Source organism: Pseudomonas sp. GM55 (genome assembly GCF_000282395.1).
Lineage (GTDB): Bacteria > Pseudomonadota > Gammaproteobacteria > Pseudomonadales > Pseudomonadaceae > Aquipseudomonas > Aquipseudomonas fluorescens_CC.
Map to the genome: position 1 here is coordinate 1 of NZ_AKJJ01000135.1, position 43,895 is coordinate 43,895.

The following is a 43,895-nucleotide window of genomic DNA, read 5'->3' on the forward strand; positions in this document are numbered from 1 at the left end:
TGATCGCGAAAATGGCCGGCACCGCCAATGCCTTTGCCGCTACGCAGAAAAGCCAGCCGTTCATGATTCTCGGCGCGCTGGTGGCGGTGTATCTGGTGCTGGGTGTGCTGTACGAAAGCTACATTCATCCGCTGACCATCCTGTCCACGTTGCCGTCGGCCGGGGTCGGCGCGTTGCTGTCGATCTATGTGCTGGGCGGCGAGTTCAGCCTGATTTCCTTGCTGGGGCTGTTTCTGTTGATCGGTGTGGTGAAGAAGAACGCCATTCTGATGATCGACCTGGCGTTGCAGCTGGAGCGTCAGCAGGGCATGGCACCGCTGGAGTCGATTCGCAACGCCTGCCTGCAACGTTTGCGACCTATCCTGATGACCACCCTGGCGGCGATCCTCGGTGCCTTGCCGTTGTTGCTGAGCCGCGCCGAAGGGGCGGAAATGCGCCAGCCGCTGGGCCTGACCATCATTGGCGGGCTGATTTTCAGCCAGGTGCTGACGCTTTACACCACCCCGGTGGTTTACCTCTATCTCGACAAACTGCGCCATCGCTTCAATAAATGGCGTGGGGTGCGTACCGATGCTGCTCTGGAAACTCCGCTATGACTGAACGTTCGCTTTTCAACCTGGCTGCACCGCTGATCGCGGCTCGAGGCTCGCGCCTGTTGAGCCTGTCACTGTGTGTGGCGATGCTCAGTGCCTGCGCCGTCGGCCCGGATTACCAGCGCCCGCAAACCGCTGAGCCGGCGCAGTACAAGGCCGCAGAGGGCTGGCGCCAGGCCAATCCCAGCGATGCCCTGGCGCGCGGCGCGTGGTGGGAGTTGTATGGCGACCGGCAGCTCAATGACCTGATCGAAAAGCTCAACAGTTCCAACCAGACCGTCGCCCAGTCCGAAGCGCAGTATCGTCAGGCCCAGGCCTTGGTACGCAGCGCTCGCGGGGCGTTTTTCCCGACGGTCGACCTGAACGTCAGCAAGAACCGTTCAAGCCAGGGCACCGGCAGCAGCAGCTCCAGCCTGAGCAGTTCGTCCAGCGGTATTCGCAACACCTACTCCGCCCAGGCGGGTGTCAGTTGGGAGGCGGATGTATGGGGCAAACTGCGCCGCGGCCTTGAAGCCGATACCGCGAATGCCCAGGCCAGCTTTGCCGATCTGGCGGCGATGCGCCTGAGCCAGCAGTCGGAACTGGTGCAGAATTACCTGCAATTGCGCGTGATCGATGGTCAGAAGCGCCTGCTCCAGGACACAGTCGAGGCTTATCAGCGCTCGCTGAAGATGACCGAGAACCAGTACCGGGCAGGCGTATCCGGCAAGGACGCCGTGGCCCAGGCCCAGACTCAGCTCAAGAGCACCGAAGCCGATATGGTCGACCTGATCTGGCAGCGCGCCCAGTTCGAGAACGCCATCGCCGTGCTGATCGGCTTACCGCCGGCGGAGTTCAGCCTGGCGGAAAGCCAGGATATTCCGCCGTTGCCGCAAGTACCGCCGGCGCTGCCTTCGCAGTTGCTGGAGCGTCGCCCGGACATCGCTTCCGCCGAGCGCTCGGTGATGGCCGCCAACGCCAACATCGGTGTGGCCAAGGCCGCCTACTTCCCTGACCTGACATTGAACATGAACGGCGGTTACAGCAGCAGCACCTATGCCAACTGGATCAGCCTGCCGAACCGCTTCTGGTCGGTCGGGCCGCAATTGGCCATGACCCTGTTCGACGGCGGGCAGCGCTCGGCAGAGGTCGACCGTAGTGAGGCGGCCTATGACGAAACAGTGGCCAAGTACCGCCAGACCGTGCTGGATGGATTTCGCGAGGTGGAAAACTTCCTGGTGCAGCTCAAGGTGCTTGAAGACGAAGCTGTTGTGCGCCAGCAGGCACTGGACGCCGCCCGTGAATCGTTGCGCCTGACCCAGAACCAGTACAAGGCCGGTTTGATCGCGTACATCGATGTGGTGGTGACCCAGGCGGCGGCGCTGAGCAATGAGCGCAGCAACCTGGACCTGTTGCAAAGCCGCCTGATTGCCAGCGTGCAATTGATCGCTGCGTTGGGGGGTGGCTGGGATGGGCAGCTTCAGGTGAGCGATAGCCAATAGCGTCGTCGTCGAACGCTGTAATCCCCGTAGGAGCTGGCTTGCCAGCGAAGAGGTCATCAGGTCCAACATTGTTGTCGCCTGACACACCGCCTTCGCTGGCAAGCCAGCTCCTACGGGTTTTGCGCTCGACGAGAGTTAATGTTTAACCTTAAAACAAGCGTTTCATCGGTCTGATGGCCTTTTGCCTATTTTGTGAGTGCGTTCTCAATCGGAATCAGTACAATCGCCGCATTTGCCCCCAGCGAGAATCAATACCATTAGAGGGGGCATTCGCGAGAAGTCCCCATGCTCATCGGTAGCTATTCCCCCACCCTGGTCATCATTTCCCTCTGCGTAGCGATTCTCGCGTCCTATACCGCACTCGACCTGACCGGACGCATTGCCACCGCCAAAGGCCTCGCCGTGCATTTGTGGACCGCGGGCGGGGCCATTGCCATGGGCATCGGCATCTGGTCGATGCACTTTATCGGCATGCTCGCGTTCAAGTTGCCGATCGACCTGGGGTACGACGGCGCGATCACCCTGTTGTCGCTGCTGATCGGAGTGCTCTCCAGCGGTTTTGCGCTGTGGCTGGTCAGTCAACCGCAATTGCCGGCCTGGCAACTGGCCTTTGGCGCGTTGGTCATGGGCGCCGGCATCAGCGCGATGCACTACACCGGCATGGCCGCCATGCGCATGCAACCGGGCATCGACTACGATCCGACGCTGTTCGGCGCCTCGCTTCTGATCGCGGTCGGTGCATCGGGCGCGGCATTGTGGATTGCTTTCCATTTGCGCCAGCACACACCTTATGTCCGTTTGATCCGTGGCGGGGCCGCCGTGATCATGGGCATCGCCATCGTCGGCATGCACTACACCGGGATGGCCGCCGCACGCTTTGCCGATGGCAGTTTTTGCGGGGCGGCGGTCAATGGCCTGACCGGCAAGGGCCTGGACAATCTGGTGCTGGTCACCACGCTGGCAGTGCTGAGCATTGCCTTGTTGACCTCGATCCTCGATGCACGCCTGGAAGCCCGCACCGCAAGCCTGGCCCAGTCGCTGACCGAGGCCAACCGTGAACTGACCCAACTGGCCCTGCACGACACCCTGACCGGGTTGCCGAACCGGATGCTGCTCGCCGATCGTATCGATCAGGCGATGTCGCGGGTCCGGGAAGAGGGTGGCTGCTTTGCCCTGATGTTCATCGATCTGGATGGCTTCAAACCGGTCAACGATGCCTTTGGTCACCACATGGGTGATCTGTTGTTGCGCGAAGTGGCCCAGCGCCTGCGCGAAGACTTGCGCAGCCAGGACACCCTGGCGCGGATCGGCGGCGATGAGTTCGTGTTGCTGGTGCAATTGAGCGAGCAGATTGACGCCTTGAACCTCGCGGCCCGTCAGGTCGGGTTGATCGGGCGCGCGTTTCGGGTTGCCGAACATGATTTGCACATTTCAGCCAGCGTCGGCATTGCGCTCTACCCGGGTAATGGGCAGTCCGCCGAGGAATTGCTGATGAACGCCGACGCGGCGATGTATCACGCCAAGGGCGCGGGTAAAAACGGCTACAGCTTTTTCGATGCCTCGATGAACAGCAATGCCCGCAAACAGCTGCAATTGCTGCAGGACTTGCGCAGTGCGGTGGAGCTTCAGGAATTCAGCCTGCATTACCAGCCCAAGTTCGACGCTGCCAATGGCCGGCCGGTAGGCGCCGAAGCCTTGTTGCGCTGGGAGCACCCGACGCACGGAATGCTGTTGCCGGACAAATTCATCGAGCTGGCGGAAAAAACCGGGCTGATCATTCCGATCGGCGAGTGGGTACTCAACGAAGCGTGCCGGCAGATGCGCGAGTGGTACGTGCTGGGCTACACCGATTGGCGCATCGCGGTGAACCTTTCAGCCATTCAGTTTTGCCATAGTGGGCTGGTCCAGAGCGTCGCCAAGGCCCTGGCGACTCATCATTTGCCGGCCAACAGCCTGACCCTGGAAATCACTGAAACCACCGCCATGAGCGATGCCGATGCGAGCATGACAGTGCTTCAGGAGCTGTCGGAAATGGGCGTCGACCTGTCCATCGACGATTTTGGCACTGGCTATTCGAGTTTGATGTACCTCAAGCGCCTGCCGGCCAACGAGCTGAAGATCGACCGCGGTTTTGTCCGGGACCTGGAGCACGACAGCGATGACGCCGCCATCGTTTCAGCCATCGTGGCCCTCGGCCAGGCGCTGGGGTTGCGCATCGTCGCCGAAGGCGTGGAGACGGGTGTACAGCAGGACTTCCTGACGCAACTCGGTTGCGATTCGTTGCAGGGTTACCTGCTGGGGCATCCGCTGCCGGCTGCGGGTTTCATGGTGGAAATCCATCGCGGGGAGCAATTGGTCGAGCCGTTGAAAGCCAGTGCCGGGCGCGAAATGTCGATGACATGACAGCTGATGGGTAGCCATGCAAAAACCGCCAATGACGGTTATTCTTGCCCCGACCGCTTAAGCTTTGAATTGGGGGAAAGCTCGAATGGACAAAGTCATCGTCATCACCGGCGGCAGCCGCGGCATTGGTGCCGCCACCGCCCTGTTGGCCGCCGCGCAGGGCTATCGGATCTGCATCAACTACCAGGCCGATGAACAGGCTGCACTCTGCGTGCTGGAGCAAGTCCGCGCCCTCGGTGCGCAAGCCATTGCTGTACGGGCCGACGTCAGCATCGAGGACGAAGTCATCGCGTTGTTCAATCGGGTAGACAGTGAACTGGGCCGGGTCACTGCGCTGGTGAACAACGCCGGCACCGTCGGGCAAAAGTCCCGGGTCGACGAGATGTCCGAGTTCCGCATTCTCAAAATCATGAAAACCAACGTCCTGGCGCCGATCCTCTGTGCCAAGCACGCGATCCTGCGCATGTCACCCAGACATGGCGGGCAGGGCGGCAGCATTGTCAACGTGTCCTCGGTGGCCGCGCGTTTGGGCTCGCCCAACGAGTACGTCGACTACGCCGCCTCCAAAGGCGCTCTGGACACCTTCACCATCGGCCTGTCCAAGGAAGTGGCAGGCGAGGGTATTCGCGTCAATGCCGTGCGCCCCGGCTACATCCATACCGATTTCCATGCCTTGAGCGGTGATCCGGATCGGGTCAGCAAACTGGAATCGGCGATTCCGATGGCGCGGGGCGGGCGGCCGGATGAAGTGGCGGAGGCGATTGTCTGGTTGCTGTCGGACAAGGCGTCTTATGCGACGGGGACTTTCGTCGATCTTGGTGGTGGGCGTTGATCTGAGGTTTGCGTTGTCAGTGCTGGCCTCTTCGCGGGCAAGCCCGCTCCCACAGGGATCTCTGTAGTACGCAGATTTTGTGTTCACCGGAGATCCCTTGTGGGAGCGGGCTTGCCCGCGAAGGCGATGGTTGAGGCAACCCCTGACGATTAGAACGACCGCACAATCCGCCCCAACGTCTCCATCGCCTTCTCCGAATCCTCGGTCCACGGGCTCCCATAATTCAACCGAATACAATTCCTGAACCGCTGCGTCGGCGAAAAGATCGGCCCCGGTGCAATGCTGATGCCTTGCGCCAGTGCCATCTGAAACAACTTCAGCGAATCCATCTGTTCCGGCAGTTCCAGCCATAAAAAGTACCCGCCCGCTGGCTGGCTCACCCGCGTCTGCGCCGGGAAATACCGGGCGATGGCGGCGAGCATGGCGCTTTGCTGGTCTTCCAGCGCGTGGCGCAGTTTGCGCAGATGCCGGTCGTAGCCACCGTGTTGCAGATAATCGGCGATAGCTGCCTGGGCCGGCATCGACGCGCACAGCGAAGTCATGAGTTTCAGTCGTTCGATTTTCTGCGCATAACGTCCGGCGGCGACCCAGCCGATGCGGTAACCGGGGGCCAGGCTCTTGGCGAACGAGCCGCAGTGCATCACCAGGCCTTCGGTATCAAACGCCTTGGCCGGTTTCGGTGCTTGCTGGCCGTAATACAGCTCGGCGTAAACATCGTCTTCGATCAGCGGCACTTGATGGCGGCGCAGCAGCTCCACAAGCTGCTGTTTCTTTGCCTCGGGCAGGGTCGCGCCCATGGGGTTCTGGAAGCTGGTCATGCACCAGCAGGCCTTGATCGGATAGCGCTCAAGGGTTTGTTCTAGCACGCCGAGGTCGATGCCATCGCGCGGGTGTACGGGGATTTCCACGGCTTTGAGTTTCAGCCGTTCAAGCACTTGCAGGCAGGCGTAGAACGCCGGGGCTTCAATGGCCACCAGATCGCCGGGCTCCGTCACCGCTTGCAGGCACAGGTTGAGGGCTTCCAGTGCACCGTTGGTGATCAGCAGTTCTTCCATGGGCAGCATCAGCCCGCCGACCATGTAGCGCAGGGCGATTTGCCGACGCAGTTGCGGGTTGCCGGGCGACATGTCGGTGACGACCATACGCGGGTCCATTTCGCGGCTGGCGCTGGCCAGGGAGCGGGACAAGCGCTGCAGGGGAAACAGCGTCGGGCTGGGGAATGCCGAGCCGAAGGGCACGGTGTTGGGGTCCTTGATCGAATCGAGTACCGAGAACACCAGTTCGCTGACGTCGACTTCGGTGGACTCGTTGACCTGATTGCTGATCTCCGGTTCGGAAAACGGCCGTGGCGCATGGGCGTTGACGAAGTAACCGGAGCGCGGACGGGCGCGGATCAGTCCACGTCGTTCCAGCAGGTAGTAGGCCTGGAACACCGTCGACGGGCTGACACCGTAGGTCTGGCTGGCGTAGCGTACCGACGGCACACGCTGGCCCGGGCCGAGGACGCCGGTGCGGATCAGTTCTGCGATGTCGTCGGCGAATTTTTCGTAGCGTTTCATCGAGTGCCCGAAAGGTTGTCATTCAAGAAAATCGAGGTGACTTCATCGCGGGCAAGTCGCACCGCCGCTCCCACATGTGCGATGCAATACCTGTGGGAGCGGGCTTGCCCGCGATGGCAGCACCGCAGTGTAATGGCTCAGCGATTCATCGGCGCAACAAACCGGCTCTTCGCCACGCTGTAGACGCCAGGCTCATCGCTGTCGACCACCTTGAAACCGAGGCTCTGCGAACTGCTGGCCGGACGCTCCGTGAGCATCACCACCGACACCGGCACATCGACGATCTCGCCCGGTGCCAGGCTCAACCCGGTCTTGCCCTGCAACTCGAATCCATCGGCATCGACCAGGCGCAATTGATAGTCCTGACGCTGCTGGGTCTTGTTGATCACCTTCAGACTGTAGATGTTTTCGATCTGCCCCTGGCTGTTCTCGCGGAACAGGCCCCGGTCCTTGCTGACGTCGAGCGAGACCATCGGCCGTTCCATCAGCGCCACCACCAACGCGGCGATCATCACCAGCAGTACGGCGGTGTAGCCGATCAGGCGCGGGCGCAGCAGGTGTGTCTTGCCGCCCTGCAACTGGTGCTCGGAGGTATAGCTGATCAATCCGCGGGCGTAGCCCATCTTGTCCATGATCGAATCGCAGGCGTCGATGCAGGCGGCGCAACCGATGCACTCCATCTGCAAACCATCGCGTATGTCGATGCCGGTCGGGCAGACCTGTACGCAGAGCTGGCAATCGATGCAATCGCCCAAGCCGACTTCGGCGGGCTTGACCTCGCGTTTGCGCGGGCCACGGTTTTCGCCTCGGGCCACGTCGTAGGAAATGGTCAGGGTGTCCTTGTCGAACATCACGCTCTGGAACCGCGCGTAGGGACACATGTGCATGCACACCGCTTCACGCAGCCAGCCGGCATTGATGTACGTGGCGCCGGTAAAGAACAGCACCCAGAACAGGCTGACACCGCTCATTTGAAAGGTCAGCAGCTCTTCGGTCAACGGCCGGATCGGCGTGAAGTAGCCGACGAAGGTCAGGCCGGTCAGCAGGCTGATGGCCAGCCACAAGGTGTGCTTGGCCGCGCGACGCATCAGTTTGTTCAGGCCCCATGGCGCTGCTTGCAACTTGATCCGCTGGTTGCGTTCGCCTTCGGTGATCTTCTCGCACCACATGAAGATCCAGGTCCACGAACTTTGCGGGCAGGTGTAGCCGCACCAGACCCGCCCCGCGAAGACGGTGATCGCAAACAGACCGAACGCGGCAATGATCAACAGCGCCGACAGCAGGATGAAATCCTGTGGCCAGAAGGTCGCACCGAAGATATGGAATTTGCTTTCGGAAAGATCCCAGAGCACCGCCTGGCGACCGCCCCAGTTCAACCACACGGTGCCGAAGAACAGCAAAAACAGAAAGCCCGCGCCGCTGATGCGCAGGTTGCGGAACAGTCCGGTGAAGCTGCGGGTGTGGATCAGGTTGTCGCTGGTTCTGGCCTTCATCTTTGGACGCGAAGGCTCGAATGTTTCTACGGTTCGGACGGGGATTCTCTCGCTCATGGTCTTTCGCTCATCAGCCTCCATCAGGCATGAGCACTATGAGTGGAGATCTGTTTGCATAACAGACTCAGGTATTGCATTAAAAAGCGGATCAGATGGCGATGACTGCACGGCCTGCGACAACTTGAAGCACCCGTCGCACAAAGGCGCAAACGCCTATGCAAAACAGCTGAGGTAGGTGTTGATCAACGTCAGTCAAATCACCGAATCACCGTCGATGGCTTTCAAGTGCCGGCGTCACGGCCGGACTGGGCAGGGAGGCGACGGCGGTGTTCAGTAGTTGTTGGCCTTGGGGCAGCCGGGAATGCATTGTTCAAACCTCCAGTGGCACATGGCGTGAGTCGTGCTTAAGTAGGTGGACTGGTTGGTTGACCGCTGCGCGATGGGTTTGATTGCGAAAATTGCGGATGAACTTTCACGGTGGCTGTCGCTCGGAACCTAAGTGAGTGAATCCCGAGGCGGATGGCCCGCCGGGATGGCGAACTGACACAAGCGCGTCCATGGGGCGTAAGGAGAGAGGCTCGATGACGGCTGAAAAACCGACTGAGTTGAGCTACAACCCGCACATGCCGCTGTCGCAGGCGTTGTTGCTGCCGCGTATCGTCATGGAAAACATCATGCCGACCCTTGAAGGCGGGCAGTTCGCCGTCAAGGCTGTGGTGGGGCAGGATGTGGTGGTGACGGCCAAGGTCTTCGCCGACGGGCATGACAAGCTGGCGGTTCGTGTGCGCTGGCGGGCTGAAGACGAGGACGTCTGGCAAAGCGCGGTCATGAACGACCTGGGCAACAATGGTTGGCAAGGGCGGTTCCGTGTCGACAGCCAGGGCCGTTATCTGTTCTGTATCGAAGCCTGGATCGATCAGTTCGCCAGTTTTCGCTATGAGCTGGAAAAGAAGCATGCGGCTGCCGTTCCGGTAAGCCTGGAACTTCAGGAAGGGCGGATTCATGTGCTACAAGCCGCCGAACGCAGCGAAGGGCAGCTCAGCGAGCAACTGGCGGCCTTGCACCATGAACTGTCAGGACTGCTCGAAACCGAGCAGGTCGCACTGTTTTTGCACCAGCGTAGTGCCGACCTCATGGCCCGCGTCGAACACCGTGCGTACTTGAGCCTGAGCCCGGAGTACCCGGTGGATGTGGAGCGCGAACTGGCGCAGTTCGCCAGTTGGTATGAGTTGTTCCCGCGTTCGATCACCGACGATCCTGCGCGCCATGGCACTTTCAATGACGTGCATTCACGGCTGGCGATGATCCAGGACATGGGCTTCGATGTGCTGTATTTCCCACCGATCCATCCAATCGGGCGCAGCTACCGCAAAGGCCCGAACAATGCCCTGACGGCGGGCCCCGATGATCCGGGCAGCCCCTATGCGATCGGCAGCGAGGAGGGCGGGCACGAGGCGATTCACTCGCAGTTGGGTAGCCGCGACGACTTCCGGCGACTGGTGGCGGCCGCCGCGGCCCATGGCCTGGAAATCGCCCTCGATTTCGCCATCCAGTGTTCCCAGGACCATCCGTGGCTCAAGCAACACCCTGGCTGGTTCAACTGGCGGCCCGACGGCACGATCAAATACGCGGAGAACCCGCCGAAGAAGTACCAGGACATCGTCAACGTCGACTTCTATACCCCGGAGGCGATTCCGAGCCTGTGGTTGGAGTTGCGCGATATCGTGGTGGGCTGGGTCGAGGAGGGCGTGAAGATCTTCCGTGTCGATAACCCGCACACCAAGCCCTTGCCGTTCTGGCAGTGGTTGATCGCCGATGTACGGGCGTTGTACCCCGAGGTGATCTTCCTCGCCGAAGCCTTTACCACCCCGGCAATGATGGCGCGTCTGGGCAAGGTCGGTTACTCCCAGAGCTACACCTATTTCACCTGGCGCAACACCAAGGCCGAACTGGCGAGCTACTTCAGCGAACTCAACGAGTCGCCCTGGCGCGAGTGCTACCGGCCGAATTTTTTCGTCAATACACCGGACATCAACCCGGCGTTCCTGCATGAATCCGGGCGCCCCGGGTTCCTCATTCGCGCGGTGCTGGCGACCATGGGCTCGGGCCTGTGGGGCATGTATTCGGGGTTCGAACTGTGCGAGTCGGCGCCGGTGCCGGGCAAGGAGGAGTACCTCGACTCCGAGAAGTACGAAATCCGCCCCAGGGACTTCAACACACCGGGCAACATCATTGCCGAGATCGCCCAGCTCAACCGCATTCGCCGACAGAACCCGGCGTTGCACACGCATCTGGGCCTGAAGGTCTACAACGCCTGGAACGACAACATCCTGTATTTCGGTAAACGTAGCACCGACGGCAGCAACTTTATTCTGGTGGCGGTCAGTCTCGATCCGCACAACGTGCAGGAGGCGAACTTCGAGTTGCCGTTATGGGAATTGGGCCTGCCCGACCATGCCAGCACCCAGGGCGAAGACTTGATGAATGGTCATCGCTGGACCTGGCACGGCAAAAACCAGTTCATGCGGATCGACCCGGCGTTCCAGCCGTTCGGGATCTGGCGCATTACCGCCTCATAAATACATCACAGACATCTGTGGCGAGAGGGCAACGTAGACCTGTAGGAGCCGGCTTGCTGGCGATGGCTGCACATCAATCTACATGGATGACGCCTGACACACCGCGATCGCCGGCAAGCCGGCTCCTGCAGGAGGCAGGCGTCCCATCCAAAGTTTCCCGGCTCTGTGGTGGTTACTTTGAATTGACCAGGAGTTTCAAATGGCGAAGAAACCCAAGGCAGCCACGTTCATCAAGGATCCGCTCTGGTACAAGGACGCGGTGATCTATCAAGTTCACGTCAAATCGTATTTCGACTCCAACAACGACGGGATCGGCGACTTTCCCGGCCTCATCGCCAAGCTCGACTACATCGCCGACCTGGGCGTCAACACCATCTGGCTGTTGCCGTTCTATCCCTCGCCACGGCGTGACGACGGTTATGACATCGCCGAGTACCGCGGCGTGCACAGTGACTACGGCACCATGGCCGATGCCAGGCGCTTTATTGCCGAGGCGCACAAACGCGGCCTGCGGGTGATCACCGAGCTGGTCATCAACCACACGTCCGACCAGCACCCGTGGTTCCAGCGCGCACGCAAGGCCAAGCCCGGTTCAGCAGCGCGGGACTTCTACGTGTGGTCCGATGACGATCAGAAATACGACGGCACCCGCATCATTTTTCTCGACACCGAAAAGTCCAACTGGACCTGGGACCCGGTCGCCGGCCAATACTTCTGGCACCGCTTCTACTCCCACCAGCCAGACCTGAATTTCGATAACCCGCAAGTCATGAAAGCGGTGCTGTCGGTGATGCGTTACTGGCTCGACATGGGCATCGACGGTTTGCGTCTGGACGCGATTCCCTACCTGATCGAACGCGACGGCACCAACAACGAGAACCTGCCGGAAACCCATGACGTCCTGAAAAGGATCCGCGCGGAAATCGACGCCAACTACCCCGACCGCATGCTGCTGGCCGAGGCCAATCAGTGGCCGGAAGACACCCGGCTGTACTTCGGCCAAACCGATAAAAAAGGCCTGAATGGCGACGAATGCCACATGGCTTTTCACTTCCCGCTGATGCCGCGCATGTACATGGCGCTGGCCCAGGAAGATCGCTTCCCGATCACCGATATTCTGCGCCAGACCCCGGATATTCCCGCCAACTGCCAATGGGCGATCTTCCTGCGCAATCACGATGAGCTGACCCTGGAAATGGTCACCGACAAGGAACGCGACTACCTTTGGAACTACTATGCCGCCGACCGTCGCGCGCGGATCAATCTGGGGATTCGTCGCCGACTGGCGCCATTGGTGGAACGTGACCGCCGTCGGGTCGAGCTGCTCAACAGCCTGCTGCTGTCCATGCCCGGCACGCCGACCCTGTATTACGGCGACGAAATCGGCATGGGCGACAACATCTACCTCGGCGACCGCGACGGTGTGCGTACGCCGATGCAATGGTCCATCGACCGCAACGGCGGTTTCTCCCGCGCCGACCCGGCCAGCCTGGTGCTGCCGCCGATCATGGACCCGCAATATGGCTACCTGTCGGTCAACGTCGAAACCCAGGCCGGCGACCCGCATTCGCTGCTCAACTGGACCCGGCGCCTGCTGGCCGTGCGCAAGCAATCCAAGGCTTTCGGGCGCGGTACGTTGAAGATGCTTTCGCCCAGCAACCGGCGGATCCTGGCTTACACCCGTGAATACACCGGGGTGGACGGCAAGCACGAAATCATTCTGTGCGTGGCCAACGTGTCGCGCAGTGCCCAGGCCGCCGAGCTGGATTTGTCGGCCTACGTCGGCATGGTGCCGGTGGAAATGCTCGGGGGTAACGCGTTCCCGCCCATCGGCCAGCTGAATTTCCTCCTGACATTGGCGCCTTACGGCTTTTACTGGTTCGGTCTGGCCGCGGAAAACCAGATGCCAAGCTGGCACGTTGAGCCCGCACAAAGCCTGCCGGACTTCACTACGCTGGTGCTGCAAAAACGCATGGAAGAGCTGCTCGAAGCGCCGTCAAGGACCACGCTGGAGCAAAGCATCCTGCCGAACTGGCTGCAGAACCGCCGCTGGTTTGCCGGCAAGGACGCTGCCATCGAACAGGTTGATCTGGCCTATGGCGTGCGGTTCGGCGATCCGCAGCATCCGGTGCTGTTCAGTGAGATCAATGTCACCAGCGCTGGCCAGAGCAGCCGCTACCAGTTGCCGTTCGGCTTTATCCCGGAAGACCAGGTCGGTACGCCGTTGCCGCAGCAATTGGCGTTGTCGCGGGTACGGCGAGGGCGCCAGGTCGGTCTGATCACCGATGCCTTCAGCCTGGAAACTTTTGTGCATGCCGTGTTGCAGGGCATTCAGGCCGGCACTGTGTTGGCGTCCAGCGATGGCGACATCCGCTTCGAGTCCACCGCGGAGCTTGAAAAACTCGGCCTCAATTCCGAGTCGCCGGTACGTTATCTGTCCGCCGAACAGTCCAACAGTTCGGTGGTGATCGGCAATAGCCTGGTGCTGAAGTTGATCCGCAAGGTCGCCTCCGGGGTGCATCCTGAACTGGAAATGAGCGCGTACCTGACGCAAGCCGGGTTCGGCAATATTTCGCCATTGCTGGGGGCGGTGGTGCGTCGGGATACGGCGGGTGAAGACAACCTGCTGATGATTGCCCAAGGCTATCTGAGTAATCAGGGGGACGCCTGGGAGTGGACCCAGAACAACCTCGAGCGGGCGCTTCGCGATGAGCTGGCCAACGCGGTGTCCGAGCAGGAGCAACATTACAACGCGCTCGGCGAACTGAAAGATTTCGCCGCTATGCTCGGTCAGCGCCTGGGGGAAATGCATCAGGTACTGGCAGCGCCGGGTACCCACCCGGATTTCTTGCCGCAGGTCACCACGCAGAAGGAAGCGCTGGCCTCGGCCAAGGATGTCGCGGCGCAAATCGAGCATGCGCTGAACTTGCTCAAGCAACATGAAAGTCAACTGGATACGGCGGACCAGAACCTGGTCAGCCATTTGCTGGACAACAAAAAGGTCATTCTTGGTCATGTACAAGCGTTGGGCAAAAAGACCGCGGGTGGTTTGCGCATTCGCGTGCACGGCGACCTGCATCTGGGGCAGGTGCTGGTGATCAAGGGCGATGCCTATCTGATCGACTTTGAAGGTGAACCGGCACGGCCGTTGCAAGAACGACGGGGCAAGCACAGCCCGTACAAGGATGTCAGCGGCGTGCTGCGCTCCTTCGACTATGCGGCGGCGATGGCGATCAATGTACAGGGCGTCGACAACACGGCTGCAGCCGCTACTGCGCGTTTGCGGGTCACCGAGCGCTACTTGAGCGAGGCGCGGCAAGCATTTGTCGACGCTTATCGGTTGGCGGCAGCTAGTCTTGCCCATGCATGGCAAGATCCCGAAGGCGAGGACGCCGCGCTGGCGTTGTTCGGTCTGGAGAAGGCGGCGTATGAAGTGGCCTATGAGGCGGAAAATCGCCCCACCTGGCTGCCCGTGCCATTGCACGGTTTGTATGGATTATTGAGTGGGCTTAAACCCTTTTCCGATCTTGGTGGAGAGTAGTCATGAGTGTCTCGAACAAGGAACAGGGTCATTACAAAGAAGCGCTACTGCCCAGCGCACGGGATATCGATGCATTGGTGCGCGCCGAGCATATCGATCCTTTCGCCATTCTCGGCCCCCATGGTGATGGCGTCGGCGGGCAGTTCATTCGCGCTTATCTGCCGGGCGCCCTGAGTGTGGAAGTGCTGGCCAGAGATTCGGGCGAGGAGCTTGGAAAGCTTGAGGCCACAGAGACGCCGGGGTTGTTTGTCGGGCATTTCGGCCCAGTGCAAGGGTACCTGCTGCGCACCCGTTGGGCCGGCGGCGAGCAAACGGCCGAAGACCCTTACAGCTTCGGCCCGTTGCTGGGCGAAATGGACTTGTACCTGTTTGCCGAAGGCAATCACCGTGACCTCAGCGCGTGCCTGGGCGCACAACTGAAGACCGTGGACGGCGTCGACGGCGTGCGTTTCGCCGTGTGGGCGCCGAATGCCCGGCGAGTGTCGGTGGTCGGAGATTTCAACGTCTGGGACGGGCGCCGGCATCCGATGCGCCTGCGTCATCCCACCGGTGTCTGGGAGTTGTTCATCCCGCGCCTGCAAGCGGGCGACGCCTACAAATACGAGATTCTCGGCGCCCACGGCATTCTGCCGTTGAAGGCCGATCCCATGGCGCTGGCCACCAGCCTGCCACCGGACACTGCCTCGAAAGTCGCTTCACCCTTGAAGGTCGACTGGCAGGATCAGGACTGGATGATGGGTCGAGGCGACCGCCAGCGGGTGACGGCGCCATTGTCGATCTACGAGTTGCACGCCGGTTCGTGGCAATGTGAACTGGACGATCTGGGCGAAGTGTCTCGCCAGTACACCTGGCCCGAACTGACCGAGCGGCTGATTCCCTATGTAAAAGACCTCGGTTTCACCCACATCGAACTGATGCCGATCATGGAGCACCCGTTTGGCGGCTCGTGGGGTTATCAGTTGCTGTCGCAATTCGCGCCGAGTGCGCGATATGGCACGCCGGACGAGTTCGCCGCGTTCGTCAACGCCTGCCATGTGGCCGGGCTCGGAGTGATCCTCGACTGGGTGCCGGCGCATTTCCCCACTGATACCCACGGCCTGGCCCAGTTCGACGGCACGGCGCTGTACGAGTATGGCAACCCGCAGGAGGGCTTCCATCAGGATTGGGACACGCTGATCTACAACCTGGGCCGCACCGAAGTGCACGGTTACATGCTGGCGTCGGCGCTGCACTGGCTCAAGCATTTCCATGTCGACGGCCTGCGGGTCGACGCGGTGGCCTCGATGCTGTACCGCGACTACTCGCGCAAGGCTGGCGAGTGGGTGCCGAACCGCCACGGCGGCCGGGAGAACCTGGAAGCCATCGACTTCCTGCGCCACCTCAACGACGTGGTGGCCCTGGAAGCGCCCGGTGCACTGATCATCGCCGAGGAATCCACGGCATGGCCGGGCGTCAGCCAGGGCACGCAACAGGGCGGCCTGGGCTTTGCCTACAAATGGAACATGGGCTGGATGCACGATTCGCTGCACTACATTCAGCAAGACCCGGTCTACCGTGCCCATCATCACAACGAGCTGAGTTTCGGCCTGGTGTACGCCTGGTCCGAGCGTTTCATCCTGCCGATTTCCCACGACGAAGTGGTGCACGGCAAACACTCGCTGATCGACAAGATGCCCGGTGACCGCTGGCAGAAATTCGCCAACCTGCGGGCCTACCTGAGCTTCATGTGGGCACATCCGGGCAAGAAGCTGCTGTTCATGGGCTGCGAATTCGGTCAGTGGCGCGAGTGGAACCACGACCAGCAACTGGACTGGTACCTGTTGCAATACTCCGAGCACAAGGGCGTGCAGAAACTGGTGGCCGACCTCAATCACCTGTACCGCGAAGAGCCGGCGCTGCATGAGCAGGACGATGTGCCGCAGGGTTTCCAGTGGCTGATTGGCGATGATGCGATCAACAGCGTCTATGCGTGGTTGCGCTGGAGCAAGGACGGCAAGCCGCTGTTGGTGGTGGCCAACTTCACCCCGGTGCCACGCGAGGCTTATCGCGTCGGGGTGCCGTTTGCCGGGCAGTGGAACGAGGTGCTCAACAGCGATTCGTCGATCTATGCCGGCTCCAATTACGGTAACAGCGGCGGGGCGGTCGCCGAGGACGCACCCAGTCATGGCCAGGCGTTGTCGTTGGTGTTGAATCTGCCGCCGTTGGCGGTGTTGATGTTAAGGCCGCAGGGCTGATCCGAAGTTAGCGGTGCTGCCTTTCGTGAGCAGGTCGGGTCGCCGCACCTGCTCGCTAAGGGGCCAACCTGACCAACACGCCTTCACCAACGCATCCGCACACCCAGGCTGCCAATCAACCCATTCAAGTCGTTGTCATCCACATCGCTGCTGTAATCGGCGCTGACGTAAAAACTCACGGTCGGCGTGACTCTGGCGACCAGGCCCAGACCCAGTTCGACGGTCGAGGAATTGCGGCTGCTGCTGATCTTGTCCACCTGATCGAGGGTCACGCTGTTGCCGGTGTACACCGTGTGCCACAAGTTGGTCCGCACGTAAGGTTCGACCGGCAGGCCGTTGATGTCGTAACTGCCTTTCAAGTGCGCACCGACCCGGCCACTCCACGAAGTCAGGTCAGTAGAAGATGAGTTGCCGGATCCGGCATACGGGGTGTCCAGGGTGATGCGCTGATTGATCAACTGTGCCTGGGGTTCTATCACCCAGTTTTCGCCAAGGCCGATGGGAATGCCACCTTCCACCGACAACGTTACCGCGCTGCCCTCGGTGGCTCTTCGGGTCCCCTGCTCGTTGCGGCTGAAGCCGCTGACCCGGCCACCGCTGGCGGTCAGGTCGACGTGCCAGCCTTGTGGTCCGGTCAGGCTCCAGTAGGCGCCGAGGCTTTGCCCCTGGAGGTTGAGCGTGTCGCTATTGGGGGCGGACATGACCGGGGTGATCTGCGCGCCCTTGTTGTTGAGCTGGAACTGGCGCGTGCCGCCGACCAGGCCGACACGTTGCGTATGGCCGCTGGCGCTTTGCAGGGTGAGGATCGCCGGGCCTTTGAATTCGTGGGTTCCGGGAACGGCCAGCCCCTGGGAAAGGAAGTCGGTTTGTGCCTGGCGAGAGGGTTGGCCGTAAAGTTGCTCCCAGACCGTGGGCGCGGCGTCTTCGGTGGTCAGGTTCGAACTTCGCAGATCGGGATGAGCGCTGAACTGACCGGGGTACGTTACTGCAAGGGTAGACAGACCGAGCGTCGGGATGTCCTGGCGATACCACGGCGTTGTTTCTTGTTCGTCAGGGGCGGCTTGTATTTCCAGGGAGGAACACAACAGGAGTGAACTCGACACGGTGCAAAAAGTGACTTTGATCTCTTGTGGGGTGAGTGAAATTCTCATGGCGGTCTACCTTGCAGTCGCATGCGGTATCTCGCTCTGGCGTCTCTCCTACCCCGAATGAGGGACGACCGAATGGAGTAGGGCTCGCCACGGGCTACCCGTTTTTACGGGTGCCTGAGGCTGGTCCTGATGGTAATTCCGGGGGGTAGTAACTGAGTCAAGAAGACCGGAACGATCACGTCAAGAAGACGGCCGATAAGTGGTAAAGGTTTAAGTGCCTGATTTATGACGTGTCTCCAAGTTCTTGTTTGTTCGACGGTTCGTCAAAAAAAACCTCGGGACAGAGTGGTTTTCGGCCCTCACCACTTCACCCGGACTCCCACGTTACCGAATGTTCCCCGTTGCTGGGTGCTGTCGATGTTGCTGCTGTAGTCGACGCCGGCATACACACTGACGGATGTCGCGACGCTCAGCACCATCCCGATACCGAGGTCGGCGGACGAGGTTCGTTGTTGGGTTTCGACCTGATCGACATGATCAAAGGTGACCGTGTCGGTACCGGTGAAGGAGTGCCAGATATTGGCCCGCAGATAGGGTTCCAGCGGCCGACCGCCGACTTCGTAGCGACCTTTGAGGCGAGCGCCGACGCGGCCGGTCCAGGCGCTGTCGGAATCGAACGAGACATGGGAGAGGCCGTCGTCCTGACTGTCGAGTCTGACCTTCTGGTAAATCGCCTGGGCCTGGGGTTCGATCACCCAGTTCGCGGCCAGCGCGATCGGGTATCCGACCTCTGCCGATAACGTCGTGACGTGACCATCATTGTCGATCTTCAGACCGCTTTGCGAATGGTTGTCACCGTTGAGCCAGGTGTACATGGCCACGGTATCGAGATAGGCGCCGGCAGGATCGGTCAGGGTCCAGTAAACGCCAAGACTGTCGCCTTGCAATTCCACCTTGCCGGAGCGTTTGCCTTCGAAGCCCTCGTTGAAACCGTCGACATCACCTTGCAGGCGGCTGTGACCGATAAAGAAACCACTGCGCTGGGTTTGTCCACTCGTCAGCTGCGAACTGAACAGGTCATGGCCGACCTGGAAGCCATTGAGCGAGCCGTCCAGTCTTGGCGTGACGGTGCCGGCCCAGGTCTGCTCGAGGTTCTTGCCATAGACTCGGCCCCAACCAGCGCCCAAGGCCCCGGTTTCTGTCAGCAGGCGCTGGTCGCCCTGGCGATCATGGAATGTGCCCAACGCCGTCAGGCTCAATTGTGCTGCGGCTGGCGGCACCACCGACCAAGTGGGAACGGCCTCGCGGTACAGTGGGATCGGTGCCGCGCCCGGGACAGCGGCGGGTAACACCGGGGCTTCGACTGTTACAACCCCTTCAACCCCGGGAACTCCGGGAACCCCCGGAACCCCGGGAACTCCGGAAACCGTAACAACCGGGGCGGCCACCGGTACTGCCACCAAAGGCACCAGCGTCGGCGGCAAGGCGGGATCAGGGTTGGCGACAGCGACCAATGGCGGTGCCACAACCGAGGAGCGCAAGTACCAACTGTTTTCGCTGCCAGGTGTGATACCGCCTTTGAACAGGCGGTAGTCGAAGGCACCGACCGATACCGGGGCTTTGAGGGCGAACGCGGTGTTGTCGCTGACAGCCGTGCCCTGGGCCTGAACCAACTGGATGCCGTTCTGCTGCGTCAGCGCGCCCGCGCCACCGATGTTGCTGACCGTAATCAGGGTACTGCCGGTCAGCGTCCCGTTGTTCACGATCAGTTTGTCACTGGGGGAGCTGTCATCGCCCACTGTGCTTTGCAAAAGCAACTGACCGCCGTTACCCGCGTAATTACCCTCAACAGTCAGGGTGTCATTGGTGCGCGAGTTACCATTGGTGAGATCGATGACCCCGCCGTTGTTCAAGGTTGCGAGCCGGCCTGTGGTCAATGGCGTGATGCTGCCCTGCACCGAAGTCAATGTGCTGCTGCCGTCGATATTGAATACTCCCGTGCCGCTGGTGCTGTCTCCCAGTTGAAAGTTGCCATCCAGATCGAAGCGCGAGCCATTACCCAGATTGACGGTTTCCCAATTGATGTAGCGGCTGGCGCCCGATGAGGTGGTGTGATCGAGGGTCAGCAGATCATTGCCGATACCACCATCGATGCTCGGGGTCAGCGCGAGGGTGCTTTCGGTCAGATTGCGCAAGGTGGCGCGGTCGTCGCCCGCTTGCAGGAGGATTGGCGAGCGGATGATCCCGCCGCCGTCCCAGAGCAAAGTGTCATCGCCGTTGCCGGTGCGGATCTCGCCAACGATTTCCCCGCCCGTGACCGTGATGCTGTCATTGCCGTTGCTGACACTGATATTGCCACCGATACGGCCGCCGGAAACGATGATGGTGTCGGTGCCTAAACCCGTCACCAGATTGCCGAGGATCTGCCCGGCGGACATCTCGAAAATATTGTTATCGAGTTTCATGTCGACACGGCCAATGGTGCCGCCGGTCATTCTGGCGACGTCGCCATCCTCGAAGGCGCCGACGATGGTGCCGGCGGTCATCAGGAAGGTGTCGCGGCCGTCCCCTTGGGCCAGGGACTGAAGGGAGCCGCCCGACATGACGAAGTGATCGATGCCATTGCCCTGGCTGACCGCCCCGGTGACCTGTCCGGCGCTGATCGTAAAACTGTCCGCCCCGTCGCCCAGATCCACAGCGCCGGCCACGATGCCGGAAGCCATGTTCACCGTGTCGGCGCCGGCGCCGAAGGTCACGTTGCCGTTGATCCTGCCGCTGCCATTGGCGGGGAAGGTCAGGGTGTTATTGCCCGATAAATCGCTCAGCGGGCCGCTGGTGGCGCTGTCGCAGACAAAGTTGTCGTTGCCGGCGGTGGGGATGAGTGTGCAGGCGGCGTAGACGGGTTGGGACCAGTTCGTACACAACCATATCGAGAACAGGCAGACGCCATGACGGTACTTGGACAGATCTGTCGAAAACTCCATGTTGCCTCCGCGATGGGATCAACTTCCGTTCCCTGGGCCATCATGAGTGGCCAGGAAACTGACGTATTCGGCAGCGCGAATTGCAAGGCAGCTTCGGGACAATCAACGACCCGCGAATACCTTCAGCAACCAAGACGCTACGCGTGTGGCGCAAGCCCCCACAGGCATCTGTCAGGGCATCACCAACGTAGCAGTCACTGATGCACCATGGCTACTGTCAGAAATAACAGGTGGGGGACGATTTCTCGGCATTCGTACTGAATGGGCGCGATTCAGAGATGCACTTCCACCGCCAACGGCAAATGGTCTGAAAGGTGCGTCCACGGCTTGTGCCCGAGTATTTTCGGCTCATGACTGCTGGCATTGCGCAGGTAGACGCGATCGAGGCGCAACAAGGGAAACCGCGCGGGGTAGGTTTTGGCCGGACGACCAAGGTGGCGTTCGAACGCTTCGTGCAAGTCGTCGCGGCGGACCAGAGCGGCATTGCCTTGCATCTGCCAGTCGTTGAAGTCACCGGCAATGATGACCGGCGCCTGTTCAGGCAGGGACTCAAGGAGCTGACAGAGCAACTGCAATTGCAGTTGGCGATGGCTTTCCAGCAGGCTGAGGTGGACGCAGATGGCATGGACTTCGCTGTGCCCTGGTACGTCCAGCACGCAGTGCAGCAAGCCGCGACGTTCCGGGCCGGTGATGGAAACATCCAGGTTTCGGTACTCGCGGATCGGGTACTTCGACAGCAGGGCGTTGCCATGATGACCGTCTGGGTAGACGGCGTTGCGCCCATAAGCGAAGTCGCTCCACATGCTGTCGGCAAGGAATTCATATTGCGAGGTTTGCGGCCAATCGTTGTAGCGGGAGGAGTGGCGGTCGTGCTCGCCGACGACCTCTTGCAGAAACACCAGGTCTGCCGACGTACTGCGCACCGCTTCACGCAGCTCGGGGAGGATGAAACGCCGGTTGAGTGCGGTAAATCCCTTGTGGGTGTTGACCGTCAGTACGCGAAGCCGATGAATCGCCGCAGGCGTGTTCAATGGCATTGATTCGGTTACCTGCGGTTTTGAATGACTGGCCACATGCACTCCTCTGATTCAGGGCTGCTTATGTATGCGACTGATGCGACAGCAGGCAGTTCAGTCTGATGGGCTGTACTTTCAAACCAACACAATTTCATAAGGCAAACGGATGCGCTCCAGCAGCGTCCGGGGCAGCAACGGTGCAAGGCCAATGGCCGGTTCGCCGTCGAGTTGGCTGGCGTAGGCGTGGATGGCGTGGCTCTTGCGGGCGACGGTCCAAGTGTCGAGGCGCACCTTGCGTGCACGATGCCAGGGGATCAGTTCCCGGTCCCGTGCCGGCCAGTGCCAGGCCCAGAGCGGTATGTCGTTATAGGTTGCCCCTGCACTGGCCGCTGCCCTGGCGCTGGCGCGGCCAACAGTGTCGTGGTCGGCGTTGCCGTCCTCGCGCCAGGTGCTGAACACCACATCACCGGGGCGCAGGTAACGCGTGATGAATCGGGTGATCTGTTCTTCGTGTTCGACCAGGGCGTTGTCGGTAAACCCGCCGCGTATCCACTTCAGGCTGTGCATCGGCAACCCCAGTCGGCGTATGGCTTCGACGCTTTCCTGGGGGCGGAATACGCTGAGGCGTTTCTCCGACCACTGCACAGAGCCCGGATGGCTGGCGCTGCCGTCGGTGATCGAGATCAATTGCAGTGGGTGGCCCAGGTTGCTGAGCAATTGCAGCAGGCCGCCGCAGGTCACGACCTCATCGCCAGGGTGCGGAGCAATGAGCACCGCGCGTGCGCCAGTGGGTACCAGGGATTGGGTGCTGATGACCGGAATGCTGTCCAGTTGCGGGGCACTGTTCCAGATCTGCGATGGCAGGCTGGCTTCACTGACGGAAACGGATTTCATGGGCATTACGTCCTTGTTCTGCTTCGCCTTCAGTCGTGCGCGATCCAGGCCCGGCAGACCCGTGAGGGCTCGTTGATAACAATGTGCGACAAGCCAAACCCTGGATTGCCGCGAATCGAGTATTGCTCATGTAACGCTATTCGTCGCATCGCGAACCTGACCAATATGATTTTTCCGCTCTACGGCAGTGGCGCCGTGAATTCCTGAACCTTGTCGTTACTCTTGCTCCTCATGCTGCAACTCGAACAGCAGCAACGAGCGGCCGGTGACCGAGTACTCGTGGCCAAACTCGAAGCGCTCCTGGCCGCGGATCGACGGCTGGTTGGTGTCGATCATGCACGTCCAGAAACCACCGTCGGGTACTTCCGGTAGCCGGAAGTTGACGATGTCGTGATGCGCGTTGACCACCAGCATCAACGTCGCGTCGGCGCCTTTGCGGCGAATGCCGGTTTCCTGGGCGCGGCCATCGAGCAGCATGCCCAGGCATCGATTGTGCGCGTCGTGCCAATGCTCGGTGGTCATTTGCGTACCGTCGGGCGCCAGCCAGGTCACGTCCTTGACGCCGATGTCCTCGTTGTAATTACCCACCAGAAAACGCCCACGGCGCAGGATCGGGTACGTCAGGCGCAACTTGATCAGGCGTTTGACGAACTTGAGCAGGGTCTTGCCGTCTTCGCTGAGATCCCAGTTGACCCAGCCGATCTCGCTGTCCTGGCAGTACGCATTGTTGTTGCCGTCCTGGGTGCGGGCGAACTCGTCGCCGGCCACCAGCATCGGCGTGCCCTGGGCCAGCAGCAGGGTGGCGAAGAAATTGCGCATCTGCCGATGACGCAGCGCGTTGATCTCGGGGTCGTCGGTAGGGCCTTCGACGCCGTGGTTCCAGGACAGGTTGTTGTTGCTGCCGTCCTGATTGTTTTCGTCGTTGGCTTCGTTGTGCTTGTCGTTGTACGACACCAGGTCATGGAGGGTGAAGCCGTCATGGGCGGTGACGAAGTTCACCGATGAGTAAGGTCGGCGGCCACGTTGATTGAACATCTCGCCCGAAGCGGTCAGGCGGCTGGCAAAGTCCGCCAGTTGCCCGTCGTCGCCTTTCCAGAAGGCGCGCACGGTGTCGCGGAATTTGTCGTTCCACTCGACCCAGCCCGGTGGGAAATTGCCGACCTGATAACCGCCGGGGCCACAGTCCCACGGCTCGGCGATCAGTTTGACCTGACGCAATACCGGATCCTGGCGGCAGGCCACCAGGAAACTGTGGCGCTCATCGAAACCGTCGTGATAGCGCCCCAGAATGGTCGCCAGGTCGAAGCGGAAACCGTCCACATGCATTTCCGAAGCCCAGTAGCGCAGGGAGTCGGTGACCATTTGCAGCACGCACGGGTGGCTCAGATCCAGGGTGTTGCCGGTGCCGGAATCGTTGATATAGAAGCGCTTGTCATCGGGCTTGAGGCGGTAGTAGGACGCATTGTCGATGCCGCGCATGGACAGGGTCGGGCCTTGTTCGTTGCCCTCGGCGGTGTGGTTGTAGACCACGTCGAGGATCACCTCCAGATTGGCTTCGTGCAGGTGCGCGACCATTTCCTTGAATTCGGCAATCTTGCCACTGGCCAGGTAACGCGGGTCGGGGGCGAAGAACGCAATGCTGTTGTAGCCCCAATAATTGGTCATGCCCTTGTGCAACAAATGCTGGTCGTTGACGAACGCGTGGATCGGCAGCAACTCCACGGACGACACGCCGAGCTTGCGGATGTGCTCCATCACGTCATCGACCATCAACCCGGCAAACGTACCGCGCACGTTTTCGGGAACCGAGGGATGACGCATGGTGAAGCCGCGCACATGGGTTTCGTAAATGATCGTCTTGTCCCACGGCACGCTGACGCGGTGGTCGTGGCCCCAGGTGTGCGCGGGGTCGATGACCTTGCATTTGGGCACGAAGGGCGCGCTGTCCCGTTCATCGAAACTGAGGTCGGCGTCGGGGTGGCCAATGGTGTAGCCGAACAGCGCTTCGGACCATTTCAGCTTGCCGACCAGTTGTTTGGCGTAGGGGTCGATCAGCAGTTTGTTGGGGTTGAAACGATGGCCGTTGGCCGGGTCGTACGGACCGTAGACGCGGTAGCCATAAATCAGCCCCGGATGAGCGTCGGGCAAGTAGCCGTGATAGATCTCGTCGGTGTATTCGGGCAGTTCGATGCGTTCGAGTTCCACCTCGCCGGTGTCGTCGAACAGACACAGTTCAACCCGGGTGGCGTGGGCGGAAAACAGGGCGAAGTTGACTCCCAGTCCGTCCCAGGTGGCACCCAGCGGGAAGGGCAGCCCTTCGCGGATTCGTGTCGCTTCGGCACGAAGGGCTGGTGCGGCGGCTTTCTTCGGACTGGTCATAGGTATTCCTGTAAACGGGGGCTACCTGTAGGAGCGAGCTTGCTCGCGAAAACGGTGTGTCAGGCAACATCAATATTGGATGTGATGGCCTCTTCGCGAGCAAGCTCGCTCCTACAGGTGTTTTTTCGGGCGAACGCGTCCACGGTGGTGGACAGGTGTGCCACCCGGTCAATCAGGGCAAACGCCGTGCGGGTCAAACCGCCGGCGGTTTTCGCACCGCCCGGGGCTTTTTCTCGATGGCCTTTTCTCCTGGCGGGATCACCTTTGAAGCCGCCGCCGGTTTGGCTTTGGTTTTCGGTGCGGTCTTGCCGTTGAGCGTCTTGTCGGGGCCAGGTTTTGCGTCGCCGGTTTTCTTCGGCGCTGCCTTGCTGGCGGCGGCCTTCGGAGACTTTTTCGGGGCCAGGGCTTCGGCTTCTGCCAGCTTGCACGCCATCTCCCAGTGGCGGGCTTCCTGACCTACGGGTTTTCCTTCGGACTCCCAGATCTGATAGGCGAATTCGCGGATGCGTTTTTCGTCGGTACTCATTGCAATGCTCCTTAACTGAACTCAAGTGTGGGTAGTTTGAATAATGAGATTGACCGGGAAATCCCCCAGCGCGGCGCTGACCAGCAGCTCCCTGTGTTTTGTGACTGTGATGCCGGAAAAAAGTCCCTTCAGATGTTCGTCAGGGAGGGTGAACGGCAACTTGACCCGGGTATCGCCCCACAGCGGCGCGTGGACCTGTGGTTCGGCACCGTTTTCCAGCAGTTCGGCACAACGGATCGGCACAATCACGATGACGCGTTTTCCCTCCCGTTCACGGACAAAACCCAGCACTCGATGGGCCTCGCTGCCCACCACTTCCAGGGCCTGGTAAGTGCCACGCCGAAACAGCTCGGCGTGCTCGGCACGCAGGCCCAGGGTGCGCGCAATCAAGGCCTGCTTGATGCGCCCGTCACGCCAGTTCGTCAGCAGGTCAAGTGGATCAACCGAAGGCTGCATTGCCTGCTGGCGACGGGTGTAATCCACCGGTCGACGGTTGTCCGGATCGACCAGGCTGAAGTCCCAGAAATCGTTGCCCTGATAAAGGTCCGGCACGCCGGGCACTGTCATGCGCAGCAAGGTTTGCGCCAAACCGTTGAGCGCCCCGGGGATGGCAATCGATCGCGCGGCCTTGGCAATGGCCGCACGCAACAGTTCACCTTCGGGGCTGAGCAGCAAGCGCTGGATGAAGTCCTCGGTCGCTTGCTCGTAAGCGTCATTGGGCGCGCTCCAGCCGCTTTGCAGTTTGGCTTCGCGCAAGGCCTTGCGTTGCCACTGCCAGAGGCGTTTTGCGTAGGCCTCGAGCGCCAGCGGATTATCGATATCGAGGTCCAGCGGCCAACTGCCAAGGATCGCTTGATACAGGATCAATTCATCGCCCGCCGACGGCGCTTGATCGTCATTGCGCAATGGCCGGGCGAGGGTGCGCCACAGGCCGATCTGCCCGGCGTACCAGTGGCTGCGTTCGCTCAACACCGCCAGCCGCGCGCGTGAATCTTCGCCACGCTTGTGATCGTGGGTGGCGCTGGCCAGCAGATTGTCCGGGAAGGTGTCGAGACGCTCGATGCAGGCCTGATGGAAGTCGGCAACCGGCGCACTCAACTGCTCGGTGTTGAACCCCACGTCATTGCGCGAGAGCAGGACTGCCGAACGATAGAACGCGGTGTCTTCCACTGCTTTCGCCGCGGCCGGCGAGGTCAGTTGCTGGAAGCGTACGCAGGCGTGCTTGAGGCGTTTGCGCTGGCGACCGGCCGGGCGTCGCCGCCAGGGTTCACCGCCGAGCCAGCCGGCCAGGCAGTCGAGCACCGGCCAGTCTGCCTCGCCCAGGGATTGACGGGCGCCGTCCATGGCCTGCTGGAAAAACACCTCGTCCCGGGCTGACCGGCCGAGGGGGCTGATGTAGGTGCGGTATACCGGGAAATGCACGATCAGCGCCTGCAACGCCCGGCGAATAGCGCCGAGGGTCAGGTCGCGGGTCATGAGATTGTCCCGGGCCACTTGCAGCAGGGCCTGGGCGACGCTTTCGAAATCCCCGGCCAGGGAACTGCTGAGGATTTGCTGGCGGGCCAGCTGTGCTTCCCGAGAGAAATCGGCGGGCCGCTCGCTGTGACGATGCCAGAGTTCGGCCAGTGTCTGCGCGCCCCGTGGATCATGTTGCAGCAGTGACAACTGGTTCATGAATTCGTAGCCGGTGGTGCCATCCACCGACCAGTCGCGAGGCAGGGTTTCGCCTTCGCCGAGGATCTTTTCGACATGGATGGGCAGGTGACGGCCCGGGGACAGACTGTCGACTCGACGACGCAGCTTTCGGCAGTAGCCCCGCGGGTCGGCAAGGCCGTCGATGTGGTCGATGCGCAATCCGTCGATCAGCCCTTCAGCCACCAGTTGGAAGATCTTCGCGTGGGTGGCTTCGAACACGGCTGGACGCTCGACGCGCAGTCCGCCGAGTTCATTGATATCAAAGAAGCGCCGCCAGTTGATGTCATCGGCCGCAGTGCGCCAGCTGGCAAGGCGATAGCTTTGGCGTTCCAGCAGGCTGTGCAGGCGCTGAAAGCCTTCGCCGGTCACTGAGTCGTAGTTCTTAAGGTGTTGCTCGATGGCTTGAGCAATGGCCGGATCGCTGACCAGATCGCGCAATTCTGCTTTCAGCGCGATGGCCAGGCTGTGGGCGTCGCTCTGGTAGCTCAGGGTGCTGAAGCGATCGGCCAGGGATTTGAGTTGTTCGACCTGTTGCGTATCGAGCGACGCATCGGTCTTGAGCAGTTCGCCGTAATCGCAGGGGCAAACGGGAAAGCGGTGTTCGTAGTGCTCGACATGGAAGGTGCCGTGCCAGGCATCGAATCGCAAGGGCAGGGTGCCGTCCTGCAGCGCGACGCCGTAATCGCTGCCCAGAAACGGCAGGAGCAACTGGCCTTCCATCAGCGGATCGGGGGAGTGCCACTGGATATCGAAAAACTCGCCGTAGGGGCTCAGGCGTCCCCACTCCAGCAAATCCAGCCACCAGGGATTATCACTGCCGCCGACCGCCATGTGGTTGGAGACGATGTCGAGGATCAACCCCATGTTCTGCTCGTGCAAGGCACTGACCAGGCTGCGCAGCGCCACCTCGCCGCCCAGTTCCGGGTTGACCCGGGTCGGGTCCACCACGTCATAGCCATGCATTGACCCGGCACGGGCGCGCAACAGCGGGGAGGCGTAGACATGGCTGATGCCGAGGCAGGCGAAATAGGGCACCAGTGGCACTGCATCTTCAAGCGTAAAGCCTTTATGAAATTGCAGGCGCAATGTGGCGCGCAGCGGTCGGGTCGGCACTTGAGTCATCGATCACGCTCGGCCGCCTGAAGTCGCGCACAGGCGAGCAGTTCCAGGCGCCGCGCAGCATCCGCCCCATCGAGCAAGACTTCGCTGTAGCCGGGCAAGCGCCGCGACCAGTTCGGGTGCGTGTCGATGGTGCCCGGCAAGTTGGCCTGTTGTTCGACGCCAAGGGCATCTTCCAGCGGCAGCAATACCAACGGCGCCCGGGTGTGGCCGAGAAAGCGCACGCTGGCATCGAGCACCTGGTCGGTTTCGTGGGACTCTTCGCGAAAGTTCTGCGGATCCTGGCTCAACGCCCGGCGCAGGCCCTCACGCTCGCGCTCGCGGTGCTGGCGCCATTCGATTTCACCGCTGGTATCGACCATGCCGAGTCGGGCGTTCCAGTCGATGTCCCGGCCATGCCACCAGCCGTTGAGGGTGGGCAGGTCATGGGTGCTGGTGGTCGCCAGGGCGTTGTCCGGCCAGTCGAGGATTGGCTTGAAGTGAGTGTTGTCCTGCTCGAACAGCAATACCCGCATGCCGAGCATCGAGCGGGCGATGAGTTTTTCCCGCAGGCCGTCCGGCACGGTGCCGAGGTCTTCGCCGAGGACAATGGCCTGGTGACGATGGGATTCGAGGGTCAACAAACGCAGCAGGTCGTCCACCGGGTAGTACAGGTACGCGCCGTCGGCCGGTGGCGAGCCGTTGGGGATCACCCACAAGCGCTGCAGCCCCATGACGTGATCGATACGCAAGCCACCGCAATGGGCGAAATTGGCCCGCAGCATTTCGATGAAGGCACGGAAACCATTGCGTACCAGGCCTTCAGGGGAGAACGCGGAAATTCCCCAGCCCTGGCCACTGCGGTTGAGAATGTCCGGTGGCGCACCGACGGTCAGGGCGGCGAGCAGTTCGTCCTGACGGCTCCAGGCCTGACTGCCGCCGCCATCGGCACCGACGGCCAGATCGGCGATCAGGCCGATACTCATGCCACTGGCGCGGGCGGCGGCTTGCGCACGCTCCAGGCAGCGAGCGATCAGCCACTGACAGAAAGCAAAGAAGCCGATGCGCCCGGCATTTTCTTCGGCAAATGCCGCCACTTCGGCGCTGCGCGGATTGCGCCAGGGTTCGGGCCACTGCCGCCAGTCGAGGTGTTCACCGCGGGCGGCGCGAGCCTCCTGGATGGCTTCGAAGCGACAGTGGTTTTCCAGCGCTTCGCCGGCAGCGTGACGAAAGCTGCTGAAATCTTCGTGCAACGGGTGTTCACCCTGGACGAAGCCTTCATACAGTGCCTGCAACAATCGATGCTTGGCTTCAGCAGCGGCCGGCCAGTCAATCAGAGGCCGTTCTTCCAGCGCTTTGAGTTCAATGGCCAGCCCGGTTGCATCGATGGCGGTACGCAGTGCGTGTTCGCCGAGAATGGTGCCGGGGGCGCAGTAAAGGCTGTTGAGAAACAAACGGCTGGACGGCGAATACGGACTGTAGCGGTGGGTATCACTGGAAAACATCGCATGCAACGGGCTGATCGCCAGTGCCTCGGCGCCACGTTCACCGGCGACCCGGGCGAGGTCCTCCAGCGCCTGGGTGTCGCCAAACCCGCCATCGCCGGGGCGGCGCAATCCATACAGTTGCACGCTCAGGCCCCAGGCACGGGGGATCGGGTTATCCACGGCATCGGCCACGCTGTAGCAACGGGCCGGGGCCACCGCCAGGGTGAAGGTTTGTCCGTCGATGCTGACCTGTTGATAGCCGACCGGTACCAACCCCGGCAGCACCGATTTTGCGTCCAGCTTCAGGTTGAGCCGCGAACCGTCTTCGAGGTGTATTTCGCAAGGGGTTTGAGGCTCGAAGTAACGCGCCAGGTCCAGGCCGCCCCCCTCATCGGCAGTCATCAATGGCGGCAAGCGGTGTGTTTGTTGTACCGCCTGCAACTCCAGCAGGCTGGCGTCGATTTCCTGGGCACTGCCAGCCGGGTGGCCCAGGCCGGTCAGCACGTTGCGCAACACTGAAGGCGCGACTTTTTGCGGGCGGCCGTTGGCATCGATCCAGTCGACCGCGAGGCCGGCACGGCTGGCCAGAATTTCCAGTTGCGCATCACTCATGGACGCTCTCCATACGGGGTAGCAAAGGGGCTGTGGCGACGAGGCTGACGAGCGCGCAATAGGGAGCAAGGGTGCCCTGGTCCAGCAGGCCGGCGCTCTCTGGCGGGTATTCGAACAACCACATGGCACCGGTGTGTGTGGTGTGGTCTACGGGTTTGTCGCTGAGGTTCAGGTCTATGCGCAGTTGGCTGCCATCGCCCAGGCGCCAGGATGCACTCACCGCGCCTTCGCCCAGCACGTCGGTGCCAAGTGCCTGGGCGCCCGGCAGGCGCGGGATGATGAGTCGATGGCGGATCTGCAGCAGTCGGCCATACAGGTCGAGCATCTCTGAATGGCCGGTCGATGGCAGGACCGGGCGGGATGCTGCAAACGTCTGCGGATCATTCGGGTCCGGAATGTGTTCGCGTTGACGCGGGTCGGCAAACGCGCTGAACGCGGCGAACTCGTTACGTCGGCCCTCGCGGACCTGCTTTGCCAATTCGCCATGATGGCTGGTGAAAAACAGGAAGGGTTGTTCGACGGCGAACTCGTCACCCATGAACAGCAGCGGAATCATCGGCGACAACAGCAGCAACACCGTGGCAGCCCGCAGTGCTTGCGGGTGGGCGAGTTGATGCAGGCGTTCGCCGAAGGCGCGGTTGCCGATCTGGTCATGGTTCTGCAAGAACAGGATGAATGCGCCGGGCGGTAAATGCCCGCTGGGTTCACCGCGCGCCACACCATGGCGGTTGAGATCGCCCTGGAACACGAAACCCTGGCTCAGGCAGCGCGCCAGTTGTTCGGTGGGGTTTTGCGCGTAATCGGCGTAGTAGGCGTCGGTTTCGCCGGTCAGCAATACATGCAGGGCGTTGTGGCCGTCGTCATTCCATTGTGCGTCGTAACCCTGTTCCAGCAGGCTGGCCTGGTTGTGTTCGTTCTCGACCATCAGCCAGACATGCCGCGCCGGTCCCGTTTGCTGGCGCACCCGTTGCGCCAGTTCCTGGAGGAAATCCGGGTCTTCGATGGCGTGCACCGCGTCCAGGCGCAAACCGTCGAAACGGTATTCCAGCAGCCACATCAAGGCGTTTTCGATGAAAAAGTCCCGTACTTCGCGACGGCGCAAGTCGATGGCTGCGCCCCACGGCGTGTGTTTGTCCTGGCGAAAAAAGCCCTTGGCATAACGATGCAGGTAATTGCCGTCCGGGCCGAAGTGGTTGTAGACCACGTCGAGGATCACCGCCAGGCCGTGGCCATGGGCGGTGTCGATCAAGTGCTTGAGCTGCTCGGGGGAGCCGTATGAAGCCTGAGGCGCGTAGGGCAGGACGCCGTCATAACCCCAATTGCGCTCACCGGGAAACTGCGCGATGGGCATCAGTTCGATCGCGGTGACGCCCAGTTCGACCAGGCGTGCCAGATGCTGCTCGACGGCACTGAAGCCGCCGAGCGCACCGACATGCAGTTCGTAGATCACCGCTTCGTTCCATGGTCGTCCCGGCCAGGTACTGTGTTGCCACGCATAGGCCTGCGGATCGACCACCACGCTGTGCCGGTCGATATCGCCGGCCTGAGCGCGGGAGGCGGGGTCGGGCACCTCCAGCTCGCCATCGATGCTGTAGCGGTACCGCGTACCCGCCGGGCAGCGGGTGTTGCTCACGAACCAGCCGTCGGCCTGGGGCAGCAACGGCAAGGACTGTCCATTTTCCAGTTCGACACTGACATAAAACGCATCTGGCGCCCACAACGCGAATCGCGTGTGCTCTGCGTCCAGCATGATTGCGCCGTGGGGCCAGGTCTCAAGGGTCCGTAACGGCATCTTGCAAGCCTCTTACTGTTTGTTCGATTTCCCCAACGCTTTCGCCACAAGCTGTTCGTAAAGCTCGGCGTAGGGTTCGACCGCCTTGCACCAGTTGAACGGCGCCGCCATGGCCCGGCAGCGCATGGCGTGCAGCAGGTCGGGGAAGGCAAACACCTTGAACGCGCGGCTCAGGGCTTCCTGGTAGCTCTGCACCGTGGATTCATCGAACAGGAACCCGGTCACGCCGTTTTCGATGGTGTCGGCCAGGCCACCGGTATTGCGGGCCACCGGCAACGAGCCGAAGCGCTGGGCGTACATCTGGCTCAGGCCGCAGGGCTCGTAACGCGAAGGCATCAGCAGGAAGTCGCTGCCGGCGAACATGCGCCGGGCATCGGTTTCGTTAAAACCAATGCGCACGCCGATCTGCCCGGGGAAACGCAGGGCCAGTTCGCGCATCGACTGTTCTTCCTCCGGCTCGCCACGGCCGATGATTGCGATCTGGCCGCCGGAATTGACGATGTATTCGGAGACCGCTTCGGTCAGGTCCAGGCCTTTCTGGTAGACCAGGCGCGAAACCACGGCGAACAGCGGCCCTTCGGAGTCTTGCAGGCCGAACAGCTCGCGGACATGGGCGGCGTTCACCGCCTTGCCATCCCAGTCGCCGATGTTGAACGGGCAGAACAGGTGGGGATCAGTTGCCGCATCCCAGCTTTCATCGATGCCGTTGGGAATCCCGCTGAGCAGGCCTTGCTGGGTCTTGGCGGCGAGAAAGCCGTCGAGACCGCAGCCGAAATCCGGGGTGGTGATTTCCTGGGCGTAGGTCGCGCTGACGGTGGTGATGTGGCTCGAATAGGCCATGCCGGCCTTGAGGAACGACATCTTGCCGTAGAACTCCATGCCTTCCTGTTGCAGCGCGTGATGGGGAATGCCCAGTTCGGGGCACGAACCCAGGCTGGTCACGCCTTGATACGCCAGGTTGTGAATGGTGAACAGCGTCGGCGTGCGTTGCCCACGCCAGTGCATGTAGGCCGGGGCGAGGCCGGCGGGCCAGTCGTGGGCGTGCACCAGGTCCGGGCACCAGTGGATTTGTGCGAGGTTGGCGGCAATATCGGCCGCCGCCAAGCCCAGGCGGGCGAAACGGATATGGTTGTCCGGCCAGTCGCGGCCGTTGTTGGCGCCGTAGGGCGAACCTTCGCGCTCGTAGAGTTCGGGGCAGATCAACACGTAAATGACCAGACCATCGGGCATGTCCATGCGCCCGATCTTGCACGGTGGCAACGCAGCATGACCGCCAAGCTCACCGATGATATGAATGGGGTTCTCGCTGTGCAGCACCTGCGGGTAACCCGGGATCAACACCCGCACATCGTGCAGGTGGGCCATGGCCCGTGGCAGCGCTGCGGAAACGTCGCCCAGGCCACCGGTTTTCACCAGGTCGGCAATTTCCGAGGTAACGAACAACACTTTTTTTCGGTTCGGATTCTGGTTGGCTGCCGGGGTCAGCGTCCTGGTGCCAGGAACGCTGACGGGTTGGGTGTTTGCGGCAGTTACGGCGCTCGACTCGCCGACCTGATGAGCACGCTCTCCCTGTATTTCCAAAGCCGTACCGATCATATGAATCTCCCGTGTTGTTGATCTAATTCTTAGGTCTGGCAAACGGTGTTTCATGGCCAATTCCGCTGGCCGGGCGCAATCGCGCTACGCATCAGTGAGCAAGCGCTGCCCAATGCGTCGAAGCAAAAGGGGTGAATGAGCCGTTGCAAGGATTGCACCAGTCGCAACGCACCTTCTTGTCAGAGGACCGATCGGGATTGGGAAAAGTTTCGACTATTTTTCCACTTTGTGACCGATCGGTCTCATCTCGAGAAAATGAGTCTAGGCCAGAACTTAGAGCGGTAAAGGGCAGATGGCAAAATTGTTCGACAATCGGTTTGTAGCGGTACGGACGTGCCTGATCGAGGTGCAAACGCCCCGACGAAGTGCATGTTTTTTTGCGGTTTGGCCTCAAAAAGTCACTAGGCAGTCACATAAATGTGCGAGGTGATCGAGCGGCTGCGCACCGTTTCGGTGCGTGCGGTGAGTCCCGCATTTGGCTGAACTACTGCCTTACTGCCCGCCTTGATGCCTTGTTATAGTTCGGGCCTCATTTTTGCCCGCAAAAGGATCACTGGCATGTCTCGGTACACCGCGTTCAACGTCGAACTGGTCGATAAAGTCGCCCATGTGCAGATCAACCGCCCGGAGAAGATCAACTCGATGAACGCTGCGTTCTGGAGCGAGATCGTCGAGATCTTCCAGTGGATCGACGACACCGATGAAGTCCGCGTGGTGGTCCTCAGCGGGGCAGGCAAGCATTTCTCCTCGGGTATCGACCTGATGATGCTGGCCGGCGTGGCCAATGAACTGGGCAAGGACGTCGGGCGCAATGCGCGCCTGTTGCGACGCAAGATTCTCACCCTGCAAGCGTCGTTCAACGCGGTCGATAACTGCCGCAAACCGGTGCTTGCGGCCATACAGGGTTACTGCCTGGGTGGCGCCATCGACCTGATTGCCGCGTGCGACATGCGTTATGCCGCCGAGGACGCACAATTTTCAATCAAGGAAATCGACATCGGCATGGCTGCCGACGTCGGCACATTGCAACGCTTGCCGCGGATCATCGGTGACGGCATGCTGCGTGAACTGGCTTACACTGGTCGCACGTTTGGCGCCGACGAAGCGCGGGGCATGGGCCTGGTCAATCGTGTCTACAGCGACAACGCCAGCCTGCTCGACGGCGTCATGGGCATTGCCCGTGAAATCGCCGGCAAGTCGCCGATCGCCGTCACCGGCACCAAAGAGATGATCAGCTACATGCGTGACCATCGCATCGATGACGGCCTCGAATACATCGCCACCTGGAACGCTGCCATGCTGCAATCCACCGATCTGCGCGTGGCCATGGCCGCCCATATGAGCAAACAGAAACCCGAATTTCTGGATTGATTAACCATGATTCCTCGCTGGACCACGGCAGTACTGGACACCGATCAACCTGGCGGCTGGGCCGTTGCGCGCAGCCCCGAGGGCTTTCTGTTCGATGACAATGGCGCACTGTTTGCGCGCGAATGGTTAAAGCGTCAGGACCTGTCGATTCTCGCCGAACATGGCATCGGTCATCTCGATGGCGAGCCGGTCTACCTGTTGGAGCTGCGCAGTCATAGCGAGGTGCCGGGCTGCAACTGGAAAGGCCTGCGGGCGTTCATGCTCGAAGGCGATCAAACGCTCTACAAGGTGCTCGGTTACGCCGCCCAGATCGGCACCTGGGCCCGCGAGCACCGCTTTTGCGGCAATTGCGGGCAGGCGACCCATCAGGTGGTGCGTGAACGGGCGATGTACTGCGAGCCGTGCGACTTGCGCTATTACCCGCGCATCTCACCGAGCATGATCGTGCTGGTGACCCGTGGCGACGAGATTCTGCTGGGCCGTTCGCCGCGTTTCGTGCCGGGTGTCTACAGCACTCTGGCCGGGTTTGCCGAGCCGGGCGAATCGGCCGAGGACTGCCTGATTCGCGAGGTTCGCGAAGAGGTGAGCATCGAGGTGAAGAACATCCAGTACATGGGCAGCCAGTGCTGGCCATTCCCGCACTCGATGATGCTTGGCTTTCATGCTGAATACGCCAGTGGCGAGATCGTCTGTCAGGAAGACGAGATCGAGGATGCCCAGTGGTTCAACGTGCACGAGCTGCCGCCGTTGCCAGCGTCACGCTCGATTGCCCGTTACCTGATCGACGTCTATGTGGCGCGGCGTTTAGGCCACGCTGAACCAGTGCTGCCAGGCTAGGCGCACGGTCAGGCCCAGCACCACGGTGATGAACACCGGGCGAATGAATTTCGCGCCGCCGCTGATGGCGGTGCGGGCGCCGAAGAAGGCGCCGACCATCAACGACGAGCCCATGCACAGGCCGATGATCCAGTCCACCTGACCGGAAAAGATGAAGATCGACAGCGCCGCGGCGTTGCTGACGAAGTTCATGCTGCGCGCCACTCCGCTGGCCTTCACCAGGTCGATGGGGTACAGCAGCAGGCTGCTCACGGTCCAGAACGCGCCCGTACCGGGACCGGCCACGCCGTCATAGAAGCCGAGGCTGAAGCCTTGGGTCGACTGCCACGTTTTCTTGATCGGTGCGTCGCTGTCCGTTGGCGCTTTCGGCGTGCCGCCAAACAATAGATAGACCCCGCAAGCGAAGACGATCACCGGCAGCATCTTGTTCAGCCATTCCGCCGGCAGGTAATGCGCGACCACGGCACCGGTCAGCGCGCCGACCAGGGTTCCGACGATGGCGTGCACCCATTGCGCGGGGTGGAACAGCTTGCGGCGGTAGAAAGTGAAACTGGCAATCGCCGAGCCGAAGGTCGAACTGAGCTTGTTGGTGCCCAGCACCAGATGCGGCGGCAGGCCGGCGGTCAGCAGGGCCGGGGTGGTCAACAGACCACCGCCACCGGCAATGGCGTCGATGAAACCGGCAACAAAAGCGACAAGGGCCAGGATGGCCAGGGTGGAGAGGTCAACGCTGAGTTCGAAAGGCATGGGATCGGCTTATTCGGCGGGTGCAGAAAGAGGCTGCAGGGAAGGGGCGACATCTTACCCACCCGAACAACACAACACCATTGTAGGAGCTGGCTTGCCAGCGAAAGCGGTGTGTCAGCCAACATTGGTGTTGGATCCGACGACGCCTTCGCTGGCAAGCCAGCTCCTGCGAAAATGACGTGTTTACAGACCAAGATCCGACAAGCTCGGGTGATCGTCAGGACGGCGCCCCAGCGGCCAGTGGAACTTGCGCTCGCTTTCCTTGATCGGCATGTCGTTGATGCAGGCGAAGCGGCGGGCCATCAGGCCGTCCTCGTTGAACTCCCAGTTTTCGTTGCCGTAGGAGCGGAACCAGTTACCCGAGTCGTCGTGCCATTCATAGGCATAACGCACGGCGATGCGGTTGTCGGTAAAGGCCCAGAGTTCCTTGATCAGTCGATAATCCAGCTCCTTGGCCCATTTACGGGTCAGGAAGCCTTTGGCTTCTTCGCGGTTGTAGGCGAACTCGGCGCGATTGCGCCATTGGGTGTCCAGGGTGTAGGCCAGGGACACGCGCTCGGGGTCGCGGGAGTTCCAGCCGTCTTCAGCCAGGCGAATCTTTTCAATGGCCGATTCACGGGTGAAAGGGGGTAATGGCGGACGAACTTCGGCATTAGACATTTCAAGTCTCCGTATCAAGTTAAAGTTCAAACACAAGGTCGAGCTTGATTAAGTTGCTACAGGTCCAATAACTTTCGCGCCATGCATTGCGCATTATCGGCAGCACTGTGATCACCCATTACAAGCGCCACAGTAATGGCACCATCGATCAGGATCAGCAGCTGTCTGGCCAGCATCTGCGGATCCTCGGCACCCTGTTCGGTACACAGCTCGCACACGTAGTCGAGCAGCTTCTGTTTATGTTCTTTGGCGACCAGGCGCACCGGGTCTTGCGGGTCGCCGGTTTCGCCACTGGTGTTGATGAAGGCGCAACCGCGGAAGCCCTCGCAGGCGAACCACGACTTGAGTACGGTAAACAGGTTGAGCAGTCGCTCGGCCGGGGTTTCGGCCTGGCCGACCTCCTCACGGTACCAGTGCATCCAGCGCTGGTCGCGGCGTTGCAGGGCGGCCACCACCAGTTCGTCCTTGTTGGCGAAGTAGCGGTAAATGCTTTTTCTGGAGACGCCGGCGGTTTTCACCAGAAGATCCATGCCGGTGGCGGCTATGCCACTTTTGTAGATCAACTTTTCGGTGACATCCAGAATGATGTCGCGTGTGTCATTGCTAGTGATTTCGTTCATGTGGCTAACAGTAGAACGATCGTTCTCCTTGGTCAATGGGTATTTTTGCAGGGCCTGATAAATGGCCTTCGCTGGCAAGCCAGCTCCTACAGGGGGAATGCGGTCAATCTGTAGGAGCTGGCTTGCCAGCGATGGCATCAGAACAGACACCAACAAGACCCAAACCCATCGATGGTGTAAGCTCTCGGGTTCTTCGGATTCGACCCTTTGCGAGCCCTATGCCGTCGCTTTTCAAACGCTCCCTGCTGCCCAAACTACGCAGTTTTCCGCTGACAGCCGATGCCCTCAGCATCCTCAGCGGCGCTGCCGAATTCCGTCGTTGCCTGCTGGAGAAAATCGCCAGCGCGACCCGGCGCATTTACATCGTTGCGTTGTATCTGCAACAGGATGAAGCCGGTCAGGAAATCCTCGACGCCTTGCACGCGGCCAAACTGGCGCGTCCGGAACTGGACGTGGTGGTCGTCGTCGACTGGCTGCGCGCCCAGCGCGGCCTGATCGGTGCCGGCAAGCAACCGGGCAACTCCGCCTGGTATCAGGAAATGACCCGCACCCACGAAAGTGTTGTGCCGGTCTACGGCGTCCCGGTACAAACCCGCGAACTGTTCGGTGTGTTGCACCTTAAAGGCTTCGTGATCGATGACTGCGTGATCTACAGCGGTGCGAGCCTGAACAACGTCTATCTGCACAAGTTCGACAAGTACCGCTACGACCGCTATCACCTGCTGCACAATCGCGAACTGGCCGATTCGATGCAGCACCTGGTGCAGCACGGCCTGGTGGCCTCGAAAGCGGTGCACCGCCTCGACCTGCCGAACCTGCCGACCACCCGCAGCCTGCGCCATGACATCGGCGACCTGCGCAGCCGTCTCAAGCACGCGGCGTACGACACCACGCGGGGCACCATCGACAGGGCGGGTCTGTCAGTCAGTCCGCTGCTCGGCGTCGGCAAGAACAATCCACTGAACCGGGTGATCTGCGAACTGATTGCCAGCGCCCGGCAGCAACTGACCATTTGCACACCGTACTTCAACCTGCCGCTGGCGATCATCCGCGAGATCAACCGCGCGCTGGCCCGTGGGGTGAAGATCGATATCGTGGTCGGCGACAAGACGGCCAACGACTTCTACATTCCGCCGAGCGAGCCGTTCCGGGTCATTTCGGCGCTGCCGTACCTGTACGAAATCAGCTTGCGCCGGTTTGCCAAGCGCCATCAGCGCAACATCGACAGCGGCCAGTTGAACCTGCACCTGTGGCGTGATGGCGACAACACCTATCACCTCAAGGGCATGTGGATCGATCAGCGTTATACCTTGCTGACCGGCAACAACCTCAACCCGCGAGCGTTTCGACTCGACCTGGAAAACGCCTTGTTGATCGATGATCCCCATGGCGAACTGCTGGAGCCGCGTCGCAATGAGCTGACAGAGATCTTCCAGCACACCCGTCGCATCGAGCATTTCCAGAACCTGGAAACCCTCGCCGAATACCCGACGGGCGTCGCCAAATTCCTCAAGCGCGTGAGTCGTGTGCGGATCGAGCGCTTGCTTTACCGCATTCTCTAAAAAAGATCGCAGCCTGCGGCGACTGACGCCTTCGCGAGCAGGCTCGCTCCCACAAGGTTTCGTGGCCCACAGGATCTGCGTCGAGCGCGCGGTTTCAGCTAATATGCCCCCCACTCGAAGAAGAACAGGGCTTGCCGCGATCCATGTCGGAAAAAGACACCATCTCCATCCAACTGGTGCGTGAAGCACTGTTGCAAAGCTGCGCGCCAGGCATCGCCACGGACGAGGTGCTGGTCAAGGTTGGCATCGACCCACAGCTGTTGGGTAACGCCGATGCCCGTGTTCCGGCCACTGCTTATGCGCGACTGTGGCGGTTGCTGGCACGGCGCGGGGATGATGAGTTTTTTGGCATGGACCCACGCAAACTGAAATCCGGCAGTTTTGCGTTTCTGTGTCGCAGCGCCATGCTCCAGCCCAACGTGGCGGCGGGGCTGGCCAGCGGCCTGGTGTTTCTGTCGTTGATCCTCGAGCACCTGCCGGCGCAGTTGGTGCGTCAGCAAAGCCTGGCGGAAATCGTCCTGCTGGAGGACGACAAAGACCCGCGCCGGGCCTTTACCTATTTCACCTACTGGATGATCGTGCACGGCGTTGCCTGCTGGCTGGCAGGGCGGCGGATTCCGATTCTGGCCATCGAGCTGCGTTGTTCGAAACCGGATTTCTGCGATGACTATCAGGTGATGTTTTCCGAGAACCTGCGTTTCGACCGTCCGCGTACGCGGATGATTTTCTCCGCCGATTGCCTGGATTTGCCGATCAAGCGCAGCCCCGAGGAGCTCAAGCGATTCCTGGCTCATGCGCCAGCGAACATTCTGGTGAAGTACCGCGATCCGCAGAGCCTGGCCAGTCGTATCAAACATGATCTACGCCACCTGCCAGCCGAACACTGGCCGGAAACCGAAGCCCTGGCGCAACGCCTGTGCATGTCGGCTTCAACCTTGCGCCGCCGACTGGCCGAAGAAGGGCAGACCTATCAAGGTCTCAAGGATGGTGTGCGCAAGGAACTGGCGATTGTCTGGCTGGCCGAGCCCGCGATCAGCTTCAGTGAAATCGCCACGCGGCTCGGGTTCGCTGACGTCAGCTCGTTCTACAAGGCGTTTCGCAAGTGGTCGGGGTCAAATCCGGGGCATTACCGCAGCCTGATTCTCAATGACGTCGAGTGAGCCCGGCGACGCAATGACCATTCTACGCGGGTGATTTTCCGGATTTACGTCGGGGAAGTCCCGCTGGCAAATTGAATGGCATCGGTGCGGATCAAGCGCAGGTTTTCAACGGCTGCCAGTGATCGAACCTGGCAGATTGATCGTGCCACTGTCCACGAAGCGCGTCGTGTTGAACACTCCGCCCGAGAGCTTGCCGTGCAGGATATAAGGCATGTTGTCGAGTGTTTTCATCTGGCTGATGCCATAGGTCTGGCGGACCACCGAAAACGCCGAAACGCTGACTGGCACGCTGACGACGGTGTCGGAAAAACGCCCGATCTCGCCCCTCTCATCGGTGACGCCAGAGGCGAATGGCTGGCCGTTGATGTCCAGGTCGAGGGCGACGCCGCTATAAGTAAGGGTGATGTCATTGGGGTTCTGCACGCGGATTTTCACGGCAAAGCGCACTTCCATGCTCTCGCCTTGCAGGGGCTCGATACCCACGACGTTGACTTTCACCGGGTCTCTATAGGGCAGCGAGGAGCAGGCACTCAGGCAGAGCAGGAGGGAAATCAGGACCGCGTGGACGCTGCGCATGGACGTGCTCTCATCTGAAAAGGGCTGAGCCGCCAGCGGCTCAGCCCTCGAGCCCGTCTAGCGGTTTGACTGTGCAACCGCCGCAGCCTTGGCCGTTTCATCCCTGGCGGTCACATCGGGGTTCTGCATCACCTGAAGCACGGAGGCCTCTGGATCGAATTCGTCCTCCTCCAGCTCGATGAACTCCTCGGGCAGGAAGATATTAAGAACGATAGCGCACAGCGCGCCGACGGTGATGGGCGATTCGAAAATGTTGTGCAGGGCCTTGGGCAGTTCACGCAAGACTTCCGGCACGGCGGCCACACCCAGGCCCATGCCGAGTGAAATCGCCACGATCAGCATGTTGCGTCGGTGCAGGCCGGCCTCGGCGAGGATCTTGATCCCGGCCACGGCGACGGTGCCGAACATCACCAGCTCCGCACCACCCAGCACCGGCTTCGGCATCAACTGCAACACGGCCCCGATCATCGGGAACAGACCGAGCACCACCAGCAGGCCGGCAATGAAAAACGCCACGTAGCGACTGGCAACGCCAGTGAGCTGGATCACCCCGTTGTTCTGGGCGAAGGTCACCATCGGCATGCTGTTGAACACCGCTGCCATGGCCGAATTGAGGCCGTCGGCGAGCAGGCCGGACTTGATTCGGCGAATGTACACCGGGCCTTTGACCGGTTGCCGGGAGATCATCGAGTTGGCCGTGAGGTCTCCGGCGGCCTCCAGCGGCGAAACGAGGAAAATCACCGCCACCGGAATGAACGCCACCCAATCGAAGGCGAACCCGTACTTGAACGGTACCGGTACACTCACCAGCGAGACTTCGGGCAGGCTGTTGAAATCCACTTGCCCCATGAGCCATGCCACCACGTAGCCCAGGGTCAGGCCGATGACGATCGCGCCCAGGCGCAGAAACGGCACGTCCACCCGGTTCAACACCACGATGGTTCCCAGCACCAGCGCCGCCAGGGCCAGGTGACTGGCAGCACCCAGGTCTGTGGCGCCGAAGCCTCCGGCGATGTCGGTCATGGCCACCTTGATCAGCGACAAGCCCATCAGCGTGATGATCGTCCCAGTCACCACCGGGGTGATCAGCATGCGCAGTTTGCCGATGAACTGGCTCAGCACCACTTCAATGAACGCGGCAAAAAAACACACACCGAAGATGGTCGAGAGAATCTCATCGGTGCCGCCGCCCCGGGCCTTGACCATGAAGCCGGCACTGAGAATCACACTGATGAACGAGAAGCTGGTGCCTTGCAGGCACAACAGGCCGGAGCCTACCGGGCCGAAGCGCCGTGCCTGCACGAAGGTGCCCAGGCCGGAGACGAACAGCGCCATGCTGATCAGATAAGGAATTTCGCTTTGTAGCCCCAGGGCGCTGCCCATGATCAGCGTCGGGGTGATGATGCCGACGAAACTCGCCAGCACATGTTGCAGGGCGGCGAAGACGGTGGCGGTCAGGTGCGGGCGGTCGTCGAGGCCGTAAATCAGGTCGCTGTGGCGTGGAGCAGGGGCTTTTTCGGAGGCGGTCATGGTGGTTTGCGTGCCAGAAGGCGGGCCGGGTCAGAAAATGGAGGCGCAGGATGCCAGAACCGCCCGGCCACGGCAAAAGAACCTCAAAAACAGTGGTTTACAGTCGTGGAGCGAGCACCTCGCCAACGCTGCGGCGTTTGGCGTGCAGTTGGCTGGCCTGGATCAACTGTTCGAGGTCTTCGGGTGTGACGTCATAGAACGCTTCCATATCGGCCAGCGCCAGTTTCAGGTCTTCGGCGGTGATGGCTTGACGGTCGAGCGGCGGCTGACCGGCCGGGATCATGACCACCGGTTCGCTGGCACTTTTGGGGTAACGAATGCGGGTCAGGTTGTTGTAGGCCAGGGCGCAGCTCAGCATCGTCGCCGCGCTTAGCATTACCGGTTCAATGGCTTTCCAGCCCATGGCAATGGTGGCCGGATCGGCCAGTACCAGGGTCAGTGCCAATGCTCCTGCCGGTGGATGCAGGCACCGCAGCCAGCACATCAGGATCAACGCCATGCCCGCGGCCAGGCAAGCGCTACCGAGGGTTCGGCCCAGCACATGGGCCACCAGCAACGCAATTACTGCGGCACTCAGGTAGCCGCCCAGAATCGACCAGGGTTGGGCGAGCGCGCCCGAAGACACGGCAAACAGCAACACCGCCGACGCCCCCAGCGGGCCGATCAGGTGCTGGGCCACCTCAATGCCGAACACCTGGGCACAGAACCACACGCTGAGCAGCGTTCCCAAGGCCATGCCAATGGCGGCGCGGCTCCATTCAGTGGGGCGGGTGTTGATGGCGGCGGGCAACCAGCGAGCAAGCATTCCGAGAAAAACTCCGGCAGAAAAAAGCGAGGCAAAAAAAGGTTCTTCACGCAATCCAGGGGAACACCGATACCTGTAGGAGCCGGCTTGCTGGCGATGGCGGCCTCATGGCTGGCGTATTTTGTTGGTGGTGTACATATCC

At 61.1% G+C, this 43,895-nt stretch carries 29 protein-coding genes; 11 read left to right on the plus strand and 18 right to left on the minus strand.

The window, feature by feature from the left end:
- From PMI31_RS25580 to PMI31_RS25595, 4 genes are all read left to right on the plus strand, one after another.
- A partial coding sequence (locus PMI31_RS25580; RefSeq protein ID WP_043302654.1) for an efflux RND transporter permease subunit occupies positions 1 to 596 on the plus strand: 596 nt, incomplete at its 5' end.
- On the plus strand, positions 593 to 2,074 hold the full coding sequence (locus tag PMI31_RS25585; RefSeq protein ID WP_008022333.1) for an efflux transporter outer membrane subunit: 1,482 nt from the start codon (positions 593 to 595) through the stop codon (positions 2,072 to 2,074). The genes PMI31_RS25580 and PMI31_RS25585, both read left to right, overlap by 4 nt.
- 285 nt (positions 2,075 to 2,359) lie before the next feature.
- Complete coding sequence (locus PMI31_RS25590; RefSeq protein WP_008022334.1) at positions 2,360 to 4,477, plus strand: putative bifunctional diguanylate cyclase/phosphodiesterase; 2,118 nt, start codon at positions 2,360 to 2,362, stop codon at positions 4,475 to 4,477.
- A gap of 85 nt (positions 4,478 to 4,562) precedes the next feature.
- Positions 4,563 to 5,309 carry an SDR family oxidoreductase gene (locus tag PMI31_RS25595; protein ID WP_008022335.1) on the plus strand — a complete coding sequence of 249 codons (747 nt, stop codon included), beginning with the start codon at positions 4,563 to 4,565 and terminating at the stop codon, positions 5,307 to 5,309.
- A gap of 149 nt (positions 5,310 to 5,458) precedes the next feature.
- Here the strand turns inward: PMI31_RS25595 and mapR are convergent, their stop codons facing one another.
- Positions 5,459 to 6,868, minus strand: a complete 1,410-nt coding sequence (mapR, locus tag PMI31_RS25600; protein WP_008022337.1) for a GntR family transcriptional regulator MpaR — start codon at positions 6,866 to 6,868, stop codon at positions 5,459 to 5,461.
- Positions 6,869 to 7,005: 137 nt separating this feature from the next.
- A complete protein-coding gene (gene ccoG, locus PMI31_RS25605) occupies positions 7,006 to 8,418 on the minus strand; it encodes a cytochrome c oxidase accessory protein CcoG (RefSeq protein WP_008022339.1) in 1,413 nt (470 codons plus the stop codon).
- 524 nt (positions 8,419 to 8,942) lie between these two features.
- Between ccoG and PMI31_RS25610 the strand changes: the two genes are divergently transcribed.
- From PMI31_RS25610 to glgB, 3 genes are all read left to right on the plus strand, one after another.
- Positions 8,943 to 10,940, plus strand: a complete 1,998-nt coding sequence (locus tag PMI31_RS25610; RefSeq protein WP_008022340.1) for an alpha-1,4-glucan--maltose-1-phosphate maltosyltransferase — start codon at positions 8,943 to 8,945, stop codon at positions 10,938 to 10,940.
- Positions 10,941 to 11,139: 199 nt separating this feature from the next.
- A complete protein-coding gene (treS, locus tag PMI31_RS25615; RefSeq protein WP_008022342.1) occupies positions 11,140 to 14,481 on the plus strand; it encodes a maltose alpha-D-glucosyltransferase in 3,342 nt (1,113 codons plus the stop codon).
- 2 nt (positions 14,482 to 14,483) lie between these two features.
- A complete protein-coding gene (glgB, locus tag PMI31_RS25620; protein ID WP_008022344.1) occupies positions 14,484 to 16,715 on the plus strand; it encodes a 1,4-alpha-glucan branching protein GlgB in 2,232 nt (743 codons plus the stop codon).
- 83 nt (positions 16,716 to 16,798) lie between these two features.
- Here the strand turns inward: glgB and PMI31_RS25625 are convergent, their stop codons facing one another.
- The 10 genes from PMI31_RS25625 to glgA all read right to left on the minus strand — a co-directional run bounded on the left by PMI31_RS25625 (position 16,799) and on the right by glgA (position 33,885).
- Positions 16,799 to 17,866, minus strand: a complete 1,068-nt coding sequence (locus PMI31_RS25625; RefSeq protein WP_008022345.1) for an autotransporter domain-containing protein — start codon at positions 17,864 to 17,866, stop codon at positions 16,799 to 16,801.
- 299 nt (positions 17,867 to 18,165) lie between these two features.
- Positions 18,166 to 20,790 (minus strand): autotransporter family protein, encoded by a 2,625-nt coding sequence (locus tag PMI31_RS25630; RefSeq protein WP_008022348.1) that lies wholly within the window; start codon positions 20,788 to 20,790, stop codon positions 18,166 to 18,168.
- 272 nt (positions 20,791 to 21,062) lie between these two features.
- On the minus strand, positions 21,063 to 21,827 hold the full coding sequence (locus tag PMI31_RS25635; protein WP_052037668.1) for an endonuclease/exonuclease/phosphatase family protein: 765 nt from the start codon (positions 21,825 to 21,827) through the stop codon (positions 21,063 to 21,065).
- Between the two features lie 114 nt (positions 21,828 to 21,941).
- Positions 21,942 to 22,700, minus strand: a complete 759-nt coding sequence (locus tag PMI31_RS25640) for a PIG-L deacetylase family protein (protein WP_008022351.1) — start codon at positions 22,698 to 22,700, stop codon at positions 21,942 to 21,944.
- A 216-nt stretch (positions 22,701 to 22,916) separates the two neighbouring features.
- The gene (gene glgX, locus PMI31_RS25645; RefSeq protein ID WP_008022353.1) at positions 22,917 to 25,079 is read right to left on the minus strand and encodes a glycogen debranching protein GlgX; all 2,163 of its coding nucleotides are present in this window, start codon (positions 25,077 to 25,079) and stop codon (positions 22,917 to 22,919) included.
- Positions 25,080 to 25,272: 193 nt separating this feature from the next.
- A complete protein-coding gene (locus PMI31_RS25650; RefSeq protein ID WP_008022354.1) occupies positions 25,273 to 25,605 on the minus strand; it encodes a DUF2934 domain-containing protein in 333 nt (110 codons plus the stop codon).
- A gap of 21 nt (positions 25,606 to 25,626) precedes the next feature.
- Positions 25,627 to 28,422: a malto-oligosyltrehalose synthase gene (locus tag PMI31_RS25655; protein ID WP_008022357.1), complete on the minus strand. Its 2,796-nt coding sequence runs from the start codon at positions 28,420 to 28,422 to the stop codon at positions 25,627 to 25,629.
- Positions 28,419 to 30,497, minus strand: coding sequence for a 4-alpha-glucanotransferase (malQ, locus tag PMI31_RS25660; protein WP_008022358.1), 2,079 nt, complete (start codon positions 30,495 to 30,497; stop codon positions 28,419 to 28,421). Before malQ ends, PMI31_RS25655 begins: the two co-directional genes overlap by 4 nt.
- Positions 30,490 to 32,289: a malto-oligosyltrehalose trehalohydrolase gene (gene treZ / locus PMI31_RS25665; RefSeq protein WP_008022361.1), complete on the minus strand. Its 1,800-nt coding sequence runs from the start codon at positions 32,287 to 32,289 to the stop codon at positions 30,490 to 30,492. Before treZ ends, malQ begins: the two co-directional genes overlap by 8 nt.
- Positions 32,290 to 32,301: 12 nt before the next feature.
- Positions 32,302 to 33,885, minus strand: a complete 1,584-nt coding sequence (gene glgA, locus PMI31_RS25670) for a glycogen synthase GlgA (protein WP_008022363.1) — start codon at positions 33,883 to 33,885, stop codon at positions 32,302 to 32,304.
- Between the two features lie 558 nt (positions 33,886 to 34,443).
- Between glgA and PMI31_RS25675 the strand changes: the two genes are divergently transcribed.
- Both PMI31_RS25675 and nudC read left to right on the plus strand, forming a co-directional pair.
- The gene (locus PMI31_RS25675) at positions 34,444 to 35,256 is read left to right on the plus strand and encodes a crotonase/enoyl-CoA hydratase family protein (protein ID WP_008022365.1); all 813 of its coding nucleotides are present in this window, start codon (positions 34,444 to 34,446) and stop codon (positions 35,254 to 35,256) included.
- Positions 35,257 to 35,262: 6 nt separating this feature from the next.
- The gene (gene nudC / locus PMI31_RS25680) at positions 35,263 to 36,093 is read left to right on the plus strand and encodes an NAD(+) diphosphatase (protein WP_008022366.1); all 831 of its coding nucleotides are present in this window, start codon (positions 35,263 to 35,265) and stop codon (positions 36,091 to 36,093) included.
- On the opposite strand, the gene PMI31_RS25685 is transcribed toward nudC, so the two are convergent.
- The 3 genes from PMI31_RS25685 to PMI31_RS25695 all read right to left on the minus strand — a co-directional run bounded on the left by PMI31_RS25685 (position 36,061) and on the right by PMI31_RS25695 (position 38,120).
- Entirely contained in the window at positions 36,061 to 36,840 is a 780-nt protein-coding gene (locus PMI31_RS25685; RefSeq protein WP_007974280.1) for a TSUP family transporter, read from the minus strand. The two genes, nudC and PMI31_RS25685, sit on opposite strands and share 33 nt — an antisense overlap.
- A gap of 183 nt (positions 36,841 to 37,023) precedes the next feature.
- Positions 37,024 to 37,500, minus strand: coding sequence for a nuclear transport factor 2 family protein (locus tag PMI31_RS25690; RefSeq protein WP_008022369.1), 477 nt, complete (start codon positions 37,498 to 37,500; stop codon positions 37,024 to 37,026).
- Positions 37,501 to 37,556: 56 nt separating this feature from the next.
- The gene (locus PMI31_RS25695) at positions 37,557 to 38,120 is read right to left on the minus strand and encodes a TetR/AcrR family transcriptional regulator (protein ID WP_043302656.1); all 564 of its coding nucleotides are present in this window, start codon (positions 38,118 to 38,120) and stop codon (positions 37,557 to 37,559) included.
- A gap of 218 nt (positions 38,121 to 38,338) precedes the next feature.
- Here PMI31_RS25695 and pssA point away from each other — a divergent pair, with 218 nt between their 5' ends.
- Both pssA and PMI31_RS25705 read left to right on the plus strand, forming a co-directional pair.
- Positions 38,339 to 39,682, plus strand: coding sequence for a CDP-diacylglycerol--serine O-phosphatidyltransferase (gene pssA, locus PMI31_RS25700; protein ID WP_008022375.1), 1,344 nt, complete (start codon positions 38,339 to 38,341; stop codon positions 39,680 to 39,682).
- 143 nt (positions 39,683 to 39,825) lie between these two features.
- Positions 39,826 to 40,842 (plus strand): AraC family transcriptional regulator, encoded by a 1,017-nt coding sequence (locus tag PMI31_RS25705; protein WP_008022377.1) that lies wholly within the window; start codon positions 39,826 to 39,828, stop codon positions 40,840 to 40,842.
- Between the two features lie 105 nt (positions 40,843 to 40,947).
- On the opposite strand, the gene PMI31_RS25710 is transcribed toward PMI31_RS25705, so the two are convergent.
- The 3 genes from PMI31_RS25710 to PMI31_RS25720 form a co-directional block, all read right to left on the minus strand.
- A complete protein-coding gene (locus PMI31_RS25710) occupies positions 40,948 to 41,418 on the minus strand; it encodes an LEA type 2 family protein (protein WP_008022378.1) in 471 nt (156 codons plus the stop codon).
- 57 nt (positions 41,419 to 41,475) lie between these two features.
- Entirely contained in the window at positions 41,476 to 42,948 is a 1,473-nt protein-coding gene (locus PMI31_RS25715; protein WP_008022380.1) for a nucleobase:cation symporter-2 family protein, read from the minus strand.
- Between the two features lie 97 nt (positions 42,949 to 43,045).
- Entirely contained in the window at positions 43,046 to 43,753 is a 708-nt protein-coding gene (locus tag PMI31_RS25720) for an HPP family protein (RefSeq protein ID WP_008022382.1), read from the minus strand.
- Positions 43,754 to 43,895: the final 142 nt, after the last annotated feature.

Excerpts from the sequence above, each read along its gene's own strand:
- PMI31_RS25590 (WP_008022334.1), top strand. The coding sequence starts at position 2,360 with ATGCTCATCGGTAGCTATTCCCCCACCCTGGTCATCATTTCCCTCTGC.
- PMI31_RS25625 (WP_008022345.1), bottom strand. The coding sequence starts at position 17,866 with ATGAGAATTTCACTCACCCCACAAGAGATCAAAGTCACTTTTTGCACC.
- PMI31_RS25710 (WP_008022378.1), bottom strand. The coding sequence starts at position 41,418 with ATGCGCAGCGTCCACGCGGTCCTGATTTCCCTCCTGCTCTGCCTGAGT.
- PMI31_RS25610 (WP_008022340.1), top strand. The coding sequence starts at position 8,943 with ATGACGGCTGAAAAACCGACTGAGTTGAGCTACAACCCGCACATGCCG.
- treS (WP_008022342.1), top strand. The coding sequence starts at position 11,140 with ATGGCGAAGAAACCCAAGGCAGCCACGTTCATCAAGGATCCGCTCTGG.
- ccoG (WP_008022339.1), bottom strand. The coding sequence starts at position 8,418 with ATGAGCGAGAGAATCCCCGTCCGAACCGTAGAAACATTCGAGCCTTCG.
- nudC (WP_008022366.1), top strand. The coding sequence starts at position 35,263 with ATGATTCCTCGCTGGACCACGGCAGTACTGGACACCGATCAACCTGGC.
- PMI31_RS25650 (WP_008022354.1), bottom strand. The coding sequence starts at position 25,605 with ATGAGTACCGACGAAAAACGCATCCGCGAATTCGCCTATCAGATCTGG.
- PMI31_RS25635 (WP_052037668.1), bottom strand. The coding sequence starts at position 21,827 with ATGCCATTGAACACGCCTGCGGCGATTCATCGGCTTCGCGTACTGACG.
- mapR (WP_008022337.1), bottom strand. The coding sequence starts at position 6,868 with ATGAAACGCTACGAAAAATTCGCCGACGACATCGCAGAACTGATCCGC.
- PMI31_RS25595 (WP_008022335.1), top strand. The coding sequence starts at position 4,563 with ATGGACAAAGTCATCGTCATCACCGGCGGCAGCCGCGGCATTGGTGCC.
- malQ (WP_008022358.1), bottom strand. The coding sequence starts at position 30,497 with ATGAGTGATGCGCAACTGGAAATTCTGGCCAGCCGTGCCGGCCTCGCG.
- glgX (WP_008022353.1), bottom strand. The coding sequence starts at position 25,079 with ATGACCAGTCCGAAGAAAGCCGCCGCACCAGCCCTTCGTGCCGAAGCG.
- glgA (WP_008022363.1), bottom strand. The coding sequence starts at position 33,885 with ATGATCGGTACGGCTTTGGAAATACAGGGAGAGCGTGCTCATCAGGTC.
- PMI31_RS25695 (WP_043302656.1), bottom strand. The coding sequence starts at position 38,120 with ATGAACGAAATCACTAGCAATGACACACGCGACATCATTCTGGATGTC.
- PMI31_RS25630 (WP_008022348.1), bottom strand. The coding sequence starts at position 20,790 with ATGGAGTTTTCGACAGATCTGTCCAAGTACCGTCATGGCGTCTGCCTG.
- treZ (WP_008022361.1), bottom strand. The coding sequence starts at position 32,289 with ATGCCGTTACGGACCCTTGAGACCTGGCCCCACGGCGCAATCATGCTG.
- PMI31_RS25640 (WP_008022351.1), bottom strand. The coding sequence starts at position 22,700 with ATGAAATCCGTTTCCGTCAGTGAAGCCAGCCTGCCATCGCAGATCTGG.
- PMI31_RS25655 (WP_008022357.1), bottom strand. The coding sequence starts at position 28,422 with ATGACTCAAGTGCCGACCCGACCGCTGCGCGCCACATTGCGCCTGCAA.
- PMI31_RS25690 (WP_008022369.1), bottom strand. The coding sequence starts at position 37,500 with ATGTCTAATGCCGAAGTTCGTCCGCCATTACCCCCTTTCACCCGTGAA.
- pssA (WP_008022375.1), top strand. The coding sequence starts at position 38,339 with ATGCCGTCGCTTTTCAAACGCTCCCTGCTGCCCAAACTACGCAGTTTT.
- PMI31_RS25585 (WP_008022333.1), top strand. The coding sequence starts at position 593 with ATGACTGAACGTTCGCTTTTCAACCTGGCTGCACCGCTGATCGCGGCT.
- glgB (WP_008022344.1), top strand. The coding sequence starts at position 14,484 with ATGAGTGTCTCGAACAAGGAACAGGGTCATTACAAAGAAGCGCTACTG.
- PMI31_RS25720 (WP_008022382.1), bottom strand. The coding sequence starts at position 43,753 with ATGCTTGCTCGCTGGTTGCCCGCCGCCATCAACACCCGCCCCACTGAA.
- PMI31_RS25685 (WP_007974280.1), bottom strand. The coding sequence starts at position 36,840 with ATGCCTTTCGAACTCAGCGTTGACCTCTCCACCCTGGCCATCCTGGCC.
- PMI31_RS25675 (WP_008022365.1), top strand. The coding sequence starts at position 34,444 with ATGTCTCGGTACACCGCGTTCAACGTCGAACTGGTCGATAAAGTCGCC.
- PMI31_RS25715 (WP_008022380.1), bottom strand. The coding sequence starts at position 42,948 with ATGACCGCCTCCGAAAAAGCCCCTGCTCCACGCCACAGCGACCTGATT.
- PMI31_RS25705 (WP_008022377.1), top strand. The coding sequence starts at position 39,826 with ATGTCGGAAAAAGACACCATCTCCATCCAACTGGTGCGTGAAGCACTG.